We start from the raw sequence: 55,710 nt of genomic DNA, 5'->3' as shown, positions 1-55,710 counted from the left end.
ACGGATTGTCGCGGCAGGCGTCGAGGAATACGAGCTTGACCTTGGCGTCGCCCATGGTCTGCTCGAGCGTCAGGTCAATATTAATGGCTGCGCCGAGCTTGACGTCCATCTCCGACTTGATGTCGGCGTCGACAGGCAGGAGGTAGTTGCTGCCGCTGACCGCGATGCCGTGGCCGGCGTAATAGAACACTGCGACATCGGAGCCTTGCGCCTTGCGGCCGAAGTCCAGGAGCTTCTCCGTCATCTGGTCGCGGGTGAGGTTGGATCCCTCGATCACCTCGAAGCCGACGTTGCGCAGGGTCGCCGCCATCGCCTTGGCGTCGATCGGCGGGTTCGGCAATTGTGCGACGTTCTTGTAGGAGCCGTTGCCGACGACGAAAGCGACACGGCGGTCGGCCTTCGCTGCACTGACCGACAGTGCCATGCACATCAGCGAAACGAGCAGGGTGAGAGTGCGCATCTGAAATCCCCAACAGAATCGAATTGCAGGCAGCAACAAATTGGCAACGAACCTACACGAAGTGCCCGACTTCGCGCCACCAAAACGGCGGTACGTCGTATTCAACCCGCTGCTGTGTGGCCGAATGTGCACGATGGAAGGACCCTCCAACGTGATCCAGATCACACGGCCACTTCGTTTTTGTCGCGCGAGACCGCGCGAGGTTCACTGCGCGCGGGCGGGAATCGGGGCGGTCGGCTTCAGGTTCAGGAGATTGCCGCACAGGATCAGCGTCGCGCCAAGCACGGTCCAGGCGTCGAGCCGCTCCGAATACAGCAGCCAGCCGACAGTCGCGGTGAGCGGCACCCGCAAGAAGTCCATCGGGACCACGATGGTTGCATCCGCGTAGCGGAGCGCGCTGGCGAGGCAATAGTGCGAGAATGTGCCGCAGACCCCGATGACGAAGAGCCATCCCCAGAGGGTGGCTGACGGCCAGGTCCAGACATAGAGCGTCGGCAGCAGGCCCACGACCATCTGCACGATGATCATCCAGAACAGGATCGACAATGCGCTCTCGGTCCGGGTCAGCGATTTCGCCAAGATCATGGAAATACTGAAGCCAATCGCGGCTCCCAGCGCGATCAGCTGGCCCGGATTGATCTCGCCGGTCGCGGGCCGCACGATCATGACGACGCCGACGATACCGAGCGCGATGGCGGCGATCTTCCACACGGTCATCCGCTCGGACAGGAACGTTGCGGCCAGCAGCGCGGTCCAGATCGGCATGGTGAATTCGATCGCGACGACCTGGCCGATCCCGATCAGCGTCAGTGCATAGAACCAGCCGAGCTGCGCGAAATAATGGACGCCGTTGCGCGCGAGGTGCTGGGGCAGGCGTTTGGTCGCGACCGCCTTGAAGCCGCCGGCCCGGTAGATGATCGGCAGCAACAGCGTCAAGCCGATCACCGAGCGCACTTCCATGATCTCGAAGACGTTCAGCTCTCGCGTGGTCTCGCGGCCGGCAACCGCCATGACCAGCATCAGCGCCAGCCAGCCGGCCATCCACAGTGCAGCCATCGTTTTGGACGGTGTCGCGGTCATCGTTGCTGGTGCGGGCGATCGAGCTTGAGGGGAGGGCCGGTATCGGCGACATCGCCGGCGTTTGCAACGGCCAAAACTGCGGATGCAGCGATGCAGGGCGGCGTGTTAAGGCATCATTGAACAACAAGAAAAGGGAGATCTTCGCTCATGCAAATCTTGCAGCCGGCCGAATGGAAGAAACCGCGGGGCTTTTCTCACGGCGTGGTGGCCCAAGGGCCGGGCCGCTGGGTGGTGCTGGCCGGGCAGACCGGCGGCGACGAGACCGGCAATTACGCGCCTGACATGGCGGCGCAGGTCGCAACCGCGCTGAAGCGGATCATCAAGCTGCTTGGCGAGGCCGGAGCCGGCCCGGAGCACATCGTCCGCCTGACCTGGTACCTGACCAGCCGTAGCGAATATGAAGCGGCCGGGGCGGGCATCGGCGCGGCCTGGAAGGAAACGCTGGGGCGAAATTTTCCGCCCTCGACGCTGCTCTACATCGGCGGTCTCGTGGACGAGCGGGCCAAGGTCGAAATCGAGGTCACGGCGTTCGTGCCGAACGCATAAAACGCATAAAAAAGCCCCGGCGGAATCGCCGGGGCTTTTTGGCTTGAACGCGGCCCGCCTTAGCGCGACAGCGAGATGTTGGCGCCGCGGAACTGGCTGTCCGCGCGCATCGTGACGCTCTGCTTGTTGCCGGACGTCTTCAGCGAGATGTTGGCGTTGAAGCCGGCGGTCGAGGCGACGAGCTCGTAGTTTCCGCCAGCGCCGCGGCCCTGGAGGGAGCCGCTGATGTTGCGGCTGGCCTCGGACCAGCTGCCGGCGATGGCGCCGCCTTCAGCCCTGACGTTGGCGCCGAGATTGAACTTGTAGGCGTCGCTGGCGCAGGTCAGCGACATCTCCATCGTCGGTCCGATGGGGGCGTACTTGGCCCGGCAGCGGATCCGCTCGGTCGAGCCGTCATCCAGCGTGACGGTGCCCGCACCGTTCCAGCTCCCCGCCAGCGGGGCGAACGGGCCTGACTGGGCCTTGCTCTCAGAGTTGGCGATCCCCGCCGCAAACAAAACGGCGGCCGCGATCAGCAGCCGCCGGCTTACGACGCTGGTCCCGATTTTCTTACTGGCGCGATGCTTCCCACCGCCCACTGCACGGTATGCCTGCAGATGCTCCATTCCACTTCCCCGATCCGGCGTTGCCGCTGAGTTGACCGTTGGCATATGCACCATTGATCGAAACTTTCACAAGTCCCCCGCTGCCAATGGTGCCGGAAACGTTAGCGCCGGGCGCGGTGATCTTGCCGTCGGCAACCGTCAGCATGGAGCTCGCGGTCGGCTCGCAGGTGCCGCTCTTGGTCACGATGGTGACGTGCCAGTTGCCGTCATAGGGGGTCTGGGCGAAGGCGGGAGCGGCGAGGGTGATGACTGAAGCGGCACAGAATGCCGTAATGCGACCAAAACGCATGAATTCCGTCCTTGAATCTGTCTGATATGCTGACGCTTATTCGACCCAAATGTGACGGAAATTTGTTGCATTGCCAAAGCGAAAATTGTTCCTGTGGAAACAATGGTTTATTTGTGTTTCTGGCTCCAATTTTCGAAGCAGAATCAACGCGGCTTCACGTTAAGGGTAAACGTCAGGAGGCGACTCAGGAGGCTGACTCTCGGAAAGGACTCACGAAAGACTTGGCGCCAAGGTGGCGAATTGCTCGTCCTGAACCTTGGAGGGCAGCGCCTTGTGGACCTTGACGTAGTCGATGACGTCGGCCAGCAGCTTGAGGCCGAGCGGAGCGAGCGCGCGCTCCCAGAGCTCGCGAGCCGTCTCGCCCTTCTTGACGAAGCACCAGTCCTGGGCGGCGATGGCGCCGGCGTCCATGCGGTCGGCAAGCTGATAGATCGTGCCGCCGGCGATCGGATCGCCTTCCTTGATGGTCCATTCAACGGCGGCTTTGCCCCGATGACGCGGCAGCAGCGAGGGATGATAGCCGATCCCGCCGTACTTCGCCGCGGCCAGGGCGTCCTTGCCGATCCGGGCGTGGCTGTGGGCGGTGATGATCAGGTCGGTGTCGGGGCCGATTTCGGAGGCGACCACCAGCTTCGGATTGGCCTGGACCGCCACCTCGATGCCGGCCGCCTTGGCGCTCGCGGCGAGGCGATCCTCGGCGTCGGCCACGACGACCCGCACGATCGAGACGCCGTGCTCCCGGAGCATGTTCAGGGTGGTCACGCCGAAATGGCGGGAGCCGACGAGGGTGATGCGCATGGGTGTCCGATCTGTCTCGCAACTGCGTCATCCCCCGATAACACGTCGGTGCGTCCTGTCACCAGCCGCGGGCGGTTTGTGCCGGTTATCAACAATGCACCGGGCGCGGGGCGGGACGGACTCCGCGATTGCGCAGCCGGCCGTTCCGGTGCTTCCATGCGCGTATTGCCCCGTATCAGGAGCGAGCGCATGCGAACCGCGTGGTTTTTCCTTCTCGCAGCACTGAGCGTAGCCACGCCCGCGCGCGCCGGCGGGCCGTATCCGGCGGTCCCGCCCGAGGTTGGGGTGGCGCCGTTCATCGGTCCGACCTGGGATGCCTATCGTTGCGCCGAAGGGCCGGTCTATAATTTCTATCACGGCGCCTATTACGGCGAGGAGCCGCCCGCACTCTATCGCGGCTACGCCTACAGGCCGTACTACCGCTACAGCGCCTACCGCAGGCTGCCGCGCACGTATTTTTGCGTCACCGATTAGCGTTGCCGCGCGGCCACATCGACAGCAAATGATGCATCCGCCGGTTCCTCTGTTTCATTCCTAACATACGGAGTCCCCGTGTGCCGCTAGAATGCGCCAACCGGGGCTGGCCAAATTTGATTCCGAATCCGTTTTCGAACCCGGCTTTGGCCGCTGGCGAGTGATCGCCAGCGGCTTTTCATGCCGGCGCCATCACGAAATCATCAAACGGTAACGCGTTCTCAACCTGCCTGTCGTATCGACGAATCCGTCGCGGATTTGTATTGCGTACCGCGACACCAAAAATGTCCCGCCGGCGTGGGTGCGCCGCGTGGGCTTTTTTGCCGGGACCGATTTCATGCCGAGCGCAATTGAGCAGATCGTGGACGCCTATGTGCGGCTGAGGAACCGCCGCGGGCTCGACGAGCTGATGATGCACAGGCAGCGGCTCGCGGTCGATCTGAAGAGCAGGTCCGGCTATGATTTCAGCCTCCCGATCGGCAAGATCGACGAGGAGATCGCGATCATCGAGGAGGGGCTCAGCCGGCTGAAGGCTCAGTCTCCGGATGCCCGCGGGATACGTCCGATCTGACGCGCTCAGTCGCGCCGGCCACCGTCGATGACGGTGAACAGCGGCCGTGCCTGGGTCGGCTCGACCAGCAGTTCCTCCACCAGCGCGGTGGCCGCATCGACATATTTACGCGTCGGTTTGTCGAGCTCACGTTTGGCCTCGTCGTCGAGCGCGACCTTTGCGGCCTCGACCAGCTTGCGCATGCGCGCCGCATGGTCGTCGCCCGCCGTCAGCGTCGCGCGCGCCAGCGAGCGCAGCACGAACAGCTCGCCTTCGAGGCGGAGCAGACGGTCGTTGAGCCTGGTGAGGACGGCGTTGAGGTCGGCCATAGCTGTTGTTCGTCGCGAAGGATCCATCCTGATCTAGCGGCGATCGGTGAACGGAATCCAAACGCCATTGGCGCAATTGGGTCGATCTCCGGCGTCTCCCGGCAGCGGCGATGCCGCCGATGTGAGACATCGTGACGTTGCGATGCATCGTCCCGGCGTGGTTCCCGCACCACATGGGAGCCCGGGTGGACGTCCGGAGCACGTACGATGCGGTCTGTCCTGGCTTTGGTCCTCTTGATTGCAACATGCGCCGCGGCGGCTGCCGCGCCGGCGCATCATCCCCGCCCGCGCCATCATGTCGCCGTCCAACTGCCCGAGGACGCGCCGGTGCCGCCCGGCTGGTACAAATTTCCCGGGCAGCCGCCGATTCCGCCGTCAGAGAACAGGAATCTCGATCCCTCCAATTTCGGCGGCGGTTGATCGAAGCTACGCCGCGGTTCGGGCGAGATAGTCGCGGGCGAAGGCGAGATACCAGTCGAGGCAGGCGGGATTGGCCATCGCCTCCTTGTTGATGACCTTCTCGACGGGCTGGCCGAGCAGCAGCTTCTTGATCGGCAGCTCCTGCTTCTTGCCCGAGAGCGTGCGCGGGATCTCGGCGACGGCAAAGATCTCGTTCGGCAGGAATCGCCGGGACAGGCCGGCCTCGATCGCCTTGTTGATCTTGGCCTGCATCGCGGCGTCGAACGCGACACCCTCGCGCAGCACCACGAACAGCGGCATGTAGCTGTCGCGGCCGAGATATTCGAGGTCGACGACGAGGCTATCCAGCACCTCCGGCAGCGCTTCGATCGCGGAATAGAGCTCGCTGGTGCCCATGCGCAGGCCGTGCCGGTTGATGGTCGCATCGCTGCGGCCATAGATGATGCAGGAGCCGTCCGGATTGACCTTGAGCCAGTCGCCGTGCCGCCACACTGGTCCGCGGCCGCTGCCGTCGAAATTGTCCGGATAGGTCTCGAAATAGCTGGCGCGATAGCGCGCATCGCCCTTGTCGTTCCAGAAACGGAGCGGCATCGAGGGCATCGGCTCGGTACAGACGAGCTCGCCGACCTCGTCGATGACGGCACGGCCCTGCTCGCTGAAGGCTTCGACCGCCGCGCCGAGCAGGCGGCATTGCATCGCGCCCGGGGTCTGCGGCAATTCGCGGTTGCCGCCGATGAAGGCGCCGGCAAAATCGGTGCCGCCGGAGATGTTCGCCCACCAGATGTCGGCCTGCGCCTTGCTGCCGTTGATTTTCGACAACGCCGCGAAGCGATCGTTGAACCAGGCTTGCGTATCGGCGCTGAGCGGCGAGCCGGTCGAGCCGAGGCAACGCAGCCGCGACAGATCGCCGGCCGCAGTGAGATCGATCTCGGCCTTGGCGCAGTTGGCGAAGAACGCCGCGCCGGCGCCGAAGAAGGTCGCTTTCGACTGTGCCACGAACCGCCACAGCGTGGTCCAGTCCGGCTTGTCTTTGGTGCCGCCCGGGCTGCCGTCGAAGATGCAGCAGGTGGTGCCGCTGAGCAGGCCGCCGACCTGAGAATTCCACATGATCCAGCCGGTCGAAGAGTACCAGTGATAGCGCTCGCCGAACGAGTTCTCGTGGTAGGAGCAGCCGAGGTCGTTGTGCAGGCCCAGCAGTGCCAGCACCACGATGACGATCCCGCCATGGCCGTGCACGATCGGTTTCGGCAGGCCGGTGGTGCCGCTGGAATAGACGATCCAGAGCGGATGATCGAACGGCAGCCAGGCCGGCTCGAACGCGTCGATCGCGGCGCCTGTCCTTGCGACGATGTCGGCGAGCCGGGCGTCCGGCGCTGTGGGCGCGCCCTCGCTGCGCAGGATGACGTGCTCGACCGTCGGCAGCGATCGCCGCAGCTCCGCGAGGACGTCCTTGCGATCATGCCGGCGACCGGCATAGGTGACGGCATCGCAGGCGATCAGCACCTTCGGCTCGATCTGCTTGAAGCGGTCGATCACGGCGGGCGCAGCCATGTCGGGCGCACAGACACTCCAGACCGCGCCGATGCTGGCGCTCGCCAGAAACGCGATGATGGTTTCGGGGATGTTGGGCAGGTAGGCCGCGATCCGGTCGCCGGGCTTGATGCCCTTGTCCTTCAGATGCAGCGCGAGCGCCGCCGCCTTGCGCCGCAGCTCCGGCCAGCTCGTTTCGTTGAGCTTGCCGTCCTCGCCGCTACTGACGATCGCGGGCAGGCCGGCGGCGCCGGCGGCCTCGACGTGCCGGAACACCTGCCGCGCATAGTTGACCTGCGCGCCGGGAAACCACACCGCGCCCGGCATCTTGCGCTCGGTGATCACGGCCGCAAACGGCGTCGGTGATTGCAGATCGTAATAGTCCCAGATGCTGCGCCAGAAGCCGTCGAGATCGCGCACCGACCACTGCCGCATCTCCTCGTAATTCGCGAAGGAAAGGCCACGCTGCTCGGCGAGCCAGTTGCGGTAGAGGGCGATCTGCGGAACGAAGGGAGCGGTCATTGCGTGTCGGCTTCTGTTGCGGGGAGGGGGAGTTTATCCGGTGTCTCGGCGTAGCAGAAGCGTCAGTTCCTCATCCCTGCGTCACGGCAAAGCGCTCGCCGCCGATCCCGGCCTGATGCCGCGCGGCCGGCGCTGAAGCTGGCGTTCAAACGCCCTCAAAGCAAAAGCTGAAAAACAACCCCATGCACAGTAGCGGGGGTATTGAATGCATTCGTCATTTTCAGTTGGTGCCAAGCAGGTCCTTTTCGGACTTGTCCAACGCGAATAGCCTACCGATATCTCGACGGCGCGACGCATCGCCACGTCCGGATTTGACACGTCGGGCAAAACACTGGCAGAGTGGCATCATCGGAAATTCGTAACACCCGCGCGGGGAAACCTGCCGCGTTTTTTTATGCCGTAGCAGTTGCCATGATCAAGGATCGCTATTTTCGCCGCAACGGCAGGGCTGACAATCGCATTGGGAATTTTGCGTGAAGTGTTTTGCCCGACGACGGGCAAGGTATCGCTGCGAACTCCGTCGATGCATTGTGCGTCGTTGCTTCAACATCGTCATTGCGAGCGCGGCGAAGCAATCCAGAATCTCTCCGCGGAGGCGATCCGGGTTGCTTCGTCGCAAGAGCTCCTCGCAGTGACGGCTAGAGTCGCGATGGGGTTTCGTAGCCCGGATGGAGCGAAGCGCAATCCGGGGTTCGTGCAATGGAGCGACACAGGTCCCGGATTTCGCTTCGCTCCATCCGGGCGACGGCAGTGAGAGCCTTGCCTCGGCCTACCAACCCGCTCCCGCCCATCGTCTCCCGAACACCGGCGGCTTTGTCTTCACCGCCGACCAGCCGAAGAAGTGGTGCTTGCCGGACCAGGTGTGCACCACGCCGCTGCAGATGCTGCATTTGAAGCTGCCGGTGTGGGCTTCGCTGTGCTCTTCCCGCGTCGCGGTGTAGTTCATGCTGCAACCCGCGCAGGTGAATTCTTCGATCGTCCAGATGCTGTTGGCCATTGCACGTCAGTGTTCTTGGATGCGTTGTGGGAAGCGTAGGTGCGAGCCTTTGCAGCCGCGTAAACCGGCGCGTGGAAATCCGGTTAATTGTCGTTAGCCAACCCCCGCGTGCAAGCGTGCGGCCCTCGGCGCACCCGCCTGACCGCGCGCAGCGGCAGCCGGCCTTGCACCCGGCTGGACCGGACCTCGTCGTGGATCGCGCAAGTGTAGTGCCAAAAGCCCGGCGCGGCGCTTGGCTCGAGCGCATCGTGTATGCCGCGATGAATGCCGGTGCGGCGATCGGGCTCTTTGCGGTGCGCTTCGGGCCGAAGCGTTCCTTAAATCCCGGGGCCGCCGCGGGCCCGGTCGTCTTGACGCCGGATGCGCGGCTGGCAATAACGCTTTGCCGCGCAAGTGCCGGAACCCGCGTCAATGCCGCAAGGAAAGGCGTGCCCGTGAAAAGTCTCCGTCAGCTCCTGACGGGAGAGGACATCATCCAGCTCCTGATCCGGGTCGTCCTGCTTGGCCTGCTGATCATCTGGACCTTCCTGATCATCCGCCCGTTTGTCCCGATCCTGGCCTGGAGCGCCGTGCTCGCGGTCGCGTTCTATCCGGCCTTCAGCTGGGTCGCCAAGATCCTCGGCGGCCGCCCGAAGACCGCGGCCGCGATCCTCACCCTGATCACGCTCGGCATCGTCATCGGTCCGGCGACCTGGCTCGGCCTCAGCGCGGTGGACGGTGCGCGCGAGCTGGCGAAGCAGCTCGGCACCGGCGACCTCGCGCTGCAGTCGGCGCCAGAGCAGCTCAAGTCGTGGCCGGTGGTCGGCCCTTGGCTCTTTGATCTCTGGGATCAGGCCTACAACAACATCCGTGCGGTGCTGCGCGAGGTCGCGCCCTATCTCCAGCCGCTGGCGGGACCCTTGTTGTCGCTTGCGGGCGATGCGAGCCTCGGCACGCTCCAGTTTCTGGTCTCGGTGTTCGTCGCCGGTTTCCTGTTTCCGCACGGGCCGCGGCTGGTTGCGGCCGGCCGCGGCTTCCTGTTCCGCATCGTGCCCGAGCAGAGCGAACATTTCCTGGAGCTTGCGGGCGCGACCATCCGCGCCGTGGCACAAGGCGTGATCGGCGTCGCGATCGTGCAGGCGCTGCTTGCCGGCATCGGCTTCAAGCTCGCCGCCGTGCCGAGCGCGGGCCTGCTCGCCTTCATCGTGCTGCTGCTCTCGATCGTTCAGATCGGCGCCTTCCTCGTGCTGCTGCCGGTGATCATCTGGATCTGGACCGCCAAGGACGTCACCACGGCGCTGCTGCTCACCGTGTTTCTCGTCCTCGTCGGCTTCATCGACACCATGTTGAAGCCGCTGGTGATGGGGCGCGGCCTCACCACGCCGACCATCGTGATCTTCGTCGGCGTGATCGGCGGCACGCTCGCCCACGGCATCGTCGGCCTGTTCATCGGGCCGATCATCCTGTCGGTGGCCTGGGAGATGATGATGGCCTGGATCAGGACCGAGGACCGGGCGGCGGCGAGCGAAAGCTGAGCTGCTGGCACGGGCTGTGGTCAAAGCGCCCCGCGAACTTGTCTATTCAACTAGACAAGTTACGATAGGGCGATTCTGTTTTCGATCTACGGCAGAAATGGCGAAGGCTTCCAAGCTGGTTGCCGCAAAACGCGGCAAGGTATTGTTGGTCAGACGGCGGTCGGACGGCCTGTGGATGTTCCCGGGCGGCCGCAAGCGTTCGCGCGAGTCCGACAAGGACTGCCTGCGGCGGGAGATCAAGGAGGAGCTGCCCAAGCTGAAGCTCGGCCGGATCAGCCTGTGGAAGGAAGTGACGGCCAGGAATAAGCGCTCCGGTCGCAAGATGAGCGACGCGATCTTCATCGCCAAGGGCGCCAAGGGCAGGCTCGAGATCGGCGACAAGAAGGAGATCGACCGCGCCGCCTGGCAGAAGCCGCGCGGCATCCGCCTGACGCCGACCTCGCGCTACATCCGCGATCGGCTGTTTCCGAGCAAGCCGCGGCGCCGGTGAGCAGGGGCGGCCGCGTCTTCGCGGCGCCGGTGCGACAAATCGCCCGCTGGTCCAGAACACGAGCCCGAGAGGCTGTCGGCGGAGTCGGTTTCGATGAGCTGACGTCGGTCAAGTGAAGTCGGCCAAGTGAAATCGGCCAAACGAAGTCCATTCACTTCGAGGCGTGGTCGATCTTGTGCCCGAGATGCCCGGTGTCGTGATCGCGACGCAACTGGCTCAGCGAGGTCTCGTTCAATTGATGCAAGACCTCGCTGAGCGGAGTCGCATCGGGATAACCGGCCGCAAATCCCTTTCCGTAGATCTTGCGCAACGTACCGACCAGCGTGTTGCCGTGCTTCTTGCTGATCGCGCCATCCTTGTCCCGATGGCGACCGTCCAGGCCCGGTTCCTTCATGTTGTTCTCCCCGTGCGGCGTCTTAAGCGCCTGGGGAGAGCGTGCTCCCAAACGAATTGGTTGGCAACGGTACGGCGCGCGGGGTTGAGCGGCGGTTCGCTCCATCGCAAGAGCGTCGCGTTCGCGCTTCGCTCTCCTAGCTGTGAAGCCGCGTCAGATCGCGGGGGGACGGTCGGCGCATTATATGACCGGCAGCGGAGTCGATTGGAGCCGATATGATGCGTCTAGTTGTGGCCCTGGGCCTCTTGATCGTCTTGTGCACGTCTGCAGACGCCGCGCACCACGCTCGCGCGCACAATCCTGCGACACGCCATCCTCCGATCGATCGTTTCGGCACGGAAGTGAATCCTCGCGCGCGCTTCGCGGTCCCCGGCTGGAGCGATGAAGCAACGGCGCGCTGGCTCAACAACGCCTCGTCCAACGTCGGCCGAGGCGGATAGCCACACCCCGACATGGAGCGCGAAGATCGGCGGAGCCGTGTGAACCAGTTCACACTCGCGCTTCGAGACCGGTGCTATGAAGGCCTCATTGCCTAACCAATTTATATTTTGAAAACGCCCCAGCGCTCCCTCAGAGGCGCTGGGGTTTTCATGTCGATCGCGGTCACGGGTCGCGCAGCGTGATCGGACGGGGCGGGTGCTTTCTGAAAAATCCCGAAGGCGGGCGGGGCGACTAAGCGGCTTGCTCCTCGAACGAGGTGTAGACCTGCCCAGCCGGATCGACGATCTGAACGTCCCAACACCCGTCTTTGACGAGCTCTCTGGCCTTCTTGAGGGCGGCCGCGAGTGACAGCCGCTTGAGGCTGACGACGCCTGCCGTGTCGAAACCGCTGATTTCAAACATGCCGTTCCTCCGGTTTTCCTGAATCTTACACCTTTCGAGGGCGTTGTCTCCCGGCTTTTGTGGCAAGGCCGTTGGAACTGCAGACAGCTGCAGTTCCGGTGCAGCGCGGTGGGCCGCCATCGTGCCATCGGCCGACCCGGATGGTCGTGGCGCTCCCGTCTCGTTCAGGCGTCATTCAGAGGGCTTGTCTATCTTGCTGCCTTGGAGGACCGCTTCGATGTTGATCACCACTATCGCGACAATCCTTGCTCTTCATGGCGGTGCAACGGCGCCTGCCGCAGCTGTCGAACGCCCGCTCGAGGTGCAGTATCGCGGCGTGCCGAGGCATCCACCGCCGTGCGGCGATCATTGGGATCTGAGCGCCCGCGACGGGATGTGCTATCCCAACGGCTATCTCCGTCCCGAAGACCAGGCGGCGCTGCAGGGGTATTATCAGGGCCCGCGGCCTTACTATGGAATGCGCCGGCGTCCGGTGCCATGCGGCCACGGCGCTGACGTCGATATCCGCGACGGTGTCTGCTACCCCAACGGCACGGTTCCACTGCAATTCCAGGACCGGCCAGAGAATTACTATCGGCGCTACTGAGAGACGGGCCGTCACGCGCAAGGCCGAGCTTGCTCCTGATCAGCGTGCTCTTGATGAGGTAGCTGCGGAGCCGGCCCAGCGCCACGACCAGGCGGCCTGCGCCTCAAACGGGGTGTGCACGCACCCGGTTGGATCGACGACCTGAACGTCCCAGCCCCCGTCTTCGACAAGCTGCCTGGCCTTCTCGAGGGCGGCCGCGAGTGACAGCCGCTTGAGGCTGACGACGCCTGCCGTGTCGAAACCGCTGATTTCAAACACGCCGTTCCTTCGGTTCTCGTGAATCTCACACCTCCAGGCGTCTCAGTCGGCCACGTCGCTAACGTGGAATTAATCCAAAATGCTCACAATTTTAGGCAGTTGTAGGTGGGTGCTGCGTAGAGGAGCCGTCGCGAGGACGTTCCGGCGTCGGCTTCCTGTTGCTCGCTCATTTGAGGTCAATGGACATGACCACGACATCCGAGGCGCCAGGCCTCGTCGAACAACTCGACCCCGCGGCGCTCGCGCTCGCAGTCGCAGCACTCGAACCTGCTGCCCCGGAAGCTCCGGCACCGGCCAAGCAGTCCAGCCGGAAATCGGTCCTGGCGCTGTCGGTGTGCGCCTTGGCCATCAATGGCGCGGCGGCTATCTATACATTGCCGGCTGATCTTCCGTCGCTGAGTGTCGGCAGTCTGGCTGAACTGCTTCCGCGCCGGGAAGCTTCCGCGCCAAAGGCGGATCCGGTTGCCGCTGCCTTGAAGGACATTCAGTCGGCCCAGCAGCAACACACGGCTTCGCTGCAGGAGAGCAACCACGCCTTGCAGCAAAATGCCGCTCTGCTGCAACAGGATTCAATGGTGCTGCTGTCGCTGCGACAGAGCATCACGGACGAACGGGTCGATGTGAGGAAGATTTCTTCGCAGCTGTCCACGCTCATCGCGAAGGTCGATACGCTGCAGAATGCAATGATGTCGGACGTCACGTCCTCGATCCGAAAAGCGAATGCGCGCTATGGATTGTCCGCTGCGATGCGTAAGCGGATGGTCCGGCAGTCGAAATCCGTCGGGCCGGTTTCGGTTGGGGGCGCTCCGCTGAGTGTGCCGGCTACGGTTTCAGCTCCGGAAAGCTGACGATTGGTCAAGCGAAGCAGTTGGCATCACCGGCCCTCGAGTTCACGCTGGCCGGTCCTCTTGTCATGCCAAGCAGGACACGATGGCAAGCACGACGTCGGCGCCTAGGTCCCCTGAGTACATCGTGAAGAGGACGCCAGCGGCAAGAACAACAGCAAAAACCTTGAGAATAATCATTTTGAGATCCCCTCGTGGCTGACGGGACACTGGACCCGGATTGTTTCCTGAGTGCTTCGCGTGATGCGGCGAACGGTTTCATTCACCGAGGTGTTATCCGTGAGGGGCCGCTCGATTTGGATGCCGCAAGAGGGGCTGCTGCGCCCCGATGCATTTTCGAAATCAAGCCCGGGGGGCGCAATCGAACTGGCGTGCGCCAACGGTGACTTCAAAACCCTCTCGCAAGAGCGAGCGCAAGGTCTCAGTTGCTCCGTTCCGACCTCCAGCCGGTTTCCCGATGTGAAATGGTGGCGGTGATATCGACATCTCTGCCGGCCGACTGGCGCCAGGCAGCCACGCCGAAACACACCGTCAGCGTCAATGTCGTCAGCAATAGCAGCACGGACAGAAACTGGCTCACGCATACCCCCCCGCAAGATCATGCGCGAACGCGCGCACATCTGGTTGATTCGGAAAATGCAGTCCGACTGACCTAGGGAGCGTTTTCCCCAAGGTTGCAAACCCGTGGACCAACACTCGTAGCCCTTGAGCCGCCGCGGCTCAGGAGCCGGCTCCGCACGCACCAGGCTTCTGCGCTTCGCAAGAATTGGCGGGCTATTGCCGTCGCCACGCCATAGCTTTGACTGGATGCTCGATGGCAGCCTCGCCGGCCTTCGTGATGGAGGCGCGTGGAGGCCGGGCGGTGGCGCCTGGAAGTGCCGGCGTCTGATGGCGCGCCACGGTGGCTGAGACGGTAGCGACCACCAGTGCTCGCCGGTTCACACCACGCTGGGCACCAACAAATACGCCGCCGGGCTCTAATACATTGTCCCGGCGGCGGTGTTCATTTCCAGCCCCGAGATGGGAACTAGCAAAAATCTCGGATAGAGATTTTACGCACGAAATCTCCGAGGGTTTCAGGCCGCCGGTTTACGCGTTGACGCGGCCGGAGAAGCTGTCACATTACTTTGACAGACAGGTGCCAATTTGGCAGGCGCTGGGATTTCAGAGCCCAGACAGGAATACGCGGCGAACGCTGCCAAGCGAACATATTCCGCTTGTGCAGCGTTCAGCATCCTCTCAATTTCGGGAGTTCGGCGTGTTTGATGCTGAAATGACTGCGCTGCTCAGGGCGGTGCTCGATGAAGTTTGCGAAAATATTCCTGTAAGCGAGACAGGGGCCAGAGCGTACGTTGCCTCGAAGCTGCTTGATGCCGCGGCACATGGGCACCGCTCAACCGACGCGTTGAAAGCGGCGGGTCGCAAGGCCCTGAACCCACCAACGATGTGGCGCTGATTATCCGCTCCTCATGAGTAGAGGGGTTACTCCGATGGGTCGCTTGTTCAGCTAAGTCTTTGATCTGGCTTGGTGAGCGCGCTGGGGCTCGAACCCAGGACCCCGTGATTAAAAGTCACGTGCTCTACCGGCTGAGCTACGCGCTCCCATGGCCGCTGATGGCTTTCAAGATCGATCGCCATCGTCTTCGGACATTCGAGAAGCATGTCTTGCCGCTGCCTCAACTGGCGTCGCGGGGAAAAACCGGCTGTTTCCGGATCATGCTTTCGGCCCGCGCTGTGTAGGGGGATGGGGCGCTGAGGTCAATAGCGCGAGTGGCAGCCGAAACTCCTGGCAGAGGCGGAGATTCGCTCGCGGTTTCCGCCGCTTAGGTCGGAATTTTCAACCCGATTGGCGGCCGGATATCCACGCCGAACAGCGCCAGTGGCTTGCCGGCGCGGAGCTTTCACCCGCGCCGCGACACCGTCCGTCCCGTCAGTTCGCCTCCCGGCGCACCTCGCTCGGCACCGGTTGCGGCGTGCCGGCGGGGGTCGGCAGCGCAACCGGGCGCAGGCCGATCAGCTCGGCGGTGCGGATCGCGCTGTCGCGCCAGAACTGGAACGAGTTGATGCGGCTGAGCTCGAGGATCGCGATCGCGACCGCGGCCAGGAACGGCAGGCTTTGCAGCACCAGGACGCCGGCGAAGATGTAGATCTCGGTGATCTGGCGATAGCTGTTGGAGGCGATCAGCACGCCGGCGCCGATCACCAGCAGGGTGCCGATCACGGCCTCCCAGAATGCCTGGAACTCGATCGACATCCTCGACAGGCCGCCCTTGGAGGTGCGCGCGAACGCGATGTGCTCGGTGATCAACCCCTGCGCGACCGCGCGCGACACCGTCCATTGCACGCTCATCGCCGCGATCATGGCGCCCATCATCTGGCCGGGTTTGATCGCGACGCGTGCGCGGTACATCGACAGGAAGTGCGCGAGCGAGACGACGAAGGCGCCGATGATCGGCAGGGTCAGGATCTTGTCGGGGATGGCGATGTCGGCGAAGGCGACGATCGGCACCCAGATGAGGTTGAGCAGCGCCACCACCACGCCGAGGCTCTCGGCGCCGAGCCAGTTCAGCCAGCCCAAGCCATATTCGCGCTTCTGGTCGGGCGTCAGCCGGCTGCGGCCGGGCAGGAAGTGCCGCCAGTGCTTCTTCACGATCTGGAGGCCGCCATAGGCCCAGCGGTGACGCTGCTTCTTGAAGGCCTCGTAGGTGTCGGGGAGCAGGCCCTGGCCGTAGCGGTGATTGGTGTAGTGGGTGGTCCAGCCGAGCTCCTGGATCGCAAGGCCGAGATCGCTATCCTCGCAGATCGTGTCGGATGACCAGCCGCCGGCCATGTCCATCGCGGCACGGCGGATCAGGCACATCGTGCCGTGCACGATGATGGCGTTGGCCTCGTTGCGCTGGACCATGCCGATGTCGAAGAAGCCCGCATATTCGCCGTTCATGATGTAGTGCATGATCGACAGGTCGCCGTCGCGGTGCTCCTGCGGCGCCTGCACGAGGCCGACGCGCGGGTCGGCGAAAGCAGGCACGAGGTCCTTCAGCCAGTCGGGATCGACGGCATAGTCGGCATCGAGGATGCCGATGATCTCGGCATCGACGGCGGTGCGGTCCATCGCGATGCGCAGCGCGCCGGCCTTGAAGCCCTGCACCTTCTCGGCGTTGATGAATTTGAAGCGTTCACCGAGCGCGCGGCAATGGTCCTGGATCGGCTGCCAGAACGCGGGATCGGGCGTGTTGTTGATGATGACGACGCATTCGTAGTTCGGATAGTTCAGCCGCGACAGCGCATCGAGCGTCTGCTTCAGCATCTCGACCGGCTCGAAATAAGCGGGGATGTGGATCGAGACCTTCGGATAGTAATTTTCCGGAACGTTCTCGACCGGCTTGCTCTTGGAGAGCAGCCGCTGCGGCGGTCGGCCCAACGCCACCGCCGCGATCTCGTCGACGCGCGCCATCGCGATGAGGACAAGGGGAACAAGCAGGATCATGCCGAGCGTGAGCGCGAAGGCCGAGCCGAAGATGAAATAGTGGTCGTTCCAGAACGCGAACACGGTCGCGGCCCAGGCGCCGACGCCGTTGGCGGTCGCAGACAGCAGGAACGCCTGCCTGGCGGTCGGCTGCTCCAGCCGCAGGATCGGCAGCGACAGGAGGACGCCGACCAGCAGCGCAATTCCCATCAGCTTCCAGTAGTCGGGATTCTCGACCGGGCCGGTCCAGGCGAATTTCGGCTCGCGGCTGGCGTTGAGGATGCCCCAGTACGGGCCGACGCCGCCCTCGAAATATTTCCAGGGCTGATCGATGGCTTCAACGATGTTGTATTCCATGCCGATGGCTTCGGCGCGGCTGACGAAGTTGCGCAGGGTCAGCGCCTGCTGGAACGGGCCGGGGTCGGCGTTGCGCAGGTTGTAGCCCTGGCTCGGCCAGCCGAATTCGGCGATCACGATGCGCTTGCCGGGGAACAGATTGCGCAGCAAATTATAGCGGTCGACGGCTTGGTCGACCGCCTGGTCCGAGCGGAAGTTTTCCCAATAGGGCAGCACGTGGGCGGCGATGAAGTCGACGTTGGAGGCAAGGTCGGGATTGTCGCGCCAGATGTTCCAGATCTCGCCGGTCGTGACGGGCACGCGGACCGAGCCCTTGACCTTCTTGATCATGTCGATGAGGTCTTCGACCTTCTGCTCGCCGCGGTAGATCACCTCGTTGCCGACCACGACGCCGACGACGTTGCTGTTCTTGCGGGCGAGCTCGATGGCGGCCTTGATTTCGCGCTCGTTGCGATCCTTGTCCTTGTCGATCCAGGCGCCGACGGTGACCTTGAGGCCGAACTCGGCCGCGATCGGCGGCACCAGCTCGACGCCGCCGGTCGACGAATAGAGACGGATCGCGCGCGTCATCGTCGACAGCGTCTTCAGGTCGGCGCGGATTTTCTCGACGGTAGGGATGTTGTCGATGTCGGGATGGGCCGCGCCTTCGAACGGGGCGTAGGAGACGCTGGGCAAGAGGCCCTTGAAGTCGGGCGCGGGTTCCCTGTCCCGCATGACTCCCCAGATGCCGGCGTGAAGCGCGGACACAAGCAACAGAACGGCGGCGACAACGCGCATCGCGGCTAAACCAAAAGGGGCTGAGGTGGCAGGGAAGCGGATCCGACCCCGAGATCCGACCGAGTCCGCGGCAAATGGAGCATACCTCTGCCGCGCGGTTTCACAACTGTCACGGCCTCATGACCGTATGAGGGCACGACAGTTTCGGAATGTGCGGCAGTGCCAACCGCTTCTATCGCCGATCGTTCCTGAACGGCTGCTGAAACGATCGCGGCTATTTCGTGGGCGCCGGTGTCGGGCTTGCCGCAGGCGCGGGGTTCGCGGCCGGCTGCGGGGCCTGCGAATTGCCCGTGGTTGGCGCCGCCGGCTGGGAGGCGCTGGCCGACGCCTGCTGCGGCTGGGATGCCGGGTTGATCCAGCAGGCGTGCACCCGGCTGTCCAGGGTCTCGGCGACCTTGGGATCGATCTGGCCGCCAAAGCGGGTCAGGCAGCGGAAAGCGGCCTGGATGTGGCCGCCGGGGCAGCCAAAGCGGTCGTAGAGGTCGAGATGGCGGAACGCGGTATCGAGGTCGTCGCGCCACATCAGCCGCACCACGCGCCGGCCGAGCCAGACGCATTCGGGGTTGCCGGCCGGGCCGTTGATGACCTGGGCTGCTTCGGCGAACTCGTCGGTGCGGCGCTGGTTCTGGGCGGCGTCCTTGGCGGCGGCATCGGCGGGCTGGGTGGCTGCCTTGCCCTGGTCCGGGGCGGGCGTGCCGCTCTGGGCGGAGGCGCCACCGAGACCGACCATCACGACCAGGGAGGAGACGGCCAAGGTGGCGGCGAACTGCCGCAGGACCGCATTTCGTAACTCGAACACCCGTTGCCGCATGAATTCCCCAATATATCAGCTGACCGCCCGCGCCAGGACCTCGCGGACGCGCCGGTGATGGCGTCCAAATGGGTCCCCAATGCGGCGGCAAAGTCCTGCCGAGTCCATGACCTGAATTTGAAATTTTGTCCAGCAAAGTCACGATCCTAGGCCTCTGTCGAACGGCCGCAGGTAAATTCCTCGGGGGAGGGAAGGATCCATCCCGGACACACCCCTTGGCAGATGGCGCGTGAGCAGGTAATCGACGGCACCTCGCGGAGGACGGAACCGATTTCTCTTCGTACGCCACTGGCGCTTCTGCTCGTTTCACTGGGTGCGATTGCTGCCGTGTGGTGGTGGCTGGCCACGCCAATCACGCTCGCACGCGCCCCGATCGACCCGGCCGACAAGGTCCAATGCGTCTCCTATGCGCCGTTCCGCGGGGACCAGTCGCCGCTGAACGCGTGGACCCATATCGAGGCCGACCAGATCGAGCAGGATTTGCGCCAGCTCAAGGAGATCACCGACTGCGTCCGCACCTATTCGATGGAGAACGGGCTCGACCAAGTGCCGGCGATCGCCGCCAAGGTCGGTGGGCTGAAAGTGCTGCAGGGCATCTGGCTCTCCAGCAACCGCGCCAAGAATTTTGAGCAGGCCGCGCTCGCCGTCCGCCTTTCCAAGGAATTTCCCGGCATCGTCACCAGCATCATCGTCGGCAACGAGGTGCTGTTGCGCGGCGAGATGACGACGGCGGACCTCGTCTCCATCATCCGCTCGGTGAAGGCGCAGGTCAGCGTGCCCGTCACCTATGCCGACGTCTGGGAGTTCTGGCTCAGGAATCGCGAGGTCTATGACGCCGTCGACTTCGTCACGATCCACATCCTGCCTTACTGGGAGGATATTCCGGTGAAGGCGAAGTTCGCAGCGAGCCATGTCGAGGCGATCCGCGAGCGCATGGCGGTCGCGTTCCCCGGCAAGGAGATCCTGATCGGCGAGACCGGCTGGCCCAGCGAAGGGCGCATGCGCGAGGGCGCGCTGCCGTCGCGCGCAAACCAGGCGCGCGTCGTCTCGGAAATCCTGGGCCTGGCGAAAGCGAACAAGTTTCGCGTCAATCTGATCGAGTCCTATGACCAGCCCTGGAAGCGCAAGCTGGAAGGCACCGTCGGCGGCTATTGGGGCCTGTATGACTCGGTGCGCCGGAACCTGAAATATCCGCCGGGCCAGCCGATCAGCAATTTCCCGTACTGGAAATGGTACATGGGCGCGGGCATGGGCCTCTGCGTGCTGGTGTTCGCGGTCGCCGGCCTCACGCTGCGCAGGCGGCCGTGGACGCCGCGCTTCTCGGCATGGCTCGGCGTCGCGATCTCGGCGACGTCAGCGGGCGCCCTGCTCGGGATCGGCGTCGACAAGATGTATTATGAGAGCTACGGCATCGGCGGTTGGCTGCACTGGGGCGCGCTGCTTCTGGCCGGCATCCTGTCGCCGATCTTCTGCGCGCAGGCGATGGTGATCGGCCGCAGCCTGCCGACCTTCCTCGATCTGCTCGGCCCGCGCGAGGGCCGCAAATGGTCGAAGCTCACCGCCGTGCTCGGCCTGACGCTGGCGGTGACCGCGGTGATTGCGGCGCAGACCGCGCTCGCCTTCGTGTTCGACTCGCGCTACCATGATTTCCCCTACGCCTCGCTGACGATGGCGGTGGTGCCGTTCGCAGTGCTGATGCTGAACCGGCCGCAGATCGGCCAGCGTCCGATCGCGGAATCGGTATTCGCGGGCCTGCTCGCGCTGGCGGCCGCCTATGTGCTGTTCAACGAAGGCCGCGAGAACTGGCAGTCGCTGTGGACCTGCGCGATCTACTTGCTGTTCGCGTTCACGCTGTGGCGGGCGCGGGCCGAGCAAATCCAAGAATGAACAGGCCGATCGCAAGGCCCGACAGCACGACATTGTAGAGCACGATGCCGAGGCCGGCGGCGACGATGCCGACGGTCAGCAGCACGATCGACGGCCGCATCAGGTTCAGCGTCGCAACCACCAGCGCGACGATGCCGAACACCGAATTCTTGAAAAGCACCGTCGCGACCGAGCGCGCCTTGCAGATCAGCGTCTGCAGGCCGGCATCACAGGCGAGGCCGACGGTCGAGTTCTCGATGCCGAGATAACGCAGATAGATCGCATAGCCGACGGACACGAAGCCGACGACGATCAGGAACTGCACCTGGTAGGGCGTGAGGCGGAAGGGCTTTTTTGTCATGGGCGCAATATGGTCGGGATGACGGGAGGGGGCAACAGGCGAGGTGGATATTTCTGATCGCTTGCGCCGTTCGACGAGTCATTGCTCGACGGCCATTGAGGCCCCCAAGGGTTGCGCAACAAGAGGGTCGCGCAACAAGGATCCGCGGGTAATGATCGAACTCGTGCGCGTTCCTATCGCCTGAAGAACGACGACAGTGTCGATCCCGCCGAGGCCGTCTCCGGCTTCGCCGGTGCGGCCGGCGGCTGAGGGGCGGGGGCAGGCGCGGGCTCCTCGCGCTTCGACGAGCGCTTTGAGGAGTAGCTGCGGCGGCGCTTCTCCGGTTTGGCGGCAGGCGCGGGTGCCGGCGCCGTCTCGGCTTGCGGCACTGCGTCCTGGTTCTTCTCGGAGTTCTTCTCCTGAACCCGGTCCTGAGTCTTCTCTTGGCCCTTCTCCGATCCACCGCGCATCGACAGCCGCTGGCCGTCGAACACGGTGGTCTCGCAATGGCGGTCGTTCTCGGCGAGGCCCGCGCAGAGCTTTGCGGCGGCCGCGGCATTGATCAGCGGGCCGGCGCCCAAGCGGAGCTGCATGCCGAGGCCGGCATTGCCTTCCTTGATCATGATGATCGGCCGCAGCGCCGCGATCTCCGGATTGGACTTGGTCAGGCCGCGCCAGAGCGCGCGCAGGCCGTCGAGCGAGTTGGCGCCGCCGAGGTCGATGGCGAAGCGCGTCTGCTGGACCGCGATTGCGGGGGCCTCGCTCTCGGTCGCCTCCGGCGGCTTGGCTGGCGCCGCGGCGACCTCGGTCGGGGCGGGCGCCTGTTCGGGCTTCTTCTCGACGGCCTTCTCAGTCGTCTCGGGCTGCGTCAGTTTCGATGCGGCGGGATCGGGCGGCGCCATGATCGACTTGGATGGCACCAGCGGAAGCATCGGCAGTGCCGCCGTCGTCAGCGGCGACTGCGACACCAGCGAGGCCGCGGCGGCGGTCTGCGGCGGCGGGATCAACTGGTCCTTTGCGACCTCCTTCAGAGCGTCTTTTGTCGGCTCCTTCGCCTGGTCCTTCGCGGCTCCCGCGCGCGGCTTGTCACTCGGGGGAGCCGGCGTCGAGGCGACCGGCGCGACGCTCGGCGCCGCGGGCTGTGCGTCAGGCGCCGGCGCGTCCTGTGGCTTCGCGCTCTGCTTGGCGATGGCACCGGTGACGGAATCCATCCCTTGCTCGAGCACGGTGACGCGCGAATAGAGCCGGTCCCGATCGGTGTTCAGCGTCTCGATGGCGGAGGCGAGGCGGCGGGCCTCGTTCTGGCTCTCCTTGGTCAGCATCTGGAGCCGGTCGGCCTGGCGCGACAGATCGGCCGACGCAACCTGGTCACGCCGCCAACCGAGCTGGGCCTGATTGGCCATTACGGCCAGCACGACGGCGCCGACGGCGGCCACGCCCCACGAGCCCAGCCGCCACATCATGCTGCGGTCGACCGCGCTTTCCTCAGCCAGAAGTCCGGAGAACAGCCCGCCGGTCTCCCTGGTCCCGAAGGCATCCGCCAGTGGGTCGGAATCCTTTGCCATGAACGTTAAGTGCCCAGCCCCGAACAGCTTCCCCGAATCAATCAGGGAACATTAACAGGAAAACCCCGTCGCACTTGAATTCCGGGCGTTCGCGGGGGTAGCAAGGCGACAGCTCATGACGGCATCGGCCTGCCGCCGCCCGTTGATTCGGCCATGTTGACAGGATTTCGATGACTGCCCGTTCCAGCCTCACGATCGTGCTCGCCGCCGGCGAAGGCACGCGCATGCGATCGAACCTGCCCAAAGTGCTGCATCCGGTCGCCCACCAGAGCCTGCTCGCGCACGTGCTCGCCGCCACGCCGAAGGGAACCGGCACCTCGCTCGCCGTCGTGATCGGCCCCGACCATCAGGCGGTCGCGGACGAAGCGAAACGCATCCGTCCCGATGCGCTCACCTTCGTGCAGGCAGAACGGCTCGGCACCGCGCATGCGGTGCTGGCGGCGCGCGAGGCGATTGCGCGGGGCGCGGACGATCTGCTGATTGCCTTCGGCGACACGCCGCTGATCTCTGCCGAGACCTTTGCGCGGCTGCGCGCGCCGCTCGCGAAGGGCGCGGCAATCGCGGCGCTCGGCTTTCGCGCCGCCGATCCCACCGGCTATGGCCGCTTCATCGTCGAGGGCGACCGTCTGGTCGCGATCCGCGAGCATGCCGATGCCAGCGCGGAAGAGCGCAAGATCGATCTGTGCAATGCCGGCCTGATGGCGATCGACGGGCACCGTGCACTCGCGATCCTCGACAAGATCGGCAATGCGAATTCGAAGGGCGAATATTATCTCACCGACGCGGTCGGCGTTGTTCGTGAACAGGGATGGGAGGCCGTCGTGATCGAGACCAGCGAGGACGAGGTGCGCGGCATCAACACCAAGGCGCAGCTCGCGGAGGCCGAAAGCGTGATGCAGGCGCGCTTGCGCAAGGCGGCGATGGAAGCAGGTGTCACGCTGATCGCACCCGAGACCGTTTATCTGTCCGCCGACACCGTGTTCGGCAATGACGTCACCATCGAGCCGTTCGTGGTGATCGGTCCGGGCGTGTCGATCGCCGACGGCACGGTGATCCATTCCTTCTCGCATATCGTGCAGACCACGCTCGGCAAGAACGTCTCGATCGGCCCCTATGCGCGGCTGCGACCCGGCACCTCGCTCGGCGACGGCGCGCGCATCGGCAATTTCGTGGAAACCAAGGCCGCGACGCTGGAGGCCGGCGTCAAGGTCAACCATCTCTCGTACATCGGCGATGCCACCATCGGCGCCAATTCCAACATCGGCGCCGGCACCATCACCTGCAACTACGACGGCTTCAAGAAGCACAAGACGATCATCGGGCAGGGTGCTTTCGTCGGCACCAACTCCTCTCTCGTCGCGCCGGTAAAGATCGGCAACGGCGCCTATATCGGCTCTGGCTCGGTGATCACGCGCGATGTGCCCGACGACGCCATGGCGCTGGAGCGCAACCAGCAGACCATCCGCGAAGGCGGCGCGGCGCGCTATCGCGAGATGAAGACCGGCGGCAAGAAGCCGGAAAAGAAGCCGGAGAACTAGCGCCAACTGCGGTGTCGTCTCGCTTTGTGCGCGATCTCTTCAGTTTTCTGATCGACACATTCGTCACGGGGATGGGGCGACTGCTGCTGCGGGAAATGAACGAGTACGATCCGCCCGAGATTTTGGCCCTCGTCATCGGGCTGGCGTTCTGGGCGCTCCTCATTGCCCTCGTCTGGGCCGTGACGCTGGGGTGGTAAGGCGCGCCGCTATTCGTCGTCGGCGAATTCGGAGAAGATCGCGCGCGTCAGGCGCCAGCCGCGCGGCTTGGCGCGCTTGGCCGGCTCGCCCGCGGGGTGCTTGGTGAACACCGGCTTGCTCTCCTTGCCTCGTTGGGGCGGCGGCCAATGCGCAAGGTGCGTGCCGGTGGTTTCGCTGGCACGCAGGAACGTCGATGACAGACCTTTGCGGCCGGATGAGCCTTTCATGGCCTTGTTCTCCTGTCCGGAAATGGTTTGCCAAACTCATTGACAACAAGTTAATTCGCGCGGTTTAAGGCCGGCCAATTCGACGCAGTCGAAATCGGAAGCGAACCGGCGCTGTCTCAATCAGCAATAATTATTGAGTATCTGGTTCCTTAGGAACTTCGCTAGAAACCGAGCGCGTCGTTTAAGCGATTTTTCGACGATTTGGGGGATATTGATCCGCATGTGCGGGATTGTCGGCATTCTCGGGCGCACGCCGGTTGCAGAGCAATTGGTGGATTCGCTCAAACGTCTTGAATATCGCGGCTACGACTCCGCTGGCGTCGCCACGCTCGAAGGCAAGCATCTCGCGCGCCGCCGCGCCGAGGGCAAGCTGAAGAACCTGGAGAAGCGTCTCGAGGCCGAGCCGCTCAAAGGCACGACCGGCATCGGTCACACCCGCTGGGCCACCCACGGCAAGCCTACCGTCAACAATGCCCATCCGCACGCGACCGAACGCGTTGCCGTGGTCCACAACGGCATCATCGAGAATTTCCGCGAGCTGCGCGAGGAGCTCGAGAAAAAGGGCACGGTGTTCCACACCGAGACCGACACCGAGATCGTGCTGCATCTCGTGGACGATCTGCTCACGCGCGGCAACAAGCCCGTGGAAGCGGTGAAGCTGACGCTGGCGCGGCTGCGCGGCGCCTTCGCGCTCGGCTTCATCTTCGCCGGTGACGACGACCTCATGATCGGCGCCCGCAACGGCCCGCCGCTCGCGATCGGATATGGCGACGGCGAGATGTATCTCGGCTCCGACGCCATCGCGCTCGGCCCGTTCACCGACACGATCAGCTATCTCGAAGACGGCGACTGGGTCGTGCTGACGCGCAAGGGCGCCACGGTCTTCGACAAGGACGGCCACGCCGTCCAGCGCGAGAAGATCAAGCACGCCGCCTCGACTTCGCTGGTCGACAAGGCCAACTACCGGCACTTCATGGCGAAGGAGATCCACGAGCAGCCGGAAGTGGTCGGCCACACGTTGGCGCGCTATGTTGACATGGCGACCGAGCGCGTCTCGCTGCCGGTCAAGCTGCCGTTCGACTTCAAGAGCATCCAGCGCATCAACATCACCGCCTGCGGCACGGCGAGCTATGCCGGCTTCGTCGCGAAATACTGGTTCGAGCGCTTTGCGCGCGTGCCGGTCGAGGTCGATGTCGCCTCCGAATTCCGCTACCGCGAAGCGCCGTTGCGCAAGGGCGATCTCGCCATCTTCATCTCGCAGTCGGGCGAGACGGCCGACACGCTGGCAGCGCTGCGCTACGCCAAGGCCGAGGGCGTGCACACGGTGGCGGTCGTCAACGTGCCGACCTCGACGATCGCGCGCGAGAGCGAGACCGTGCTGCAGACGCTGGCGGGTCCCGAGATCGGCGTCGCCTCGACCAAGGCCTTCACCTGCCAGCTCATGGTGCTGGCAAATCTTGCGATCGCGGCCGGCAAGGCCCGCGGCGAATTGTCCGACGAGGACGAGACCAAGCTCGTTCACGGCCTCGTCGAGATCCCGCGCCTGATGTCGGACGCGCTCACCACCGAGCTCCAGATCGAGAAGCTCGCGCGTGAGGTCGCCAAATCGCGCGACGTGCTCTATCTCGGCCGCGGCACCAGCTTCCCGCTCGCGCTCGAAGGCGCGCTGAAGCTGAAGGAGATCTCCTATATCCATGCCGAGGGCTATGCCGCCGGCGAGCTGAAGCACGGGCCGATCGCGCTGATCGACGAGACCATGCCGGTCGTCGTCATCGCGCCCTACGACCGCGTGTTCGAAAAGACCGTCTCCAACATGCAGGAGGTTGCCGCCCGCGGCGGAAGGATCATCCTGATGACGGACGCCAAGGGCGCGGAGGAGGCGACCGTCGAGTCCCTCGTCACCATCGTCATGCCCGACATGGCGGCCGCGTTCACGCCGATGGTCTATGCCGTCCCCGTGCAGCTGCTCGCCTATCATACGGCGGTCATCATGGGCACCGACGTCGACCAGCCGCGCAACCTCGCGAAATCGGTGACCGTGGAATAGGCAGAAGGGATCAGGCCGGAACGCTAGGTAGTCTTCCAAAACCTGCTAGAAGACCCTAGTTTGAGTGCAGCGACCGACCTGGAACCCGAATGACCCCCCGCGACGACGCGCCTGCGCCGCTTGATCCCATCCCGGAACCGCATACCGGCCTGATGGGCCGCTTCCGCAATTATTTCCTCACCGGCCTTGTCGTGACGGGGCCAATTGCGATCACGCTTTATCTGGTCTGGTGGTTCGTCACCTGGGTTGACGGCGTGGTGCGGCCGTTCGTGCCGTTGGCCTACCGGCCCGAAACCTATCTGCCGTATGTCATTCCAGGCTGGGGACTGATTGTCGCATTCTTCACGCTGACGCTGGTCGGCTTCCTCGCCGCCAATCTGATCGGCCGGACGCTGGTCGATATCGGCGAGACCTTCCTCGGCCGGATTCCGGCGGTGCGCGCCATCTATCGCGGCCTGAAGCAGGTGTTCGAGACGCTGTTCTCGGGCAAGGGCTCGAGCTTCCGGAAGGTCGGCCTGGTCGAGTTTCCGTCGCCGGGCATGTGGTCGATCGTGCTGATCTCGCAGTCGCCGAATGAAGAGGTCGCGCGCAGCCTGCCGGGGCAGGAGGAGCACGTCTCGGTGTTCCTGCCGTGCTCGCCGAACCCGACCACGGGCTTCTTCTTCTACGTGCCCAAGAGCAAAATCGTCGAGGTCGACATGAGCACCGAAGATGCCGCGACCCTGATCATGTCGGCCGGCGTGGTGCAGCCGGGCTCGGCGCCCGACCCGAAGAAGGCCGCGGCGCTTGCGGGCATGGCGAATGCCGCGCGCATCGCCAACGCGTCCGCGCTCCAGCCCCAGCCTGCGAAGGTGGAGTAGGGCCATTCCCGTTTCGGATGGCCGCATTCACGCAAGCACTTTCGTCCTCTGCTAGTCTTCCGGTTGAAGCGAGCGCCTCGCTCGGAATTCGACCTGGAGTGCATGATGACGAAGACCATTGCGATCCTCGCGCCCGGCGCCATGGGCAGCGCCGTGGCCCGCCGCCTCGGCGAAAACGGTGCGCGGGTGCTGACGTCGTTGAAGGGGCGTAGCGAGGCGACGCAAAAGCGCGCCGCGGATGCCGGCATGATCGGCGCCGAGGACGACGCGATCGCGGAGGCCGACATCATCCTTTCGATCGTGCCGCCGGGCGAAGCCGTGGCTTTGGCCGAACGCCTGGCCGCGCTGATCGTCCGGCGCGAGAAGAAGCCGGTTGTGGTCGACTGCAACGCGGTCAATGTCGATACCGTGCAGCGGATCGAGGAGATCATCGGCTCGGCACAGGCGCCGTTCGTCGATGGCGGCATCATCGGTTTGCCGCCGCAGCCCGGCGGCAAGAGCCCGGCTTTCTACCTGTCCGGCGAGTACGCTGGGGATCTCGCGGTGCTGAAGGACCTCGGGCTCGACGTGCGGATTGTCGAGGGCCCCGTCGGCGCGGCCTCCGCGCTGAAGATGTCCTATGCCGGCATCGTCAAGGGCCTCGCCGGCATCGGCTCGGCCATGGTGGTCGCGGCCACGAAAGCCGGCGCGGCCGATGCGCTGCGCGACGAGCTCGCGCTGAGCCAGCCCGCCGTCCTGGCCCGGCTCGAAGTCGCGCTGCCGGACATGATCCCGAAGGCCTATCGCTGGGTCGCGGAGATGCGGGAGATCTCGGGTTTCCTCGGGCCCGACCATCCGGCGAGCCAGATCTACGAAGGCTTTGCGCGCTGGTTCGAGCACCTCGCCGCAGACGCGAATGGCGAAGCGGTGGACGCGGCACTGCTGAAGGCGTTCGCAGCGCGTGTCGCGCAGAAGAAGGCCTGACCGTCCAGTCCGCAGTCACGGCATGGATCACTCGCCGTGCACTGAAACCGACTCCAGAAAACCCTGGATGTCCCGGTCGCGTCTCAGGCGCACGACAGGGACATCGGGGCCATATTGAAGGCGCTCGGCCTCGATGACAGGGACGCGCTCGGTGTCGTAGCGCCACGCCTCCTTCATCAGTTTCCAGTCGAACTGTTCCGGACATCCCTCGGGCAGATCGGGTCGCGTCGTGTCGCGATCGAACGCGGAGCGCCAGAGAATGCGCCACTGGCAAAGCCAGCGCGGGCGGTCGATGACGACCAGGGTGTCGGCACGCGCAAGCGTGAGATCGAAGGCGAGCCCCGAGAAGCTGCCGTCGATGACCCATGTGTCGCCCGCGATCGCCTCCGCGACGCGTACACGGAAGCTGGCCTTGTCGGATGGCTTCCATCCCGGCCGCCAATAGAGCACGTCGAGATGTACCACGGGCAGTCCAAGCTTCCGCCCGAGATTTCGGGAGAGGCTGGTCTTTCCGCTTCCCTGGGAGCCAACGACGATGATCCGGCGCATGAGCGCAAGGTTCCATAAAGTCGGTCGTGGGGAAAGAGCGTGCCTTCCGGGCGCGCTTTATTACCTCGCATGTAATTGAGCCAATTCGTAGCCCGTCTACCTTGCCGATCGTCCACCCGCGGGGAGTCTTCAAGCCTCCGTCGAGCGCGCGTGTCATCGCATGAGGAGAGAGAGATGCAAGTCGTGTTTACGAAGAAGGCGCCGCCACAATGGCTGCTCGATATGTGGAAGGAGATCGACGACAAGACCTTCGGGCAAGGTTTCGAGTGTTTTGCGGAGGATGCCGTCTGCAATCTCGGCGTCGCCGATTGGAAGGGCGGGAAGCGATCCGCGCCAATCTGAAGGCCTTCATCGACACCGGATTCACCGCGCTGCATCACGTCACCGAATATTGGGACGCCGGCTCCCTGAAGGTGTTTCGCGGTGTCGTCGACATGACACCCGATGATCCCTCGATGACGACGGTGCATCCGACCATGACGCACTTTTTCTACATGGACGAGACCGACGACACCAAGGTGCGGCACTGGGTCGGCGCCGTGGGGCCGGTCACCTTCGGTTGATCGCCTGGAATAAGCCTGCCATTGGCGGCGGCGCCTCGGGTAAACCGGCGCCGCCGCCGATGCGCGTCGACGATATCGACCGGAAGGATCGATCGCATGAAAGCCGTGGCCAGCGACATCAAGACAGCCGTCAGATCTGCGGGGGCACTGCTGCGTCAATGGCGGGACATTCGCGGCAAGACGCAGCTCGATCTGTCCTTCGACGCGGGCGTCTCGCAGAAGCACATCAGCTTCGTCGAGAGTGGCCGCAGCGTTCCAAGCCGGCAGATGCTGCTCGATCTTGCCCAGGCCCTCGACGTGCCCTTGCGCGAACGAAACGAGCTGCTGCTGGCCGCGGGCTACGCGCCGTCCTATTCCGATCCGGCGCTCGATACACCGGCCATGACGAGCATCAACCGCGCCCTGCGGTGCATGCTGCGTCAGCACGAACCGTTTCCGGCCATCGTCATGGACCGGTACTGGAACGTGCTGATGACCAATGACGCCGCGCCGCAGCTCTTCAATTGCTTCATCGACATGTCCGCGCGACCGGCTCCCCGCAATCTATTACACCTGATGTTCGATCCGGCCGGCATGCGTCCCTTCATCGCGAACTGGCCGCAGGCCGCCCGCGGCCTGCTTGCCCGTGTCCATCGCGAGGCGGTCGGGCATGTCGTCGATGTCAGGACCAAGGCGCTGCTGGAGGAGCTGTCGCGATACCCGGGCGTGAAGCCGGAATGGCGCGCACCCTCTGCCTCCGATGCGATGCCGATGATCCCGCTCAGCTTCGTCAAGGACGGCGTGGCGCTGGATTACTTTTCCCTGATCACGACGGTCGGAACGCCACAGACCGTGACGGCCGAAGAGCTGCGGCTCGAGTGCATGTTTCCGGCCAACGAGGCGACCGAAACGGAGCACGGCAGGTTCTTGCGCGCGCATGCCGGGTGAGGGGCGTCGCCGCGAGTCGGCCCGATCGGCGGCTGCCGCGCTCTACCCACACCGTCGTTGCGCTCGCAATGACGAGGAGGAGACGTTGCGAAGCCGATCTGCTATTATCTCTGCTGAAGCAATTCGTCTGTAATCGGAGTTCGAATGAGAGTGCTGGTGATCGGCGCAGGCGCGCTTGGCGGTTATTACGGAGCCTGCCTGGTCCGAGCGGGTCGCGACGTGACATTTTTGGTGCGCGAGAAGCGGGCCGAGCAATTGCGGCAGAGTGGCTTGCAGGTCGTGAGCCCGCACGGCGACTTTGCCGTACAGCCGAAGATCCTTCTGGCAAATGATCTAAAGGAGACGTTTGACGTCGTGCTGGTCGGAGTGAAGGCTTACTCGCTCGACGATGCGATGGCCCAGTTTGCCCCGGCCGTTGGCGCCAACACGATGATTCTGCCGATCCTCAACGGATTGAAACATATTGACGCCCTGACCGCGAGGTTCGGTGCCGCACGCGTTCTTGGCGGATTGGCGAACGTCAGTGCCGGGCTCGACGCGGATGGTCGTGTCGTTCAGTTCATGGCCAATCAAACGATCGTCTTTGGCGAGACCAAGGGAGCGTTGAGCGAGCGTGCGCGCGCTCTGGAGGCACTGCTCCAGGTCCCCGGTATCGACGTGCGCGCCAGCAAAGCGATCATGCAGGACATGTGGGAGAAATTCATCCAGCTCAGCACGCTCGCCGGCATCACCTGCCTGATGCGCGCGAGTATCGGCGACATCCTGGCGGTGCCGAACGGCGAGCAGTCCATTTTCCGGCTGTTCGCGGAATGCTGTGCCGTCGCAACGGCGTCGGGTTTCGAGCCGCGTGCGCCGTTCATCGAGTTCGACCGGAAACTGTTCACCACCCTGGACTCGCCGCTCAAGGCTTCGATGCTGCGCGATATCGAGCGTGGTTCGGTCACCGAAGCGGAGCATATCCTGGGCGATATGGCCAATCGCGCCCGCACGCTCGGTATCGATACGCCGCTCTTGGATCTGGCCCGCGCGCATGTGGCGGCTTATGAGGTCGGGCGCCGAAGAGCAGCAGGCTAACCCGCCCCGATCAGCGGGATCGCCTCGTCGCGCTCGTACAGATACAGCAGGCACCGCAGCGCCTCGCCGCGCTCGCCCTTCAGCTTCGGATCGTCCTTCAGGATCCGCAGCGCCTCGTCTCTGGCCTGGGTGATGAGCTGGCCGTGCACCTCCGACCGCGCGATGCGGTAGCCGGGCAGGCCGCTCTGGCGGACGCCCAGCACGTCGCCTTCGCCGCGCAGCTTCAAATCCTCCTCGGCGATGCGGAAGCCGTCAGTGGTCTCGCGGATGACCTTCAGCCGTGCCTTCGACATCTCGCCGAGCGGCTCGCTGTAGAGCAAGAGGCAGGTCGAGGCTTCCGAGCCGCGCCCGATGCGGCCACGCAGCTGGTGCAGCTGGGCCAGGCCAAACCGTTCGGCGTTCTCGATCACCATGATGGTCGCGGCCGGCACGTCGACGCCGACCTCGACCACGGTGGTCGCAACCAGAAGGCCGATCTCGTGGGCTGCGAACTGGCCCATCACGCGGTCCTTCTCGGTGCCCTTCATCTGGCCGTGGACGAGGCCGACGCGGTCGCCGAAACGCTTTTGCAGGCTTTCGAAACGTTTGGTGGCGTTGGTGAGATGCTCGGTGCCTTCGGCCTCGGATTCCTCGACCAGCGGGCAGATCCAGTAGACCAGCTTGCCCGCCTCCAGGGCCCGGCCGATGCTGTCCGTGACCTCGTCGAGGCGGCTCATCGATATGGTGCGGGTCTCGATCGGCTGGCGGCCGGCGGGCTTCTCGCGCAACTCGGAGATGTCCATGTCGCCGAAATAGGTCAGCACCAGCGTGCGCGGGATCGGCGTCGCGCTCAGCACCAGCACGTCGACGGCGGCGCCCTTCGAGGTCAGCGCGAGGCGTTCGCGCACGCCGAAACGATGCTGCTCGTCGACGACGGCGAGGGCGAGATCGCTGAAGATCACGTCGTCCTGGATCAGCGCGTGGGTGCCGACGAGGAGATTGATCTCGCCGGCTTCGAGCTGCGCCAGCAGCTCGCGCCGCTCCTTACCTTTCTCGCGGCCGGTGAGGATGGCCACGCGCAGCCCTGCGCGCTCCGCGAGCGGGGCGATGGTCTTGATGTGCTGGCGCGCCAAAATTTCCGTCGGCGCCATCAGCGCGGCCTGCTTGCCGACTTCGGCGACGGCGGCGGCCGCCAGCAGCGCCACCACGGTCTTGCCCGAGCCGACATCGCCCTGAAGCAGGCGCAGCATGCGCACGGGCTGTTTCAGATCCTCGGCGATGGCGGCCGCGGCGTTGCGCTGGGACGGGGTCAGGGCATAGGGCAGGGCGTCGATGATCTTGTTGCGCAAGTGACCGTCGCCGGCGTTGCGGACACCGGCGGGGCGGCGCAATTGCGCGCGGATCAGGGCCAGCGCGAGCTGGCCGGCCAGCAGCTCGTCGAAGGCGAGGCGCGACCAGTAGGGCTTTTCGGGCAGGATGTCCGTGAGCTCGACCGGTTGATGCACGCGGCTGAGTGCTTCGGTGACCGTCGGAAAACTGCAGCGGCGCATCACCTCCGGGCTGATCCATTCCGGCAGGGCGGGCAGCTTCTGCAGCGCTTGCGCGACCGCGCGTCGCAGCGAACCGAGCGCCAGACCCGTGGTCAACGGATAGACCGGGTCGATGCCGGAGAGCTTTGAAATCGCCTCCTCGTCGAGCACGCGGTCGGGATGTACGATTTGCGGGATGCCGTCATACATCTGGAGCGTGCCCGAGACGTAGCGCTTCTCGCCAACAGGCAGCAGCTTTTCGACATAGCCGGGCTTGGCGCGGAAGAAGGTCAGCACGACGTCGCCGGTATCGTCGCTGGCGTAGACGAGATAGGGCGCGCGGGCGTTGCGGGGCGGGGGTGGGCGATGGCGATCGACGGTGACCTCCAGCGTCACCATGGTTCCCTGGACGGCGTCGCGGATCTTTGGCCGCGCGCGGCGGTCGATGACCTGGCTCGGCAAATGCAGCAGCAGGTCAACCAGGCGCGGCGTCTCATTGCGGCTGAGCAGGTACTGCAGCAGCTTGTCCTGCTTCGGACCGACGCCGGGCAGGCTGGTCACGGGAGCAAACAGCGGATTGAGCAGGCTGGGGCGCATGGATGCGAATCTAGGATCGTTTCGGCCCCTCATGCCCGGCTTTATGCCGGGATCCACGGCTTTTTTCGCGGCGCTCGCGCGGCAGCGGGCCATGCCAAATCGAGGGCTGACAGGGGCCGTCCGAGTGGCTATATCACCCCGGCCCGGCACGTCCGGGCTTTCTGCGTTTGACTGGATCTGAGACATGACGGGAACGACACGATCGAGCAACGGGCTGGACGATCGCCGCAAGCGGCTTCTGTTCCGCTGCTGGCACCGCGGCACGCGCGAGATGGACCTGATCCTGGGCCGCTTCGCGGATGCGGAGATCGGCAATCTGACCGACGCGGAACTGTCCGAGCTCGAGACCCTGCTCGACGAGTCCGATCCCGATCTCTATGCGGCCATCACCGGTGACAAGGTGCTGCCAGCTGATGTCACCGGCGCGCTGTTTGCCCGCATCAAGGCGTTCCCGATTACGGACGGCGATTCATGAAACAGGTAATGAAGTCGCCGGCCGAGCTGCTCACGCCCGGCCGCGCGCTGACGCTTGCCAATGTTGCCGAGGGCGCCGAGGGCCTCGTCATCTCCGATCTCGCCCGCGCCATCGCCGCGCGGCCGAAGAAACCGGCCGTCAGCCTCGCCGTGGTCTGCCGCGACGGTGGGCGAATGCAGCAGCTCGAGCGCGCGCTGCAATTCTTTGCGCCCGACTTGCCGGTGCTGACCTTTCCGGCCTGGGACTGCCAGCCCTATGACCGCGTCTCGCCGCATGGCGGCATCCTCGCGCAGCGCCTGACCACGCTGGCGCGGCTTGCGCCGCTGACCGGCAGCGACAAGCCGCTGATCGTACTGACCACGGTGAACGCCATCGTGCAGCGCGTCCCTGCGCGCGAACTCGTTGCCGCGCAGGCGCTGTCGGTTGCGCCGGGCAACGTGGTGCCGATGGACAGCATCGTCGCCTGGCTCGAGCACAACGGCTACAACCGCTCCTCGACCGTGCGCGAGCCCGGCGAATATGCCGTGCGCGGCGGCATCCTGGATCTGTTTCCGGCCGGCCTCGACCAGCCGGTCCGCTTCGACTTCTTCGGCGACAGCCTGGAATCGATCCGCTCCTTCGACGCCGAGACCCAGCGCACGATGCTCGACATGCGCTCGCTCGACCTCGTGCCGATCTCGGAATTCCAGCTCGTCACCGACACCATCCGCCGCTTCCGCATGGGCTATGTCGCCGAGTTCGGCGCGCCCGAGCGCGATGACGCGCTGTACGAGGCCGTCAGCGAGGGCCGCCGCCATCCCGGCATGGAGCACTGGCTGCCGCTGTTCCAGGACCGGATGGACACGCTGTTCGACTATCTGCAAGGCGCAGCCATCGCGATCGAGCCGCAGGCCGAGGACGCCATCCGCGAGCGTTTCAAGCAGATCCAGGATTACTACGAAGCCCGCCGCGATGCGATGGAGCATCCAGGCGGTGGCGCCATCTACAAGCCGCTGCCGCCCGACAGGCTCTATCTCACCGACGAGGAATGGACCAAGCGCGAAAGCGAGATGTCGCTGGTGCGGCTGACGCAGTTTTCGGTTCCGGCCGATGGTGCGACGATCGTCGATGCCGGCGCGCGCAAGGGCCGGGACTTCGCACCCGAACGCAATGACGCCACCGTCAACGTGTTCGAATCCGTCGTCAGCTACGTGATGGCGCTGCATGCCCAGCGCAAGAAGGTCGTGATCGCGCTCTGGAGCGAGGGATCGCGCGACCGCATGACCTCGATGCTGCGCGACCACAAGCTGACCCATACCACCAGCGTCAACAGCTGGCGGACGGTGCAGGCGACCCCGCGCAACGAGACCATGCTCGCCGTGCTCGGCCTGGAAAGCGGTTTCGAGACCGACGAGATCGCGCTGATCAGCGAGCAGGACATCCTTGGCGACCGCCTGGTCCGGCCCCGCAAGGCGAGCCGCAAGCTCGACAATTTCATCTCGGAGGTGACGAGCCTTGCCGCGGGCGACATCGTCGTCCACGTCGATCACGGCATCGGCCGCTTCATCGGCCTCCAGACTCTCGACGTCGCCGGCGCGCCCCACGACTGCCTCGAGCTGCATTATGCGGCCGAGACAAAGCTGTTCCTCCCCGTCGAGAACATCGAGCTGCTGTCACGCTACGGCTCCGACCAGACCACGGTCGAGCTGGATCGTCTGGGCGGAAGCGGCTGGCAGACCCGCAAGGCCAAGCTCAAGAACCGCATCCGCGAGATCGCGGGCGAGCTGATCAAGATCGCCGCCGCGCGCCATTTGCACGAGGCGCCAAAGCTGCCGGTGCAGCCGGGCCTCTACGACGAGTTCTGCGCGCGCTTCCCCTATGACGAGACCGAGGACCAGTTAGGGGCTATCGAATCCACGCTGAAGGACCTCGAGTTCGGCCGTCCGATGGACCGGCTGATCTGCGGCGACGTCGGCTTCGGCAAGACCGAGGTGGCCTTGCGCGCGGCCTTTGCCGTGGCGCTCGAAGGCAAGCAGGTCGCGGTCGTGGTGCCGACCACGCTGTTGGCGCGCCAGCACGCAAGAACCTTCACCGAGCGCTTCAAGGGCTTTCCGGTGAATGTGGCGCAGGCCTCGCGCCTGATCCCGACCAAGGAGCTGAACCTGGTCAAGAAGGGGATCGCCGACGGCTCGGTCGACATCGTCGTCGGCACCCACGCGCTGCTCGGCAAGGCGATCAAGTTCCGCGATCTCGGCCTCGTCATCGTCGACGAGGAGCAGCATTTCGGCGTCACCCACAAGGAACGGCTGAAGGCGCTCCGCTCCGAGGTGCACGTGCTGACGCTGTCGGCGACGCCGATCCCGCGCACGCTGCAACTGGCGTTGACCGGCGTCCGCGAGCTCTCGATCATCGCATCGCCTCCGGTCGACCGTCTCGCGGTGCGCACCTTCGTCGCTCCGCACGATCCGCTGATGATCCGCGAGGCGCTGCTGCGCGAGCGCTATCGCGGCGGCCAGGCGTTCTACGTGGTGCCGCGCATCGACGACCTCGCCGAGGTCAAGGACTTCCTCGACAAGAACGTGCCGGAGATGAAGGTCGCGGTCGCGCACGGTCAGATGCCGCCCGCGGTGATCGAGGACATCATGACCGCCTTCTACGACGGCAAGTTCGACATCCTGCTGTCGACCACCATCGTGGAATCCGGCCTCGACATTCCCAACGCCAACACCCTGATCGTGCACCGTGCCGACATGTTCGGCCTGGCGCAACTCTATCAGCTCCGCGGCCGCGTCGGCCGCTCCAAGCTGCGGGCCTATGCGCTGTTCACGCTGCCGGCGCAGCAGAAGATCACCGCGCAGGCCGAGCGCCGGCTCACCGTGCTGCAGTCGCTGGAGACGCTGGGCGCGGGCTTCCAGCTCGCCTCGCACGACCTCGACATCCGCGGCGCGGGCAACCTGCTCGGCGAGGAGCAGTCCGGCCACATCAAGGAAGTCGGCTTCGAGCTCTACCAGTCGATGCTGGAGGAGGCGATCGTCAATCTCAAGGCCGGCGTGTCCGAGCCTGCTGCCGATCGCTGGTCGCCCTCGATCACCATCGGCATGCCCGTGCTCATTCCGGAAGACTATGTCGGCGACCTCTCGGTGCGGCTGTCGCTGTACCGGCGGCTCGCCGATCTCGACACCGAGGAGGAGATCGAGAACTTTGGCGCCGAGATGCGCGACCGTTTCGGCGTGCTGCCGGACGAGGTGCGCTATCTGTTCAAGGTCGCCGCGATCAAGGCGTTCTGCCGCACGGCCAATGTCGGGAAGATCGACGCCGGCCCGAAGGGCGCCGTCATCGCCTTCCGCGATAATTCCTTCGCCCACCCCGACCGCCTGGTGTCGTTCATCCGCAGCTACGGCCAGGCGGCAAAGGTGCGGCCGGACATGAAGGTGGTGTTCCTGCAGGACTGGGAGACGCCGGAAGAGCGTCTCGCCGGCACCACCGAGATCATGCGGCAGCTGGCACAGCTCGCGCAGAGCAAGAAGGCGGCGTAATTGTTCCGAGCGCCACCGGAGTGGTAATTGGATACAAAACAGCGGCATATGGCCACTTGCGGAATGATCGAACGACAGCCATGTTCGATTCGTCGAGTTCGGCCGACGATTTGGCCTCGCCGCTGATTGCGTGCCCGACTGATGACCTGATTCGTGTGACCCGCGACTGGTTTACCGGCCGCGGGTTTTTTGTACCGTAAAGCGGGGCTGCCCCGCTCATTGAAACTTCTGAGGTCGCGAGCGTGTCTATCAATATCGATTCAGGCCAGGAACACGGTGACGAACACGACGACGTCATGTACCCGCAGGTCCTGCCGTTCATATTGGTCCACGCGGGATGCATCGCGGCGATCTGGTCGGGCGTCTCGTGGCAAGCCGTTGTCATTTGCGCGGTTCTGTACTGGTTGCGCATGTTTGCGATCACCGCCGGGTATCACCGGTATTTCTCGCATCGGGCTTACGCGACCAGCCGGGTGTTTCAGTTCATCCTGGCCTTCCTGGCCCAGAGCAGCGCTCAGAAAAGCGTCCTCTGGTGGGCGGCCAAGCATCGCCATCATCATCTTCACTCGGATACGGCGCAGGATGTGCATTCGCCCCGGCACAAGGGCTTCCTCTACAGTCATGTCGGCTGGATCTTCTACCGGCAGCACGACGCAACCGACCTGGTGAAAGTGTCGGATCTGGCGTCGTATCCCGAGTTGATGTGGCTGCACAGGCTGGAGCTTCTGCCGGCATTCGTGCTCGCCGGCCTCTGCTTCCTCATTGCGGGGTGGTCAGGACTCGTGGTCGGCTTCCTCTGGAGCACCGTGCTGGTGTATCACGGCACATTCTGTATCAACTCTCTCGCACATGTTCACGGCCGCAGGCGGTATGTGACCGGCGACGATTCCCGCAACAACTGGCTGCTCGCTCTCGTCACGATGGGTGAGGGGTGGCACAACAATCACCACGCCTATCAGGCCAGTGCGCGGCAGGGCTTCCACTGGTACGAGATTGATCTCACCTATTACATCCTGGTGGCCTTGTCCTGGCTCGGGATTGTCCGGGATCTGAAGATGCCGCCCAAGCAGGTCCTGCGCAATGAGCATCGGCTGGGATCACGCGTGATCAAGCAGGCGGCCGAGCAGCTCGCGGCCCGCTTCAATCCCGAACACATCGCGTCGGCGATCAGGACGTCGATCCATGAGACCGAATTGTCGGTGCGGGATGCGATCCACCTGTTGCAGCACCGTGCCGATCTGCGGCTGGCCAGCATGCCGACGCGCGACCAGTTGCTGGCCGAAGCGCAGCGCATGTTCGCGAAGACGATGTCGCTGGACGACATCGTCGACCGGGCTCACGAGCTCCTGAACGAAACTGTCGGCTTTCTCCTGGCCACTCCTGCGCCCGCTCTGGCGGCCAATGCACAACCGGGGACGAAGGGTGGCGGCTAACGCGCGCTGCCGTAGGGTGGGCAAAGCGGAGCGTGCCCACGCGTTTCGCCTTTGTTGAAAATTGTGGGCACGGCGCTGCGCGCCTTTGCCCACCCTACGGCAGCGAGGTTGTGGTCACGACGCCGCGCGCGACGCGTCAGCTGAGAGACGCGCCAGCAGCGACCTTGCCGTATCCGACGGCGACAGCGAATCTACGCTGACGACGGGATCGCTGCGCATCTCGTGCTTGCCATTGGAGGTGTGCCGCATCACCGCCGACAGGCGGCGCGCGATCATGTGGGCGGTGCGGAAGTCGGTCTCCGCGAACACGACGATGACGGAGCCGTCTTTCTGCGCCACGCCAAAATCCATCTGCCGCATCAGGCGGCTCAGGATCCGCGCGGCGTCGAGTTGGGCGCGGGAATTGCCGGGCTCGAAGGCGAAGCGTGCCACGGAGAGGCCGCCGCCGCGGGCAAGAGCCTGCTCGACCGCCTTGGCGAAATCGCGGGCAAAAGCTTCCACCGTGAGCAGGCCGCTGCGCGGATCGAGCCAGCCGCCGGCATCGATCGAGCGCAGCGTGCGGCTCAGTTGCGCTTCCATCGCGTGCTGGCGGATCAGCGGCAGCGCGTTGGCGGCGACCTTCGCCGGCTCGCCTGGGATCAGCTCGAGATTGGGCAGGTCGTAGGTCTGCGCGAGCTGGTGCGCGGTGACGACCACGGGCAGGCTGCGGAATCGGGTGTCTTCGGCGAGCACCGTGAGGAAGGCGTCGGTGACGCGCGCGGTAAAGCCTTCGGCGAGCACGACGCCATCGATATCGCGGGTGTTGAGATGCTTGGCCGCGGCCTCGATCGAGAGCGCGCCGACGACCCCGACGCGTTCGCCGAACGCGACGGAGAGCGCAGGATAGGCTGCGCCGCGGCCGATCAGGAGCACTGTTGCATCGCGGGCCGGATCTCCCTCCGGCAACCCGACTTTCGCGTCCGGCAGCCGGCGCAGAACCGTCGCATGGAGAGTCCGTACGCGCAGTGCAGCGCGGAGCCGCGCGACGAGGCGGTCGGAATTGCCGCCGCGCGAGGAGAAGGGCAGGGCGTTCTGCGGCAGCGTGCCCGCAGCCTCGAGCGCCACGAAGGGCAAGTAGGGCGATTGGTCCGCGATCGTCCTGGCGAGCGTCGCCAGGTGGGGCTCGTGCCCGGCATGCATCGCCGCGAGAACCGCGGCCGGCTGCACCTGCTCGACCGCGCGCGCCGCGCTGGCCCAGTCGGCGTCGACGACGGGAAACAGACGGGCCTCGTCCAGGGCCGCAATGAAAGGCGGCCGCTGGGCGTTGGACACAAACAGGATCGGGCCCGCCTGGGACATCGCAAACTCTGATCACGCAACAGATGCTGCGCAATCTAGTCTTGTTGCCTTAATGCAGCGTCAATGGATGGGCCGAAACTGCGCTTAAACCGGCCCGGAGCGGTCGCGAAAAGCCTCGACCATCAGGGGGTTAAGCCCGAGCTCATTGAGCGCTTCGCGGGCGCGGGCGTTGTCTTGCGCCCGTCCTGCGAGCCGGTGACCCGAGAGCCGGTCGGGCAGCGCGGTGAGCAGGGCCCCCTGGCCGAGCCGGCGCGCCCATTCCTGGAGGTCGTTGGACAGGAAGCGGTAGCCGCCGACGGCCATGATGCCGGAGGGCGGCGCGGTGATGCAGATCGCGCCGCTCGGACGGTCGAGCCGCGCGGCATAGCCGGTGTCGACATAATCGCGCGGCGGCTGCGCCGTCAGGGTGTCGCCGACCGGCTGCGGCGGCGCGTAGGCCGCGATCGGCACCATCGCTCCGCGCAGGCCGAGCGTGCCCCTGGGCGTCAGCAGGATCTCGCCGGCGATGGAGGAACCGGACTGCTCGCGCGGGGCGCCGTGCGGCCCGGGCATCACCGCAACCGGCATGCCGTCCTCGCCGCGGCGGGCGCCGAACAGCCCGGCCTCGCCGAACAGATAGACGTCGGTCAGCGGTGCATGCGGCGCGATCCAGGCGTCGCTCGCCGCGACCTGCTCGGGCGCGCGCCAGAGGCCGAGGACATTGCGCAAGCTCGGCATACGCGCCGCGAGATCGGCATCGCCGAGCCGCAGCGCGAGCTGCGCGGGGGCGATCAGCACCTCGCATTCGTGCGCGTTGATTTGCTGTTCCAGCACGTCGTTCTCGAAGGGATGATGTAGCGCCAGCGTGCCGCCGCAGAGCAGCCACACCGCGAGCGAGGAGGCGAGGCCCGCGAACGACATCGGCGTGAACGCCGCCATCACGGTCGCGCCCTGCTTGATGTCGGCTTCCAGCGACATCGCGAGCCCGCCGGCGATCAGGCTGAAATGCGGCCGCGGCACCGGGCGAAAGCCTTCCGCGGTGACGTCGAAGGAGATCATCGCCGCCTTGCGGCCGTCCTGGATCACGGCGCGCGTGGTGCCGGGCGGGCGGGCCAGCACGTCGTCGAGCGAGGCCATGCCCTCGGGCAGGTCGGCGCCGAAACCGCAGACGTAACGGATCGAGAAGGCCTCCGCGGCGGCATGCATTGCGAGGTCGGAATAGCTGACGCCGTCGACCTTGCTCATGGTGACGATGGCGCGCGCCGCGGTGCGGTTCAGCGCGGCGGTCAGTTCCGCGTGGCGCCAGAGCAACGGCAGCACGGCGACGACGAGCCCGGCGCGATGCGCGGCGAGCACCGTCAGCACGAACTCGACCGTAGCAGGCAGCTGGATCGCGATGACGGAATTGGCCGGCAGGCCCGATTCGACGAAATGCGCCGACAGGGCCTCGATGGCGGTGTCGGCCTCGGCGTAGGTCATCCGCCGCGGCTGGTGGCCGGTCACGCGGGCCTTGTTGAGGGGATCGAGCAGGGCGGGCGCGTGCGGTTGCCGCATCAGCGTGCGCTGAAACAGCGTGTCGAGCGTCGGCGATACGGCTGGCTGATTCACGGCGTCACTTCGCTTGCGGCTGCCCCTTCGACCACCAGGTCTCCGGCAGGTAGCCGGATAGCGAGGTGGCCTTTGGCCGTTCTATCCGATTCCAGCGCGCGATCCATTGCTCGGATACGTTAAACAGGGGGATTGTATAGAAACCGGAGATCAAGGCGCGGTCGAGCGCCCGCACCGCCGAGACGAAGGCCGTGTGATCACGGGCCTCGAGGAGAGCGTCGATCATGGCATCGACGGCGGGATCTTTGGCGCCCATGTAGTTGCGGGTGCCCGGATTGTCGGCGGCCGCGCTCCCCCAATAGAAATACTGCTCGTTGCCGGGCGACAGCGACTGGTCCCAGCGGTTCTGGATCATGTCGAACTCGTAGCCGAGCCGGCGCTGGTCGAACTGCACGGGATCGACCGCGCGAACGCTCGGCTCGATGCCGGCGCGCTTGAGGTCGCGCTGGAAGGCGAGCGCGATGCGCTCCTGGTCGCGGGTCGTCACCAGCATCTCGAAGGTGAAGGGGGCTTTTGTCGCGCGGTTACGCAGCACGGTGCCGTCGAGATCGTAGCCGGCGTCCGACAGGAGCTTGAGTGCTGCGCGCAGCGTCGTCCGGTCGCGTCCCGAGCCGTCGGTGACGGGCAGGCGGTAGCTGCCGTCCATGACGTCGGGCGGAATCCGTGTGGCGAAGGGTTTCAGCAGCTCGCGTTCGCGCGCATCCGCAGGCCGGCCATAGGCCGATAGGTCGGAGCCCGCGAAATAGCCGGCAACCCGCGAATAGAGTCCGAAGAAGTAGTTGCGGTTGACCAGCTCGAAATCGAACAGCAGCGTCAGTGCCTGGCGTACGCGGATGTCGGCAAAGATCGGACGGCGCGTGTTGAACACCAGGAATTCGGAAGGCTGCGGCACGCCGGGCTTGATGGTGTCGCGGATCACTTCGCCGCTTTTGGCGGCTGGAAAGTCGTAACCGTCGTGCCAGCGCAGCGGCTCGTGCTCGACGCGGAAATCATAGAGGCCGCGCTTGAAGGCTTCGAACTGGCCGTTGGCCTCGCGAAAATAGTCGAGCCTGATCTCGTCGAAATTGTAGAGCCCGCGATTGATGGGCAGGTCGCGGCCCCAATAGTCGGGATTGCGGGTCAACGTCACGCTGGCGCCGGGCTTCACCGCAATGATCCGATACGGGCCCGAGCCGATCGGGCCGGTCAGCGTCGTCTCCTCGAAGGTCGCGACATCCACGGCATGCTTCGGCAGGATCGGCATCAGGCCGAGGATCAGCGGCAATTCCCGGTCGTTGGCGCCAGCCAGGTCGAAGCGGACGGTGAGAGGGTCGGACGCCTCGGCCTTGGCGACCTTGGCGTAATATTGCCGATGGTTGGGGCGGCCGTGATCACGCAGCAGCTGCCAGGAGAACAGCACATCCTCCGCCAGGACCGGCTTGCCGTCGGAGAAGCGGGCGCGGGGATCGAGGTGGAACGTCACGAAGCTCCGCGCGTCATCGGTCTCGACCGATCTGGCGAGCAGGCCGTAGAGCGTGAACGGCTCGTCATTGCCGCGCGCGAGCAGGCTCTCGACCACGTAGTTCCGCACCGGCTGCACGGCCAGTCCCTTGACGATGAAGGGATTGAGGCTGTCGAAGGTGCCGAGAATGCCCCAAGTCAGCCGGCCGCCCTTGGGGGCATCAGGGTTGGCGTAGGGCATGTGGGTGAAATCGGCCGGCATCGCCGGCTTGCCGTGCATCGCGATGGCATGGGCTTCCTCAGCCCGTGCGCCGCTTGCGGGGAGCGCGGAGGCGACGACGAAGGCGAGAAGAGAGAGGCGGATGCCAAGGCCCTCAGGAAGGCCCTCGAGAAGGCGCTGGAACATGGACATCGGCACACGTTGATTCGAGGACCTGCGGGCCTGAATCCTATCACAAGGAATTTCACGGATCGCAGGCCTGGGAGCGGTTCAAGCCGTGGCCAAAGACGCTTGTCGGCATTGATCTTTTCGTCGGCCACGTTAAGAAGGCACGCAATCGCGCAAGAGCGTCGAGCCCGTCACTTATCCGCCTCAATTGACGGGGAGAGAGCCGCGCCCAACGCGGCTAGGTTCGTCGCTTCGGAGCGGTTCGGGCACTTCCCGTTCAGAAAGGGTTTTCCGCAATGAATTTCCGTTACTTGGCCGCGTCCGTCCGGCCGCGCGGGCGACTTCTCGCCCTGTTGACGGCGACGGCATTGGCCGTTCCGTTTGCCGCCGAGGCCCAGACCCCGGCGCCGGCCCCCGGTGCCCCCGCCGCGCCCAAAGCGGCGCCGAAAGCTGCTCCGAAGGCTGCCCCCAAGGCTCCGGCACCGGCTGCCCAGGCTCCCGCCCAGCCGGGTCCCGCGCCGGGCGCTCCGGCGCAGCAGGGCGCCGCGGCCCAGCCGGCCGATCAGCAGATCCAGCTGATCTACGCCCCCTGGACCAAGTTCTGCCTCAAGGGCCAGGACGCCAACGCCAAGCAGGTCTGCTTCACCGGCAAGGACGGCCGTATCGAGTCGGGCCAGCCGGTCATCGCGGCCGTGATCATCGAGCCGGAAGGCGAACCCAAGAAGATCCTGCGCGTGACGCTGCCACTCGGCATGCAGCTCGTGCACGGCACCCGCATCATCGTGGACAACAATCCGCCGTTGCAGAGCCCCTACGTGATCTGCTTCCAGAATGGCTGCATGTCCGACTACGAGGCCACGCCCGAGCTCATCGGCAACATGAAGAAGGGCCAGAACCTCGTTGTCCAGGCGATCAATGCGAACGGCGCGCCCTTGACGCTGCCGCTGCCGCTCGCAGGCGAATTCCAGAAGGCCTATGACGGTCCACCGACCGATCCGAAGGTGTTCGAGGAAACCCAGAAGAAGCTTCAGGAAGAGCTTCAGAAGAAGGCCGACGAGCAGCGCAAGAAGCTCGAGCAGAACGGTGGCGCGCCCGGCGCGGCTCCGACCGGTCAGAAGTAAGCGGGCTCAAATCCCCGACATGAAAAAGGCGCTCGGTTCGAGCGCCTTTTTTGCTGGCCGCTTGATGGCGGCAAAACTCAGTTCAAGCGCGCTCGCTCAGTTCAGCGACGGATTGCGCGGGCGATAGCCGCCGGTCTTGTCCTTGATGAAGATCTCGGCGACCTGGGAATGGCGGATCGGCTCGCCGGAATCGTCCGGCACCAGGTTCTGCTCGGAGACGTAGGCGACGTATTCCGACTCCGCGTTCTCCGCGAGCAGATGGTAGAACGGCTGGTCCTTGTGAGGCCGCACCTCTTCGGGAATCGACAGCCACCACTCCTCGGTGTTGTTGAATTCCGGATCGATGTCGAAAATCACCCCCCGGAACGAGAAGATCCGGTGGCGAACGACCTGTCCGATCTGGAATTTGGCGGTCCTCGCTTTAATCATTCCCCGTCGATAGACCAGGATTGTGGCCGATGCTAGTGCCCTGACCTGGAATTAACCTTCGACTAAGGGGCGGATAGCCCCCAAATCTTCAGAAAACACTTCATCAATGATCGATATCCTCAATCTGGCGCTGCCTTATTTCGGCTTGATCTTTGTCGGCTTCGCGTGTGGTAAGGCCAAGTCGCTGCCGGAATCAGGCCTCGCCTGGATGAACTTCTTCCTGCTCTACGTGTCGCTGCCGGCGCTGCTGTTCGCGATCATGTCGAAGACGCCGTTTGCGGAATTGAACAACCCGCCGTTCCTGGTCGCGACCACGCTGTCCACGGTTGCGGCATTCACCCTGGCGCTGGTGGTCGGCAAGGTTCTGGGACGGCTGACGCTGCGCGAGGCGACGCTTGCGGGCCTCTCCGGCGGCTATGGCAATATCGGCTATATGGGGCCGGGGCTGGCGCTCGCCGTGCTTGGACCGAAGGCCTCGGCGCCGACCGCGCTGATCTTCTGCTGCGACAGCATCTTCCTGTTCACGATCGTGCCGCTGCTGATCGAGCTCTCCGACCGCGACCATCCCTCGCTGGTCCATGCCTTCGGCGTCGTGCTGAAGCAGATCGTGCTCAACCCGCTGATCATGTCGGCCTGCTTTGGCGCGGCCGTGGCGGCGCTTCATATCGAGCTGCCGGTCGCACTCGACCGCACCATCACGTTCCTTCAGAACGCAGCCGCACCGACCGCGCTGTTCGTGCTCGGCGTGACCGTGGCGCTCCGCCCGTTCCACCGGGTGCCGTGGGAGGTGCCGGGCGTGATCGCGGTGAAGCTCTTGATCCACCCGCTCGCCGCGTTCGGCCTGATGCTGGCGTTCGGACCGTTCGCGCAGCCCTGGGCCGCGACCGCCGTGCTGATGGCCTCGCTGCCGCCGGCGCTCAACGTGTTCGTGATCGCCCGGCAGAACGACGCCTGGATCGAATCCGCATCCGTCGCGGTGCTGCTCGGGACCTTCGCGTCCGTCGTCACGCTGACCAGCGTGATGTGGGCGATCCAGACCGGCCGGCTGGCGTTTCCGTAAGCGAGCCTACCGCCGCCACGTCGGGGTCAGGCCCTCGCGCATGGCGAAGCGCCGCAGCGGGCCGATGGCGCCGAGCAGGTGCATGCCGACCGCGCGGACCGGCTGGAGCGGCAGGAAATCGTTGAGCAGGGAACGGTTGGCGATGTCGATCGCGAACGTACGGCTCAGAATGTCCGGACGCCGCGCCCGGTCGTAGCGCTTGAGCACGTCCGGCGCGCCCGGATCCTGGCCCGCAGCGATGGCTTCGCCCGCGAGCCTGGCGATGTCAGCGGCATCGCGCAGACCAAGGTTGAGGCCCTGGGCGCCGATCGGCGGGACCACATGGGCGGCTTCGCCGACCAGCGCGATGCGGTCGCGCCCGAAGGATTTTGGACGTTCGATCGCCAGCGGGAACAGGTTGCGGCCCGGCTCGACGGTCATGCGTCCCAAAATGGAATGCGACTGCTTCTCGATCGCGGCGGACAGCTCCGCGTCGCTCAAGCCGCGAAGCCGCTCGGCCTCGGCGGGGGCCGAGACCCAGACGATGCTGGAGCGGTCGCCGGGGAGGGGCACGAACACGCAAGGCCCATGCGGCGTGTGGAACTCGGTCGAGACGTTGCGATGCGGGCGCGCGTGCCCGACGTTGAACGTCAGCGCGGTCTGCGCCAGGTCGCGCCGCGTCACCGCGATGCCGGCGGCTTCCCGGCACAGCGAGTGCCGGCCGTCGGCGCCGACCACGAGCCGGGCCGAGAGGAATTCAGCGGACGCCGTGCGGACCGCGACGTCGTCGGCTTCGATGACGACGCTTTCGGCCTCGTCATCGCAACGGACGAGGTTGGGCAACTCGGCCGCGCGTTCTTCCATCGCCAACATCAGCGAGCGGTTGTCGATGTTGTAGCCGAAGGCGTCGAGTGCGATTTCGTGGCAGGAGAACCGGACCTCCGGCGCCCGGAACAGCCGGCCGGTGTCGTCGACGAGGCGCATGATTTCGAGCGCGGCCGCCTTGCCCTTGCAGCGCGGCCAGACGTCGAGGCTCTCCAGGAGATCGACGGAGGCGCCGAGCAGGGCGGTGGTGCGGTTGTCGGCATAGGGCACGCGCCGCGCCACCAGCGCGGTCCGCGCGCCGGCCTGCGCCAGCGCGATGGCGGCCGCCAGTCCCGCCGGTCCGCCGCCGATCACGGCCGCGTCATGGAGTGTCGATGCATCTGTCATGGAACGACAATTGACATGCTGCGCGGCAAATTCAAGCCCGGCTATATTTCCTTGATTTTGTGGCGAATTGTGCGACCGCGCGCCGCAATGGCGGATGTGCAAACCGGTCTCATTCTGATAGCAGAAGCCATGGATACCCAAGAGGATTCCCTGAAGCCGAGACCGGCGATCCGCGCTGCGGCCTTCTCGGTGCACATCTTCACCGCGTTCGGCGCGGCCATCGCGCTGCTGGCGATGCTGGAGGCCGTGCGCGAGCATTGGGCGGCGATGTTTCAGTGGCTGGGCGTCGCCCTGATCATCGATGCGATCGACGGGCCGATCGCCCGCCGGCTCAAGGTCAAGGATGTGCAGCCGAACTGGTCGGGAGACGTGCTCGATCTCGTGGTCGACTTCGTCACCTATGTCTTCGTGCCGGCCTATGCGATCGTGGCGAGCGGGCTGTTGCTGCCGGTGGCGGCGCCACTGCTCGGCATCGCCATCATCGTCACCAGCGCACTTTATTTCGCCGATCTGCGCATGAAGGCGGACGACAATCATTTCCGCGGCTTTCCTGCGCTGTGGAATGCGGCGGCATTCTACCTGTTCCTGCTGCACTGGCCGCCGCTGGTATCGACGCTGCTGGTCGCGGCGCTTGTCGTGCTGACCTTCGTGCCGTTCCACGTGCTGCATCCGGTCCGGGTGGTTCGGCTGCGCTGGCTGACGATGTCGCTGATCGCGATCTGGGCCGTGCTCGGCCTCTACGTGCTGGAGATGGATTTTCGCGTCGGCACCGGCGTGACCATCGTGCTCTGCGCCATCGCGCTCTGGATCAGCTTCAGCGACGCATTGATCCGCCTGGCAAGATCCTTCGCATGATGCACCTCCTCACTAGTCCTGAAGCCTGGGCCGCGCTGCTCACCTTGACCGCGCTCGAGATCGTGCTCGGCATCGACAACGTCATCTTCCTGTCGGTGATCGTGTCGCGCATCCCCGAGAAGCAGGCTCACCGCGCCCGCCAGATCGGGCTCGCGCTGGCGCTGATCTTCCGCATCATCCTGCTCAGCCTGCTGGTCTGGCTGATCGGCCTGACCGCGCCGGTGTTTTCGTTTTCAGGTTACGGCTTCTCCTGGCGCGATCTCATCCTGATCGGCGGCGGCCTGTTCTTGATCGCCAAGGCGACGCACGAGATCCACGCCGAGGTCGAGGCCGATGACGGTAAGGGCGACCGGGAGTCCGGCGGCAACGCGTTCTTCTGGGTGATCGCCCAGATCATCGTCATCGACATCGTGTTCTCGCTGGACTCGATCATCACCGCGATCGGCATGGCGCAGGACATCGAGATCATGATCGCGGCGGTCGTGATCGCCTGCCTGGTCATGTATATTTCGTCGGGACCGGTGTCGCGATTCGTCGCGGAGCATCCGACCACCAAGATGCTGGCGCTGGCGTTCCTGGTGCTGATCGGCGTCGCCCTGGTCGCGGACGGATTCCAATTCCACATTCCGCGCGGCTACATCTACTTCGCAATTGCGTTCTCGGCGGCGGTGGAATTCTTCAACGTGCTGGCGAAGCGCAACCGCAGGAAAGTCCGCAAGCCGTCCGTTTAGCCGTTCCAGCCAGCGCCGAGTTGACAAGGCCGGCGCGATGTCTTTCGTTGAGCCGCGAGAAGAGGAGGTCAGGTGATGACCAAAGCCGTCCGTGTGCACAAGGTCGGAGGCCCCGAAGCCCTGGTCTATGAGAGCGTCGATGTCCCGGAGCCGGCTTCCGGCGAGGTGCGCATCCGCCAGCATGCGGTCGGGTTGAACTTCATCGACGTCTACTATCGCACCGGCCTCTACAAGGCGCCGGGGCTGCCCTTCATCGCCGGCAACGAGGCGTCGGGCGAGGTCGTCGCCGTCGGGCCCGGCGTGACGCATTTCCATCCCGGCGACCGCGTCGCCTATTATCACAATCTCGGTGCCTATACCGGCGAGCGCAACATCCCCTGGGAGAAGCTGGTCAAGCTGCCCGACCACATCACGCACGAGCAGGGGGCCGTGCTGATGCTGAAGGGGCTGACCGTCTGGTATCTCTTGCACAAGACCTTCAAGGTCGAGCCGCATCACCGCGTGCTGGTCCATGCCGCAGCCGGCGGCATCGGCTTGCTCGCCTGCCAATGGGCGAGGGCGCTCGGCGCGCACGTCATCGGCACGGTCGGCTCGCGCGAGAAGGCGGAGCTTGCGGAGGCCAATGGCTGCGACCACGTCATCCTCTACAACGAGGAGGATTTCGTCGCGCGCGTGAAGCAGATCAGCCGCAACGAGGGCTGCGACGTGGTCTATGACGGCGTCGGCAAGGCGACCTTCCCGGGCTCGCTGTCCTGCCTGAAGCCGCGCGGCATGTTCGTCTCGTTCGGCAATGCCTCGGGCCCCGTGCCGCCGTTCTCGATTGCCGAGCTCAACAATCACGGCTCGCTGTTTGCGACGCGGCCGAAGCTCAACGACTACGTCGGCACGCGCAAGGAGCTGCTGGAAGGCGCCGACACGCTGTTCGCCGCCGTCATCAACGGCAAGCTGCACGTGCCGATCAATCACGCCTACGCGCTCAAGGACGCCGCCAAGGCGCATATCGATCTCGAAAGCCGCAAGACCACGGGCGCGTCGATTTTGAAGCCGTAGTCTCTCGTCATCCTCGGCTCTCGTGTCCCGGACGCGCCGCAGCGTGAAACGCTGCTGCGCAGAGCCGGGACCCATCTCCCCGGCTGGGCCCCGGCTCTGCAGCGCACCGCCGAAGGGGCGCTGCGCTGCGTCCGGGGCACGAGACTGGCTTCACGCCACGCGCCGTGCCGCGCCGGCCCTGGTCAAAATCCCGTCGAGACAATCGATCATCTCTGCGATCTCTCCCTTCGTGACGTTCAGCGCCGGCATGAAGCGCAGCGTGTCGAGCTGCGGCGCGTTCAGGAGCACGCCGGCCTCGAACGCCTGCGCGACGATGCTAGGTGCGATCGGTAGCTTGAGGTCGAGCGCGAGCAGGAGGCCACGTCCACGCACGCCGCCGAGGCCGTGCCGGGCCGAGACCTTCTGCAACTCGCTTTCGAGCAGCAGGCCGGTCTCGGTGACCGTCTTCAGGAAGTCCGGCTTGCTGACCTCCTCCAGCACCGCGAGCCCCGCCGCGCACATGATCGGGTTGCCGTTGAAGGTGCCGCCCTGATCGCCGTGCTCGAAGCAGGAGGCACGTTCAGTTGCGAGCAGTGCTGCGAGCGGCACGCCGCCGCCGATGCCCTTGCCGAGCGTCATGATGTCGGGCGCGATGCCGGTGTGTTCGTAGTGGAAGAGTTTGCCGGTCCGGCCCATGCCGGTCTGGATCTCGTCAAAAACGAGCAGCAGGCCGTGCGCGTCGGTGAGCGCGCGCAGCTCCTTCAGGAACTGATCGGTCGCGGGCCACACGCCGGACTCGCCCTGGATCGGCTCCAGCATCACCGCGACGGTATTGTCGTTGATCAGCTCCTCGACCGAGGCGATGTCGTTCAGCTTCGCCTTCTTGAAGCCGGCGACCTTCGGCTCGAACAGCGGCTCGAACGCCTTCTTGCCCGAAGCCGACATCGTCGCCAGCGTCCGGCCGTGGAAGCCGCCTGCGAAGCTGATGATCTCGAACGCGCCGTTCCTGTGCAGGCTGCCATATTTGCGCGCGAGCTTGATCGCGCCCTCGTTGGCTTCCGCGCCCGAGTTGGCAAAGAACACCTGGTCGAACGCGCTGTTTGCGACAAGCCGCTCGGCAAGTTTCAGGCTCGGCTCGTTGTAGAACGCCGGGCTAGGCGTCAGCAGCCGCTTGGCCTGCGCGGAAACCGCATCGGCGATCGCGGGCGGGGAGTGACCGAGGCAGTTGACGGCCCAGCCCTGCACGAAATCGAGATAGCGCTTGCGGCCGTCGTCCCAGAGATAGGAGCCCGCGCCGCGGACGAACACGGCCCTGGGCCGTGCGGTGATGTCCATCAGCGCGTCATACGGATGCGTGGTCATGTCGAACTCCTGTGGGGACGGGGTGGAAAAGCGGCGCAAAAAGCAGAAAGGCCGCACCTTGCAGGTGCGGCCTTTGCGAAAACTCGGCTGAATTCTACTGGTTCAGCGGCGTCGTCGGACATGGCGCACCCTCTCGTCGTCGCGGAAGCGACGGCGGAGCATTTCGGTGCGCTGATGGGTCCGAGCGTTGATCATGGGGCGCGTCCCTACAGCCGAAGGGCAGGGCTTGTCAAGCCCATGCTCGGGCAGCGTTCAACCCTCAACGACCGCGCGAGCGTCGCGTTCACGAGCGTCGAGCGATGGTCGCTGGCCGGCACTGTAGGACGGTCTCGCCTCAAGGATCGGCGCCTCCACCCCGACGGCCATCAGTGCCGTGACGATGATCGTCAGGGCAACGTACAGGATCAAACCTGCGGAGCTCTCTGCTGCGCCGAGGCGGTCCAGGGCTGCCAGCACGAGCAGGTGGAACAGATACACCGAGTAGGAGATGCGGCCGAGGAAGAGGCTTGCGCTGACAAGGAATGGCCGGCTCGCAAGACGCGGCGCGAATGCAAGCGCGGCCACGATCGCGGCGGCGCCGAACGCGGATGCGTAGAGGTGGAACAGCGCCTCGAGCGCGAGCGACGGCTGGCCGGCAAGCCGAAGCGTGAGCGCGAAGGCGGCGCTGCCGACGACGAGGAGCGTCATCCCCGCGCGCACTGGGGTGACCGCGCGCAGCAGGCGGCCGTCCGAGACGGCAAGATACAGGACGAAGCCCCAGGCAATGGCATCGACGCGGAACGCAACAACGCGGCGTACTTCCGGACCCCAGTCGGCCCAATCCCCGAAGGCGAAGCGGACAATCGTGACCACTCCGACATAGATCAGCGCGGCTAGAAGCGCCGCCCGCAGGCGACCGGGGACAAACGCCGACGCAACCAGCAAGAGAACGGGAAAGGTCACATAGAACCATTCCTCGACCGACAGGCTCCAGGCGATCGCGAAATAATCGTGATCGTTGGCTTGCCCGACCAGGTTCTGCACATAGAAGGCGTAACGAACGAAATCCGCGCTGAACGTTTGGCGCGCCGTGATCGAGACGAGAACGAGTGCGATCAGGTAGGGCGGCACAGTGCGCATCCAGCGCCGCACGAGGAAGACGCCGAGATTGCGCAGGCGGAAGGAGCTTGCGGCCACCATCAAAATCTGCGGGGCCAGGACGTAGCCGGACAGCACGAAGAAGATTTCGACGCCGAGAATCGAGATGGTTTCCGCGGCCGGCGCGCTGGCGGAACTGGCCATGAAAAAATGCGGGATGGCGACGGAGAAGGCGGCGATGCCGCGCAACAGATCAAGCGAAGCGATCCGATGCGTCACGTTGCAATCCCGCAGGCCTTGAGGCCGCGCAAGGTTGCATCCGCGAGCGCCTTGTTGCCGGCCGCGCTGAAATGACCGCTGTCCGTGCGCAGCACTCCCGTTCGTGAATACGCGTCCTTCAGTTCGGGCGAGGGATCGACGATGCAGATGCCGGGCTGGCTGCCGACGGCTTCCATCATCATCGTCAAGCTGCGTCCAAGCTCGCCCTGAATGTCGGGTGACGGAATGAGCAGGAGCACAAAGCGATTGTTGCGGACGGCGGCTTCACGGGCAAATGTTTGGATCAGCGACACGCCGAGACGCCGCAAGGCGGCCATGTCTTCCCGCGGCGAAGCAAGGCTTGCGGCATTGAATTGCTCGGTGCGGGTGAACTTGCGATAGATCGCGGTCGCCACATGGAACGAGAACGGAAAGGCGAGCGGAGTCCACTCGGCGGCGGGCATGTCGCTGGTGATGGCATCGCGGATCGCGGCGACGTCGGCTGCGGGGCGGGGGATCAGCACGAGGCGGTCTTTTTCAAGCACGAATCTCGGCTTGGTCAGGCTAGCCCGCGGAGAATGATCATCCGACAGCGAGAAGAAGGCCGGGGACGAGGCCCCGGCGCCGACGAGCATGAGTTCGATGAGCCCGAGGATGACGATCGAATCCGAACGTGAATGCTCACGATACAGCAGCAATGTCTGGTCGATACTGAAGCCGCCGATGCCGTGATTATCGATCTGGCAGCCCAGGGCTTGCGAGACCAGGTATGGCCAGGTTTCTGCGGCGGCGACGTCCGGGCTCTGGGTGAATGACCCGCCCCATGCAGAGCCGCAAGTTGCGGCGCCGACCTTCGGCACGGGCTGAGTCGGAAGTTCGCCTTGCCGGGGCCAGCCGGTGAACGAGCCCTCGCGCTCATGGGGCAGCATCGCGGCGATCTCGGCATCGAGCCGCCATGGCTTGTAGAGCAGGTATGGATTGCCGCGCGCGATCGAGGCGAGCCCGAAGCCGAAGAACATCATGTCGGCGATGGCCGCAAACAGCGCGAGTCCGATGGCGCGCCGGACGATTGGAGCCATATTAGAAATACTTGTAGTGGAAACGCGACGTAACGGCCTCGTCCGAGAGCAGAAGCAGTGCGCCAAGCACAAGGGCAAGCACGGCGAGGGCCAGCAGGGCGCGATTTTTCAACAGGCGTTTCGCAACGCCTGACGGGGCGCCTGGAGGGGCTTGATCGTCGATCATGATGCGGTCCGAGCGGAGATCTTGGTCGCTGTTAGCGCGACTCAGCGTAAAGTTCAATCACTGCGATAGTTGCGGTCGGGCCGTTTTCTGCGGTCTGAGGCTGCCGTATCCCGCGGAATCGATGGCGCGGTTGCGATCGGCAACCGCCCGCTCCGGGTCGCTTCGCCGAGCGCGGCTCACTCAGCATGTTGATCGCGCCAATCTGTACTCCGCAATAGATTGGATGTCATTTGATTGCCGTACAGAAACCATTGCGCCTCTAGCGCGTTTGTGATCGAAGGACGCGACTTGGTTCGAACCGAATGCATCACGGCTCAGACCAAGAAGGCGGGACCAACCAGATAGTTTGAAGACCTTGTCCGATACGCCTTACCCGATCGACCTCGACAGCATTCGCGGCGCGTTTCCGCCGGGCATCGAGGCGCCATCCCTGCTGGTCGACTTTGCCGATTGGCTGAACGGGCGCCCGTGGGGCAGCGTCGGCCGTTTCTCCCTGCAAGGCCAGTTCTCCGATCAGGCGCCGATCTTCGACGGCAGTCCCTTGCGCGACAGGTTTTCACTGTTCATGCGGCTGCCGGATGGCTCGGCCGTCGGCGGCTGGTATGGCGCAGGGCTTGATCGCGACAACCCGCCGATCGTGGGGCTGGGCTCCGAGGGCGACTACGAGTTGCTCGCGCCGAGCCTCGACGGCTTGCTGGCGAAGCTGACGTCGCAGCAATTCGACAAGGCCTGGAGCGATCTCAAGCCGCATGACGAGGTCGAGTGCCAGACGGACGAGCTCGCGCGATGGCTTGCCGGACAGCCGATCGGCGACAAGGCCGCGTGTGACGACGGTGCTGCAGAGCTTCCCGATTTCCGCGGCTTCGTGGAAAAATGGAGCCGCGATCGCGAAGACTATTGGGCCAATCACCGCCTGATGGCCGAACTCGGTTGGCGGCTCGCTGCCCATCTGCCCAAGGGCAAGAAGCCCTGGGACAAGACGCATTTCGAAGCCGCGATCGTCGGCAAGCAGTACGAGGCGCGCGTCCTTTCGCACGGACCGCAGCCGTTCGAGGAGGCCGCCTCGGTCGAATCCCTGCTGCGCGATCTGCGCGAGGAAATGCGGAAGGCGCAGCCCGAACTCGGGCTGTGGTACGCGATGAAATTCGGTCTTTATGCCGACGGCCGTGTCATCCCGAATTTCGAGTACGACGCGCGCCCGACCATCGACGGCGAGCCGGCGCAGCTCTCCGAGGCAATGGCCGATCTCGCGCGCGCACCAAGGCCGGAGCGCTGGGTGCCGAAATGGCTGGCGGCATCCTGAAGCTCGGAATCCCGCGATGCTGCGGCCCAGCCGGCGCGCCGAAATCTTCTGCTGTCGTGCCATCTTGACCTCGCGGGAACGGCACCTTCGATCCCCCTTGACTTAGAGTG

The 55,710-nt window shown here is 65.0% G+C and carries 54 protein-coding genes, 1 tRNA gene and 1 pseudogene (1 of these 56 only partly in view); 27 read left to right on the top strand and 29 right to left on the bottom strand.

All coding sequences use genetic code 11. The features are described from left to right. Together AB7008_RS27000 and AB7008_RS26995 are read right to left on the bottom strand one after the other, a co-directional pair. Positions 1-460 carry the 5' portion of a caspase family protein gene (locus AB7008_RS27000; RefSeq protein ID WP_248877668.1) on the bottom strand. Its footprint begins 968 nt before the window's first position, so the window shows 460 of its 1,428 coding nt (coding positions 1-460); it begins with the start codon at positions 458-460; its stop codon lies beyond the left edge, outside the window. Between the two features lie 204 nt (positions 461-664). Continuing rightward, the gene (locus AB7008_RS26995; protein WP_304489898.1) at positions 665-1,540 is read right to left on the bottom strand and encodes a DMT family transporter; all 876 of its coding nucleotides are present in this window, start codon (positions 1,538-1,540) and stop codon (positions 665-667) included. A 147-nt stretch (positions 1,541-1,687) separates the two neighbouring features. On the opposite strand from AB7008_RS26995, the gene AB7008_RS26990 reads away from it, so the two are divergent. Beyond that, positions 1,688-2,086: a RidA family protein gene (locus AB7008_RS26990; protein WP_041960251.1), complete on the top strand. Its 399-nt coding sequence runs from the start codon at positions 1,688-1,690 to the stop codon at positions 2,084-2,086. A gap of 59 nt (positions 2,087-2,145) precedes the next feature. On the opposite strand, the gene AB7008_RS26985 is transcribed toward AB7008_RS26990, so the two are convergent. From AB7008_RS26985 to AB7008_RS26975, 3 genes are all read right to left on the bottom strand, one after another. Continuing rightward, positions 2,146-2,691 (bottom strand): hypothetical protein, encoded by a 546-nt coding sequence (locus AB7008_RS26985; protein ID WP_304489897.1) that lies wholly within the window; start codon positions 2,689-2,691, stop codon positions 2,146-2,148. Further along, positions 2,636-2,980: a hypothetical protein gene (locus AB7008_RS26980; RefSeq protein ID WP_014495138.1), complete on the bottom strand. Its 345-nt coding sequence runs from the start codon at positions 2,978-2,980 to the stop codon at positions 2,636-2,638. Before AB7008_RS26980 ends, AB7008_RS26985 begins: the two co-directional genes overlap by 56 nt. Positions 2,981-3,190: 210 nt before the next feature. After that, the gene (locus AB7008_RS26975) at positions 3,191-3,778 is read right to left on the bottom strand and encodes a formyltransferase family protein (RefSeq protein WP_028156175.1); all 588 of its coding nucleotides are present in this window, start codon (positions 3,776-3,778) and stop codon (positions 3,191-3,193) included. Positions 3,779-3,967: 189 nt separating this feature from the next. On the opposite strand from AB7008_RS26975, the gene AB7008_RS26970 reads away from it, so the two are divergent. Continuing rightward, positions 3,968-4,252: a hypothetical protein gene (locus AB7008_RS26970; RefSeq protein WP_304489896.1), complete on the top strand. Its 285-nt coding sequence runs from the start codon at positions 3,968-3,970 to the stop codon at positions 4,250-4,252. 337 nt (positions 4,253-4,589) lie between these two features. After that, positions 4,590-4,823, top strand: a complete 234-nt coding sequence (locus AB7008_RS26965) for a hypothetical protein (RefSeq protein WP_039156921.1) — start codon at positions 4,590-4,592, stop codon at positions 4,821-4,823. Between the two features lie 5 nt (positions 4,824-4,828). On the opposite strand, the gene AB7008_RS26960 is transcribed toward AB7008_RS26965, so the two are convergent. Next, positions 4,829-5,131 (bottom strand): hypothetical protein, encoded by a 303-nt coding sequence (locus tag AB7008_RS26960; protein WP_014495142.1) that lies wholly within the window; start codon positions 5,129-5,131, stop codon positions 4,829-4,831. 207 nt (positions 5,132-5,338) lie between these two features. Between AB7008_RS26960 and AB7008_RS26955 the strand changes: the two genes are divergently transcribed. Continuing rightward, positions 5,339-5,551, top strand: a complete 213-nt coding sequence (locus AB7008_RS26955) for a hypothetical protein (protein WP_248877665.1) — start codon at positions 5,339-5,341, stop codon at positions 5,549-5,551. Positions 5,552-5,557: 6 nt separating this feature from the next. Here the strand turns inward: AB7008_RS26955 and AB7008_RS26950 are convergent, their stop codons facing one another. Both AB7008_RS26950 and AB7008_RS26945 read right to left on the bottom strand, forming a co-directional pair. Next, positions 5,558-7,603: an acetoacetate--CoA ligase gene (locus AB7008_RS26950; RefSeq protein WP_304489895.1), complete on the bottom strand. Its 2,046-nt coding sequence runs from the start codon at positions 7,601-7,603 to the stop codon at positions 5,558-5,560. Positions 7,604-8,372: 769 nt separating this feature from the next. After that, the gene (locus AB7008_RS26945) at positions 8,373-8,600 is read right to left on the bottom strand and encodes a hypothetical protein (protein WP_304489894.1); all 228 of its coding nucleotides are present in this window, start codon (positions 8,598-8,600) and stop codon (positions 8,373-8,375) included. A gap of 434 nt (positions 8,601-9,034) precedes the next feature. Here AB7008_RS26945 and AB7008_RS26940 point away from each other — a divergent pair, with 434 nt between their 5' ends. Both AB7008_RS26940 and AB7008_RS26935 read left to right on the top strand, forming a co-directional pair. Beyond that, complete coding sequence (locus AB7008_RS26940; protein WP_304489893.1) at positions 9,035-10,114, top strand: AI-2E family transporter; 1,080 nt, start codon at positions 9,035-9,037, stop codon at positions 10,112-10,114. A gap of 97 nt (positions 10,115-10,211) precedes the next feature. Beyond that, entirely contained in the window at positions 10,212-10,604 is a 393-nt protein-coding gene (locus AB7008_RS26935) for an NUDIX hydrolase (protein ID WP_039148330.1), read from the top strand. 151 nt (positions 10,605-10,755) lie between these two features. Here the strand turns inward: AB7008_RS26935 and AB7008_RS26930 are convergent, their stop codons facing one another. Together AB7008_RS26930 and AB7008_RS26925 are read right to left on the bottom strand one after the other, a co-directional pair. Further along, a complete protein-coding gene (locus AB7008_RS26930) occupies positions 10,756-10,998 on the bottom strand; it encodes a hypothetical protein (protein WP_014495148.1) in 243 nt (80 codons plus the stop codon). A 672-nt stretch (positions 10,999-11,670) separates the two neighbouring features. Further along, a complete protein-coding gene (locus AB7008_RS26925) occupies positions 11,671-11,841 on the bottom strand; it encodes a hypothetical protein (RefSeq protein ID WP_166341201.1) in 171 nt (56 codons plus the stop codon). 217 nt (positions 11,842-12,058) lie between these two features. On the opposite strand from AB7008_RS26925, the gene AB7008_RS26920 reads away from it, so the two are divergent. After that, positions 12,059-12,427, top strand: a complete 369-nt coding sequence (locus tag AB7008_RS26920; protein ID WP_049826222.1) for a hypothetical protein — start codon at positions 12,059-12,061, stop codon at positions 12,425-12,427. A gap of 39 nt (positions 12,428-12,466) precedes the next feature. Here AB7008_RS26920 and AB7008_RS26915 read toward each other — a convergent pair whose 3' ends face one another. After that, positions 12,467-12,685, bottom strand: coding sequence for a hypothetical protein (locus AB7008_RS26915; protein WP_304489892.1), 219 nt, complete (start codon positions 12,683-12,685; stop codon positions 12,467-12,469). 179 nt (positions 12,686-12,864) lie between these two features. On the opposite strand from AB7008_RS26915, the gene AB7008_RS26910 reads away from it, so the two are divergent. After that, positions 12,865-13,533: a hypothetical protein gene (locus tag AB7008_RS26910; protein WP_304489891.1), complete on the top strand. Its 669-nt coding sequence runs from the start codon at positions 12,865-12,867 to the stop codon at positions 13,531-13,533. A 418-nt stretch (positions 13,534-13,951) separates the two neighbouring features. Here AB7008_RS26910 and AB7008_RS26905 read toward each other — a convergent pair whose 3' ends face one another. Beyond that, on the bottom strand, positions 13,952-14,110 hold the full coding sequence (locus tag AB7008_RS26905) for a hypothetical protein (protein ID WP_244623041.1): 159 nt from the start codon (positions 14,108-14,110) through the stop codon (positions 13,952-13,954). A gap of 639 nt (positions 14,111-14,749) precedes the next feature. Between AB7008_RS26905 and AB7008_RS26900 the strand changes: the two genes are divergently transcribed. Beyond that, complete coding sequence (locus AB7008_RS26900) at positions 14,750-14,986, top strand: hypothetical protein (RefSeq protein ID WP_039148347.1); 237 nt, start codon at positions 14,750-14,752, stop codon at positions 14,984-14,986. A gap of 70 nt (positions 14,987-15,056) precedes the next feature. On the opposite strand, the gene AB7008_RS26895 is transcribed toward AB7008_RS26900, so the two are convergent. The 3 genes from AB7008_RS26895 to AB7008_RS26885 all read right to left on the bottom strand — a co-directional run bounded on the left by AB7008_RS26895 (position 15,057) and on the right by AB7008_RS26885 (position 18,941). Then, positions 15,057-15,132: transfer RNA gene (locus AB7008_RS26895), tRNA-Lys, on the bottom strand. 328 nt (positions 15,133-15,460) lie between these two features. Next, a complete protein-coding gene (locus tag AB7008_RS26890) occupies positions 15,461-18,130 on the bottom strand; it encodes a glycosyltransferase (protein ID WP_248877660.1) in 2,670 nt (889 codons plus the stop codon). A gap of 214 nt (positions 18,131-18,344) precedes the next feature. Next, a complete protein-coding gene (locus AB7008_RS26885; protein ID WP_304489877.1) occupies positions 18,345-18,941 on the bottom strand; it encodes a beta-1-3, beta-1-6-glucan biosynthesis protein in 597 nt (198 codons plus the stop codon). Between the two features lie 222 nt (positions 18,942-19,163). Here AB7008_RS26885 and AB7008_RS26880 point away from each other — a divergent pair, with 222 nt between their 5' ends. Next, positions 19,164-20,828, top strand: coding sequence for a glycoside hydrolase family 17 protein (locus AB7008_RS26880; RefSeq protein WP_304489876.1), 1,665 nt, complete (start codon positions 19,164-19,166; stop codon positions 20,826-20,828). On the opposite strand, the gene AB7008_RS26875 is transcribed toward AB7008_RS26880, so the two are convergent. After that, positions 20,788-21,168, bottom strand: coding sequence for a hypothetical protein (locus tag AB7008_RS26875; protein WP_014495158.1), 381 nt, complete (start codon positions 21,166-21,168; stop codon positions 20,788-20,790). The genes AB7008_RS26880 and AB7008_RS26875 overlap by 41 nt on opposite strands. 173 nt (positions 21,169-21,341) lie before the next feature. Further along, positions 21,342-22,712 carry a hypothetical protein gene (locus AB7008_RS26870; protein WP_304489875.1) on the bottom strand — a complete coding sequence of 457 codons (1,371 nt, stop codon included), beginning with the start codon at positions 22,710-22,712 and terminating at the stop codon, positions 21,342-21,344. Between the two features lie 170 nt (positions 22,713-22,882). On the opposite strand from AB7008_RS26870, the gene glmU reads away from it, so the two are divergent. Both glmU and AB7008_RS26860 read left to right on the top strand, forming a co-directional pair. Next, positions 22,883-24,250 (top strand): bifunctional UDP-N-acetylglucosamine diphosphorylase/glucosamine-1-phosphate N-acetyltransferase GlmU, encoded by a 1,368-nt coding sequence (gene glmU, locus AB7008_RS26865; RefSeq protein ID WP_441259804.1) that lies wholly within the window; start codon positions 22,883-22,885, stop codon positions 24,248-24,250. 11 nt (positions 24,251-24,261) lie between these two features. Beyond that, entirely contained in the window at positions 24,262-24,447 is a 186-nt protein-coding gene (locus AB7008_RS26860; protein ID WP_441259803.1) for a hypothetical protein, read from the top strand. A gap of 9 nt (positions 24,448-24,456) precedes the next feature. Here AB7008_RS26860 and AB7008_RS26855 read toward each other — a convergent pair whose 3' ends face one another. Then, positions 24,457-24,675: a hypothetical protein gene (locus tag AB7008_RS26855; protein ID WP_028147886.1), complete on the bottom strand. Its 219-nt coding sequence runs from the start codon at positions 24,673-24,675 to the stop codon at positions 24,457-24,459. 220 nt (positions 24,676-24,895) lie between these two features. On the opposite strand from AB7008_RS26855, the gene glmS reads away from it, so the two are divergent. From glmS to AB7008_RS26840, 3 genes are all read left to right on the top strand, one after another. After that, on the top strand, positions 24,896-26,722 hold the full coding sequence (gene glmS / locus AB7008_RS26850; RefSeq protein ID WP_441259802.1) for a glutamine--fructose-6-phosphate transaminase (isomerizing): 1,827 nt from the start codon (positions 24,896-24,898) through the stop codon (positions 26,720-26,722). An 89-nt stretch (positions 26,723-26,811) separates the two neighbouring features. Next, positions 26,812-27,582: a DUF502 domain-containing protein gene (locus AB7008_RS26845; RefSeq protein WP_014495163.1), complete on the top strand. Its 771-nt coding sequence runs from the start codon at positions 26,812-26,814 to the stop codon at positions 27,580-27,582. 105 nt (positions 27,583-27,687) lie between these two features. Next, positions 27,688-28,545 carry a DUF1932 domain-containing protein gene (locus tag AB7008_RS26840; RefSeq protein ID WP_441259801.1) on the top strand — a complete coding sequence of 286 codons (858 nt, stop codon included), beginning with the start codon at positions 27,688-27,690 and terminating at the stop codon, positions 28,543-28,545. A 27-nt stretch (positions 28,546-28,572) separates the two neighbouring features. Here the strand turns inward: AB7008_RS26840 and AB7008_RS26835 are convergent, their stop codons facing one another. Next, positions 28,573-29,094, bottom strand: coding sequence for an ATPase AAA (locus AB7008_RS26835; RefSeq protein WP_028158736.1), 522 nt, complete (start codon positions 29,092-29,094; stop codon positions 28,573-28,575). 174 nt (positions 29,095-29,268) lie between these two features. On the opposite strand from AB7008_RS26835, the pseudogene AB7008_RS26830 reads away from it, so the two are divergent. From AB7008_RS26830 to panE, 3 genes and pseudogenes are all read left to right on the top strand, one after another. Then, positions 29,269-29,657: pseudogene (locus AB7008_RS26830) on the top strand (nuclear transport factor 2 family protein). A 96-nt stretch (positions 29,658-29,753) separates the two neighbouring features. Then, entirely contained in the window at positions 29,754-30,584 is an 831-nt protein-coding gene (locus AB7008_RS26825; protein ID WP_441259800.1) for a helix-turn-helix domain-containing protein, read from the top strand. Between the two features lie 144 nt (positions 30,585-30,728). Further along, a complete protein-coding gene (gene panE, locus AB7008_RS26820; RefSeq protein ID WP_441259799.1) occupies positions 30,729-31,658 on the top strand; it encodes a 2-dehydropantoate 2-reductase in 930 nt (309 codons plus the stop codon). Here panE and recG read toward each other — a convergent pair. After that, positions 31,655-33,763, bottom strand: coding sequence for an ATP-dependent DNA helicase RecG (recG, locus tag AB7008_RS26815; RefSeq protein ID WP_441259798.1), 2,109 nt, complete (start codon positions 33,761-33,763; stop codon positions 31,655-31,657). The genes panE and recG overlap by 4 nt on opposite strands. A gap of 184 nt (positions 33,764-33,947) precedes the next feature. Between recG and AB7008_RS26810 the strand changes: the two genes are divergently transcribed. The 3 genes from AB7008_RS26810 to AB7008_RS26800 all read left to right on the top strand — a co-directional run bounded on the left by AB7008_RS26810 (position 33,948) and on the right by AB7008_RS26800 (position 39,186). Continuing rightward, positions 33,948-34,238 carry an FAD assembly factor SdhE gene (locus AB7008_RS26810; protein ID WP_028158741.1) on the top strand — a complete coding sequence of 97 codons (291 nt, stop codon included), beginning with the start codon at positions 33,948-33,950 and terminating at the stop codon, positions 34,236-34,238. Continuing rightward, a complete protein-coding gene (gene mfd, locus AB7008_RS26805; protein WP_441259797.1) occupies positions 34,235-37,753 on the top strand; it encodes a transcription-repair coupling factor in 3,519 nt (1,172 codons plus the stop codon). The genes AB7008_RS26810 and mfd overlap by 4 nt, the downstream gene beginning before the upstream one ends. Positions 37,754-38,049: 296 nt before the next feature. After that, positions 38,050-39,186, top strand: a complete 1,137-nt coding sequence (locus AB7008_RS26800; RefSeq protein ID WP_304489869.1) for an acyl-CoA desaturase — start codon at positions 38,050-38,052, stop codon at positions 39,184-39,186. Between the two features lie 114 nt (positions 39,187-39,300). Here AB7008_RS26800 and AB7008_RS26795 read toward each other — a convergent pair whose 3' ends face one another. From AB7008_RS26795 to AB7008_RS26785, 3 genes are all read right to left on the bottom strand, one after another. Further along, complete coding sequence (locus tag AB7008_RS26795) at positions 39,301-40,524, bottom strand: GGDEF domain-containing protein (protein ID WP_304489868.1); 1,224 nt, start codon at positions 40,522-40,524, stop codon at positions 39,301-39,303. A gap of 84 nt (positions 40,525-40,608) precedes the next feature. Continuing rightward, positions 40,609-42,111, bottom strand: a complete 1,503-nt coding sequence (locus tag AB7008_RS26790; RefSeq protein WP_304489867.1) for a class I adenylate-forming enzyme family protein — start codon at positions 42,109-42,111, stop codon at positions 40,609-40,611. 4 nt (positions 42,112-42,115) lie between these two features. Then, on the bottom strand, positions 42,116-43,963 hold the full coding sequence (locus AB7008_RS26785) for an extracellular solute-binding protein (RefSeq protein WP_304489866.1): 1,848 nt from the start codon (positions 43,961-43,963) through the stop codon (positions 42,116-42,118). A gap of 272 nt (positions 43,964-44,235) precedes the next feature. Here AB7008_RS26785 and AB7008_RS26780 point away from each other — a divergent pair, with 272 nt between their 5' ends. Continuing rightward, positions 44,236-45,060: an invasion associated locus B family protein gene (locus tag AB7008_RS26780; RefSeq protein WP_041955477.1), complete on the top strand. Its 825-nt coding sequence runs from the start codon at positions 44,236-44,238 to the stop codon at positions 45,058-45,060. A 96-nt stretch (positions 45,061-45,156) separates the two neighbouring features. On the opposite strand, the gene hspQ is transcribed toward AB7008_RS26780, so the two are convergent. Next, entirely contained in the window at positions 45,157-45,489 is a 333-nt protein-coding gene (gene hspQ, locus AB7008_RS26775; RefSeq protein WP_014495177.1) for a heat shock protein HspQ, read from the bottom strand. 106 nt (positions 45,490-45,595) lie between these two features. On the opposite strand from hspQ, the gene AB7008_RS26770 reads away from it, so the two are divergent. Beyond that, the gene (locus AB7008_RS26770) at positions 45,596-46,549 is read left to right on the top strand and encodes an AEC family transporter (protein ID WP_304489865.1); all 954 of its coding nucleotides are present in this window, start codon (positions 45,596-45,598) and stop codon (positions 46,547-46,549) included. Positions 46,550-46,555: 6 nt separating this feature from the next. Here the strand turns inward: AB7008_RS26770 and AB7008_RS26765 are convergent, their stop codons facing one another. Then, positions 46,556-47,740 carry a UbiH/UbiF family hydroxylase gene (locus AB7008_RS26765; protein WP_028158749.1) on the bottom strand — a complete coding sequence of 395 codons (1,185 nt, stop codon included), beginning with the start codon at positions 47,738-47,740 and terminating at the stop codon, positions 46,556-46,558. Positions 47,741-47,827: 87 nt separating this feature from the next. Here AB7008_RS26765 and pcsA point away from each other — a divergent pair, with 87 nt between their 5' ends. The 3 genes from pcsA to AB7008_RS26750 all read left to right on the top strand — a co-directional run bounded on the left by pcsA (position 47,828) and on the right by AB7008_RS26750 (position 50,376). Beyond that, positions 47,828-48,595: a phosphatidylcholine synthase gene (gene pcsA / locus AB7008_RS26760; protein WP_028158750.1), complete on the top strand. Its 768-nt coding sequence runs from the start codon at positions 47,828-47,830 to the stop codon at positions 48,593-48,595. Further along, on the top strand, positions 48,592-49,326 hold the full coding sequence (locus AB7008_RS26755) for a TerC family protein (protein WP_304489864.1): 735 nt from the start codon (positions 48,592-48,594) through the stop codon (positions 49,324-49,326). The genes pcsA and AB7008_RS26755 overlap by 4 nt, the downstream gene beginning before the upstream one ends. 75 nt (positions 49,327-49,401) lie before the next feature. Continuing rightward, entirely contained in the window at positions 49,402-50,376 is a 975-nt protein-coding gene (locus AB7008_RS26750) for a quinone oxidoreductase family protein (protein ID WP_304489863.1), read from the top strand. Between the two features lie 150 nt (positions 50,377-50,526). On the opposite strand, the gene AB7008_RS26745 is transcribed toward AB7008_RS26750, so the two are convergent. The 4 genes from AB7008_RS26745 to AB7008_RS26730 form a co-directional block, all read right to left on the bottom strand. Then, positions 50,527-51,717: an acetylornithine transaminase gene (locus AB7008_RS26745; protein WP_304489862.1), complete on the bottom strand. Its 1,191-nt coding sequence runs from the start codon at positions 51,715-51,717 to the stop codon at positions 50,527-50,529. Positions 51,718-51,969: 252 nt separating this feature from the next. Beyond that, positions 51,970-53,073 (bottom strand): acyltransferase family protein, encoded by a 1,104-nt coding sequence (locus AB7008_RS26740; protein ID WP_441259796.1) that lies wholly within the window; start codon positions 53,071-53,073, stop codon positions 51,970-51,972. Then, positions 53,070-54,131 (bottom strand): hypothetical protein, encoded by a 1,062-nt coding sequence (locus AB7008_RS26735; RefSeq protein ID WP_248877632.1) that lies wholly within the window; start codon positions 54,129-54,131, stop codon positions 53,070-53,072. Before AB7008_RS26735 ends, AB7008_RS26740 begins: the two co-directional genes overlap by 4 nt. Position 54,132: 1 nt before the next feature. Continuing rightward, positions 54,133-54,297 carry a hypothetical protein gene (locus AB7008_RS26730; protein ID WP_248877631.1) on the bottom strand — a complete coding sequence of 55 codons (165 nt, stop codon included), beginning with the start codon at positions 54,295-54,297 and terminating at the stop codon, positions 54,133-54,135. A gap of 346 nt (positions 54,298-54,643) precedes the next feature. Here AB7008_RS26730 and AB7008_RS26725 point away from each other — a divergent pair, with 346 nt between their 5' ends. Next, entirely contained in the window at positions 54,644-55,600 is a 957-nt protein-coding gene (locus AB7008_RS26725; RefSeq protein ID WP_441259795.1) for a hypothetical protein, read from the top strand. The last annotated feature ends 110 nt before the right edge of the window (positions 55,601-55,710 follow it).

The organism is Bradyrhizobium sp. 521_C7_N1_3, from assembly GCF_052075975.1.
GTDB lineage: Bacteria > Pseudomonadota > Alphaproteobacteria > Rhizobiales > Xanthobacteraceae > Bradyrhizobium > Bradyrhizobium japonicum.
This window is presented reverse-complemented; position numbering and strand designations above follow the sequence as displayed.

Bases quoted from the DNA above. Each gene is read 5' to 3' on its own strand.
- AB7008_RS26995 (WP_304489898.1), bottom strand. From the start codon at position 1,540: ATGACCGCGACACCGTCCAAAACGATGGCTGCACTGTGGATGGCCGGC.
- AB7008_RS26990 (WP_041960251.1), top strand. From the start codon at position 1,688: ATGCAAATCTTGCAGCCGGCCGAATGGAAGAAACCGCGGGGCTTTTCT.
- AB7008_RS26985 (WP_304489897.1), bottom strand. From the start codon at position 2,691: ATGGAGCATCTGCAGGCATACCGTGCAGTGGGCGGTGGGAAGCATCGC.
- AB7008_RS26980 (WP_014495138.1), bottom strand. From the start codon at position 2,980: ATGCGTTTTGGTCGCATTACGGCATTCTGTGCCGCTTCAGTCATCACC.
- AB7008_RS26975 (WP_028156175.1), bottom strand. From the start codon at position 3,778: ATGCGCATCACCCTCGTCGGCTCCCGCCATTTCGGCGTGACCACCCTG.
- AB7008_RS26970 (WP_304489896.1), top strand. From the start codon at position 3,968: ATGCGAACCGCGTGGTTTTTCCTTCTCGCAGCACTGAGCGTAGCCACG.
- AB7008_RS26965 (WP_039156921.1), top strand. From the start codon at position 4,590: ATGCCGAGCGCAATTGAGCAGATCGTGGACGCCTATGTGCGGCTGAGG.
- AB7008_RS26960 (WP_014495142.1), bottom strand. From the start codon at position 5,131: ATGGCCGACCTCAACGCCGTCCTCACCAGGCTCAACGACCGTCTGCTC.
- AB7008_RS26955 (WP_248877665.1), top strand. From the start codon at position 5,339: ATGCGGTCTGTCCTGGCTTTGGTCCTCTTGATTGCAACATGCGCCGCG.
- AB7008_RS26950 (WP_304489895.1), bottom strand. From the start codon at position 7,603: ATGACCGCTCCCTTCGTTCCGCAGATCGCCCTCTACCGCAACTGGCTC.
- AB7008_RS26945 (WP_304489894.1), bottom strand. From the start codon at position 8,600: ATGGCCAACAGCATCTGGACGATCGAAGAATTCACCTGCGCGGGTTGC.
- AB7008_RS26935 (WP_039148330.1), top strand. From the start codon at position 10,212: ATGGCGAAGGCTTCCAAGCTGGTTGCCGCAAAACGCGGCAAGGTATTG.
- AB7008_RS26930 (WP_014495148.1), bottom strand. From the start codon at position 10,998: ATGAAGGAACCGGGCCTGGACGGTCGCCATCGGGACAAGGATGGCGCG.
- AB7008_RS26925 (WP_166341201.1), bottom strand. From the start codon at position 11,841: ATGTTTGAAATCAGCGGTTTCGACACGGCAGGCGTCGTCAGCCTCAAG.
- AB7008_RS26920 (WP_049826222.1), top strand. From the start codon at position 12,059: ATGTTGATCACCACTATCGCGACAATCCTTGCTCTTCATGGCGGTGCA.
- AB7008_RS26910 (WP_304489891.1), top strand. From the start codon at position 12,865: ATGGACATGACCACGACATCCGAGGCGCCAGGCCTCGTCGAACAACTC.
- AB7008_RS26890 (WP_248877660.1), bottom strand. From the start codon at position 18,130: ATGCGCGTTGTCGCCGCCGTTCTGTTGCTTGTGTCCGCGCTTCACGCC.
- AB7008_RS26885 (WP_304489877.1), bottom strand. From the start codon at position 18,941: ATGCGGCAACGGGTGTTCGAGTTACGAAATGCGGTCCTGCGGCAGTTC.
- AB7008_RS26880 (WP_304489876.1), top strand. From the start codon at position 19,164: ATGGCGCGTGAGCAGGTAATCGACGGCACCTCGCGGAGGACGGAACCG.
- AB7008_RS26875 (WP_014495158.1), bottom strand. From the start codon at position 21,168: ATGACAAAAAAGCCCTTCCGCCTCACGCCCTACCAGGTGCAGTTCCTG.
- AB7008_RS26870 (WP_304489875.1), bottom strand. From the start codon at position 22,712: ATGGCAAAGGATTCCGACCCACTGGCGGATGCCTTCGGGACCAGGGAG.
- glmU (WP_441259804.1), top strand. From the start codon at position 22,883: ATGACTGCCCGTTCCAGCCTCACGATCGTGCTCGCCGCCGGCGAAGGC.
- AB7008_RS26855 (WP_028147886.1), bottom strand. From the start codon at position 24,675: ATGAAAGGCTCATCCGGCCGCAAAGGTCTGTCATCGACGTTCCTGCGT.
- glmS (WP_441259802.1), top strand. From the start codon at position 24,896: ATGTGCGGGATTGTCGGCATTCTCGGGCGCACGCCGGTTGCAGAGCAA.
- AB7008_RS26845 (WP_014495163.1), top strand. From the start codon at position 26,812: ATGACCCCCCGCGACGACGCGCCTGCGCCGCTTGATCCCATCCCGGAA.
- AB7008_RS26840 (WP_441259801.1), top strand. From the start codon at position 27,688: ATGACGAAGACCATTGCGATCCTCGCGCCCGGCGCCATGGGCAGCGCC.
- AB7008_RS26835 (WP_028158736.1), bottom strand. From the start codon at position 29,094: ATGCGCCGGATCATCGTCGTTGGCTCCCAGGGAAGCGGAAAGACCAGC.
- AB7008_RS26825 (WP_441259800.1), top strand. From the start codon at position 29,754: ATGAAAGCCGTGGCCAGCGACATCAAGACAGCCGTCAGATCTGCGGGG.
- panE (WP_441259799.1), top strand. From the start codon at position 30,729: ATGAGAGTGCTGGTGATCGGCGCAGGCGCGCTTGGCGGTTATTACGGA.
- recG (WP_441259798.1), bottom strand. From the start codon at position 33,763: ATGCGCCCCAGCCTGCTCAATCCGCTGTTTGCTCCCGTGACCAGCCTG.
- AB7008_RS26810 (WP_028158741.1), top strand. From the start codon at position 33,948: ATGACGGGAACGACACGATCGAGCAACGGGCTGGACGATCGCCGCAAG.
- mfd (WP_441259797.1), top strand. From the start codon at position 34,235: ATGAAACAGGTAATGAAGTCGCCGGCCGAGCTGCTCACGCCCGGCCGC.
- AB7008_RS26800 (WP_304489869.1), top strand. From the start codon at position 38,050: ATGTACCCGCAGGTCCTGCCGTTCATATTGGTCCACGCGGGATGCATC.
- AB7008_RS26795 (WP_304489868.1), bottom strand. From the start codon at position 40,524: ATGTCCCAGGCGGGCCCGATCCTGTTTGTGTCCAACGCCCAGCGGCCG.
- AB7008_RS26785 (WP_304489866.1), bottom strand. From the start codon at position 43,963: ATGTCCATGTTCCAGCGCCTTCTCGAGGGCCTTCCTGAGGGCCTTGGC.
- AB7008_RS26780 (WP_041955477.1), top strand. From the start codon at position 44,236: ATGAATTTCCGTTACTTGGCCGCGTCCGTCCGGCCGCGCGGGCGACTT.
- hspQ (WP_014495177.1), bottom strand. From the start codon at position 45,489: ATGATTAAAGCGAGGACCGCCAAATTCCAGATCGGACAGGTCGTTCGC.
- AB7008_RS26770 (WP_304489865.1), top strand. From the start codon at position 45,596: ATGATCGATATCCTCAATCTGGCGCTGCCTTATTTCGGCTTGATCTTT.
- AB7008_RS26765 (WP_028158749.1), bottom strand. From the start codon at position 47,740: ATGACAGATGCATCGACACTCCATGACGCGGCCGTGATCGGCGGCGGA.
- pcsA (WP_028158750.1), top strand. From the start codon at position 47,828: ATGGCGGATGTGCAAACCGGTCTCATTCTGATAGCAGAAGCCATGGAT.
- AB7008_RS26755 (WP_304489864.1), top strand. From the start codon at position 48,592: ATGATGCACCTCCTCACTAGTCCTGAAGCCTGGGCCGCGCTGCTCACC.
- AB7008_RS26750 (WP_304489863.1), top strand. From the start codon at position 49,402: ATGACCAAAGCCGTCCGTGTGCACAAGGTCGGAGGCCCCGAAGCCCTG.
- AB7008_RS26745 (WP_304489862.1), bottom strand. From the start codon at position 51,717: ATGACCACGCATCCGTATGACGCGCTGATGGACATCACCGCACGGCCC.
- AB7008_RS26735 (WP_248877632.1), bottom strand. From the start codon at position 54,131: ATGGCTCCAATCGTCCGGCGCGCCATCGGACTCGCGCTGTTTGCGGCC.
- AB7008_RS26730 (WP_248877631.1), bottom strand. From the start codon at position 54,297: ATGATCGACGATCAAGCCCCTCCAGGCGCCCCGTCAGGCGTTGCGAAA.